This is a genomic window from Streptacidiphilus jeojiense (genome assembly GCF_000719095.1).
GTDB classification, from domain to species: Bacteria; Actinomycetota; Actinomycetes; order Streptomycetales; family Streptomycetaceae; genus Streptacidiphilus; species Streptacidiphilus jeojiensis.
This window is the reverse complement of sequence record NZ_JOEH01000005.1, coordinates 170,806-215,916: the sequence shown is the minus strand read 5'-3', so window position 1 is coordinate 215,916 and position 45,111 is coordinate 170,806. Positions and strand designations below refer to the sequence as shown.

Annotated in this window: 29 protein-coding genes and 1 pseudogene (1 of these 30 only partly in view); 17 read left to right on the top strand and 13 right to left on the bottom strand. The window is 70.2% G+C overall.

Annotated features, from left to right (window positions below; all coding sequences use genetic code 11):
* The coding region (locus IF29_RS0108540; RefSeq protein WP_030251858.1) for a right-handed parallel beta-helix repeat-containing protein at positions 1–2,026 on the bottom strand (2,026 nt) is incomplete at its 3' end.
* Between the two features lie 134 nt (positions 2,027–2,160).
* A complete protein-coding gene (locus IF29_RS48465; RefSeq protein ID WP_030251855.1) occupies positions 2,161–7,080 on the bottom strand; it encodes a beta strand repeat-containing protein in 4,920 nt (1,639 codons plus the stop codon).
* Positions 7,081–7,410: 330 nt separating this feature from the next.
* On the opposite strand from IF29_RS48465, the gene IF29_RS0108530 reads away from it, so the two are divergent.
* Together IF29_RS0108530 and imm40 are read left to right on the top strand one after the other, a co-directional pair.
* Positions 7,411–13,968 carry an RHS repeat-associated core domain-containing protein gene (locus tag IF29_RS0108530; protein WP_157623654.1) on the top strand — a complete coding sequence of 2,186 codons (6,558 nt, stop codon included), beginning with the start codon at positions 7,411–7,413 and terminating at the stop codon, positions 13,966–13,968.
* Positions 13,969–13,970: 2 nt separating this feature from the next.
* Positions 13,971–14,291 carry an Imm40 family immunity protein gene (imm40, locus tag IF29_RS48930; RefSeq protein WP_157623653.1) on the top strand — a complete coding sequence of 107 codons (321 nt, stop codon included), beginning with the start codon at positions 13,971–13,973 and terminating at the stop codon, positions 14,289–14,291.
* A gap of 557 nt (positions 14,292–14,848) precedes the next feature.
* Here the strand turns inward: imm40 and IF29_RS41675 are convergent.
* A pseudogene (locus tag IF29_RS41675) lies at positions 14,849–15,414 on the bottom strand (Uma2 family endonuclease).
* 528 nt (positions 15,415–15,942) lie between these two features.
* Here IF29_RS41675 and IF29_RS0108520 point away from each other — a divergent pair.
* Together IF29_RS0108520 and IF29_RS0108515 are read left to right on the top strand one after the other, a co-directional pair.
* Complete coding sequence (locus tag IF29_RS0108520) at positions 15,943–16,353, top strand: hypothetical protein (RefSeq protein WP_030251850.1); 411 nt, start codon at positions 15,943–15,945, stop codon at positions 16,351–16,353.
* Positions 16,354–16,502: 149 nt separating this feature from the next.
* Positions 16,503–16,817, top strand: a complete 315-nt coding sequence (locus IF29_RS0108515; RefSeq protein ID WP_157623652.1) for a 1-deoxy-D-xylulose-5-phosphate synthase — start codon at positions 16,503–16,505, stop codon at positions 16,815–16,817.
* Between the two features lie 56 nt (positions 16,818–16,873).
* Here IF29_RS0108515 and IF29_RS0108510 read toward each other — a convergent pair whose 3' ends face one another.
* Positions 16,874–17,275: a VOC family protein gene (locus IF29_RS0108510; protein ID WP_030251846.1), complete on the bottom strand. Its 402-nt coding sequence runs from the start codon at positions 17,273–17,275 to the stop codon at positions 16,874–16,876.
* A 98-nt stretch (positions 17,276–17,373) separates the two neighbouring features.
* Here IF29_RS0108510 and IF29_RS0108505 point away from each other — a divergent pair, with 98 nt between their 5' ends.
* Positions 17,374–18,420 (top strand): helix-turn-helix transcriptional regulator, encoded by a 1,047-nt coding sequence (locus IF29_RS0108505; RefSeq protein WP_030251844.1) that lies wholly within the window; start codon positions 17,374–17,376, stop codon positions 18,418–18,420.
* Here the strand turns inward: IF29_RS0108505 and IF29_RS0108500 are convergent.
* Positions 18,417–19,586, bottom strand: a complete 1,170-nt coding sequence (locus tag IF29_RS0108500) for a lactonase family protein (protein ID WP_030251841.1) — start codon at positions 19,584–19,586, stop codon at positions 18,417–18,419. The genes IF29_RS0108505 and IF29_RS0108500 overlap by 4 nt on opposite strands.
* Positions 19,587–19,934: 348 nt before the next feature.
* Between IF29_RS0108500 and IF29_RS0108495 the strand changes: the two genes are divergently transcribed.
* Positions 19,935–24,266, top strand: a complete 4,332-nt coding sequence (locus tag IF29_RS0108495) for an Ig-like domain-containing protein (protein ID WP_232242065.1) — start codon at positions 19,935–19,937, stop codon at positions 24,264–24,266.
* On the opposite strand, the gene IF29_RS0108490 is transcribed toward IF29_RS0108495, so the two are convergent.
* The 3 genes from IF29_RS0108490 to IF29_RS0108480 form a co-directional block, all read right to left on the bottom strand.
* The gene (locus IF29_RS0108490) at positions 24,254–24,871 is read right to left on the bottom strand and encodes a suppressor of fused domain protein (RefSeq protein ID WP_030251838.1); all 618 of its coding nucleotides are present in this window, start codon (positions 24,869–24,871) and stop codon (positions 24,254–24,256) included. The genes IF29_RS0108495 and IF29_RS0108490 overlap by 13 nt on opposite strands.
* 68 nt (positions 24,872–24,939) lie before the next feature.
* Positions 24,940–25,650: a response regulator transcription factor gene (locus IF29_RS0108485; protein WP_030251836.1), complete on the bottom strand. Its 711-nt coding sequence runs from the start codon at positions 25,648–25,650 to the stop codon at positions 24,940–24,942.
* Complete coding sequence (locus IF29_RS0108480) at positions 25,647–26,906, bottom strand: sensor histidine kinase (protein ID WP_051725057.1); 1,260 nt, start codon at positions 26,904–26,906, stop codon at positions 25,647–25,649. The genes IF29_RS0108485 and IF29_RS0108480 overlap by 4 nt, the downstream gene beginning before the upstream one ends.
* 263 nt (positions 26,907–27,169) lie before the next feature.
* Between IF29_RS0108480 and IF29_RS43325 the strand changes: the two genes are divergently transcribed.
* From IF29_RS43325 to IF29_RS0108440, 8 genes are all read left to right on the top strand, one after another.
* Positions 27,170–27,712, top strand: coding sequence for a hypothetical protein (locus IF29_RS43325; protein ID WP_051725056.1), 543 nt, complete (start codon positions 27,170–27,172; stop codon positions 27,710–27,712).
* Positions 27,713–27,927: 215 nt separating this feature from the next.
* The gene (locus IF29_RS0108470) at positions 27,928–28,932 is read left to right on the top strand and encodes an MFS transporter (RefSeq protein ID WP_232242069.1); all 1,005 of its coding nucleotides are present in this window, start codon (positions 27,928–27,930) and stop codon (positions 28,930–28,932) included.
* 10 nt (positions 28,933–28,942) lie between these two features.
* On the top strand, positions 28,943–31,270 hold the full coding sequence (locus IF29_RS0108465) for a molybdopterin oxidoreductase family protein (protein ID WP_030251826.1): 2,328 nt from the start codon (positions 28,943–28,945) through the stop codon (positions 31,268–31,270).
* Positions 31,267–31,893, top strand: a complete 627-nt coding sequence (locus IF29_RS0108460; protein ID WP_030251824.1) for a 4Fe-4S dicluster domain-containing protein — start codon at positions 31,267–31,269, stop codon at positions 31,891–31,893. Before IF29_RS0108465 ends, IF29_RS0108460 begins: the two co-directional genes overlap by 4 nt.
* The gene (locus IF29_RS0108455) at positions 31,890–32,486 is read left to right on the top strand and encodes a QcrA and Rieske domain-containing protein (protein WP_051725055.1); all 597 of its coding nucleotides are present in this window, start codon (positions 31,890–31,892) and stop codon (positions 32,484–32,486) included. The genes IF29_RS0108460 and IF29_RS0108455 overlap by 4 nt, the downstream gene beginning before the upstream one ends.
* 6 nt (positions 32,487–32,492) lie before the next feature.
* Positions 32,493–32,861: a hypothetical protein gene (locus tag IF29_RS0108450; RefSeq protein WP_030251820.1), complete on the top strand. Its 369-nt coding sequence runs from the start codon at positions 32,493–32,495 to the stop codon at positions 32,859–32,861.
* A gap of 54 nt (positions 32,862–32,915) precedes the next feature.
* The gene (locus IF29_RS0108445) at positions 32,916–34,166 is read left to right on the top strand and encodes an MFS transporter (protein WP_030251817.1); all 1,251 of its coding nucleotides are present in this window, start codon (positions 32,916–32,918) and stop codon (positions 34,164–34,166) included.
* A 205-nt stretch (positions 34,167–34,371) separates the two neighbouring features.
* Positions 34,372–35,109, top strand: a complete 738-nt coding sequence (locus IF29_RS0108440; RefSeq protein ID WP_030251815.1) for a polyprenol monophosphomannose synthase — start codon at positions 34,372–34,374, stop codon at positions 35,107–35,109.
* Between the two features lie 36 nt (positions 35,110–35,145).
* Here the strand turns inward: IF29_RS0108440 and IF29_RS0108435 are convergent, their stop codons facing one another.
* Together IF29_RS0108435 and IF29_RS0108430 are read right to left on the bottom strand one after the other, a co-directional pair.
* Positions 35,146–35,949 carry a class I SAM-dependent methyltransferase gene (locus tag IF29_RS0108435; protein WP_030251813.1) on the bottom strand — a complete coding sequence of 268 codons (804 nt, stop codon included), beginning with the start codon at positions 35,947–35,949 and terminating at the stop codon, positions 35,146–35,148.
* An 80-nt stretch (positions 35,950–36,029) separates the two neighbouring features.
* Entirely contained in the window at positions 36,030–37,799 is a 1,770-nt protein-coding gene (locus IF29_RS0108430) for a carbohydrate-binding module family 20 domain-containing protein (protein WP_030251811.1), read from the bottom strand.
* Positions 37,800–38,004: 205 nt separating this feature from the next.
* Here IF29_RS0108430 and IF29_RS0108425 point away from each other — a divergent pair, with 205 nt between their 5' ends.
* From IF29_RS0108425 to IF29_RS0108415, 3 genes are all read left to right on the top strand, one after another.
* On the top strand, positions 38,005–38,865 hold the full coding sequence (locus IF29_RS0108425; protein ID WP_030251809.1) for a PhzF family phenazine biosynthesis protein: 861 nt from the start codon (positions 38,005–38,007) through the stop codon (positions 38,863–38,865).
* A gap of 157 nt (positions 38,866–39,022) precedes the next feature.
* The gene (locus IF29_RS0108420; RefSeq protein WP_051725053.1) at positions 39,023–40,096 is read left to right on the top strand and encodes an acyltransferase family protein; all 1,074 of its coding nucleotides are present in this window, start codon (positions 39,023–39,025) and stop codon (positions 40,094–40,096) included.
* Between the two features lie 100 nt (positions 40,097–40,196).
* A complete protein-coding gene (locus IF29_RS0108415; protein ID WP_051725052.1) occupies positions 40,197–41,054 on the top strand; it encodes a siderophore-interacting protein in 858 nt (285 codons plus the stop codon).
* Positions 41,055–41,109: 55 nt separating this feature from the next.
* Here IF29_RS0108415 and IF29_RS0108410 read toward each other — a convergent pair whose 3' ends face one another.
* The 3 genes in view from IF29_RS0108410 to IF29_RS0108400 are tightly spaced (at most 58 nt apart) and all read right to left on the bottom strand, a layout consistent with a single transcriptional unit that may run on beyond the window.
* Entirely contained in the window at positions 41,110–43,212 is a 2,103-nt protein-coding gene (locus IF29_RS0108410; protein ID WP_051725051.1) for an ArnT family glycosyltransferase, read from the bottom strand.
* Between the two features lie 58 nt (positions 43,213–43,270).
* Positions 43,271–44,773: a sensor histidine kinase gene (locus IF29_RS0108405; protein WP_232242064.1), complete on the bottom strand. Its 1,503-nt coding sequence runs from the start codon at positions 44,771–44,773 to the stop codon at positions 43,271–43,273.
* A 53-nt stretch (positions 44,774–44,826) separates the two neighbouring features.
* Positions 44,827–45,111, bottom strand: partial view of a response regulator transcription factor gene (locus IF29_RS0108400; protein ID WP_030251797.1) — the final stretch only. 480 nt of this gene lie beyond the right edge of the window; the window shows 285 of its 765 coding nt (coding positions 481–765); the start codon falls outside the window, past its right edge; it ends in the stop codon at positions 44,827–44,829.

The following is a 45,111-nucleotide window of genomic DNA, read 5'->3' as shown; positions in this document are numbered from 1 at the left end:
CGGCTGCGCCGGGGCTGGCGGTGAGGGCGATGGTGCCGTCGGCGGCGACGGGGACGGTGACCTGGTTGGCGACGGTCTGGCCGCGGGTGTAGTTGAGGTTGGAGGCGGTGGGGGTGGCGGTGCCGCCGGGGTGGGCGGTGGTGTAGCCCGCGGCGGTGGGGGTGGTGGCGGTGAGGTTGAGGACCACGGCGGTGACGCCGGTGGCGGGGACGCCGTGGGCGCCGGTGACCTTGAGGTTGAGGGTGCCGCCGGCCGGGACGATGGCCTTGGTGGCGCCGGTGCCGTTGCGGGTGTCCAGGATGCGCACCGGTCCGTCGGGGACGTAGGAGCTGCCGACGGTGATCTGCTGGGTGGTGGTGGCGGTGGCGCCGGTGTAGTCGGTCTCGGTGACGGTGACGGTGCGGCGGCCGGGGGTTGTGTAGGCGTGGGTAAGGGGGCCGGGGGTGGCGGTGTCGGTGACCGGGGTGCCGTCGCCGAAGTCGGTGCGGGTGTCGGTGATCTGCCAGGCGTCGGTGGAGCCGCTGGTGTCGGCGGTGTAGGTGTACGGGGTGGCCGGGGAGTGAGTCACCGTCAGGTGCGGGACGAGCGGGGCCGGAGCGGTCACTGTGGGAGCCGCGAGGACGTATTTGCGTGACGCGCCGCCAGGGCTGGTTGCGGTCACGATGATGGTGTCGCCGCCCTTGGGGGTTGCGGCGGTGTAGGTGTGCGTTGCGGTGGGACTGTCGCTGGTGACCGGGGTGGAGCCGTCGCCGAAGTCGAAGGTGTAGGTGATCGCGACGTTCCAGGGGTTCTTCACGGCGGCCGTGGCGGTGACGTTCAGCGGGTAGGGGCCCTTGGCCGGAGTCAGGTCAACGCTGGTGAATGTCAGCGGGTTCTGGGCCTCGTAGGCGCCGCGGTCCGTGTAACCGGTGCCGGTGCCGGTGTTGGTCACCAAAGGGTCGTCGACTCGGGCGAGGCCGCGCAGGTCCAGGGCGGGAGCCGCGGCGGCGTCGGCGGAGTCGATGGCGGGCGAGCCCTCGGTGGGGGCGTAGCCGTTAAGGAGGGGGTCGGCTTCCAGGTCGTGCGCGCCCTGGGTAGTGGCGGTGTTGAGGGATGCGGGGTCGCTGTACGCGGTTCCGGCCCATTGGTAGGGGGCGGTTGCGTAGGCGGTGCCGGTGGTGGCGGAGTGGACCAGGTTGTAGTCCAAGGCGGTGCCGTCAGTTGCGGCGGCGTCCACGCTGATCTGGGCGGTGTCGGTGGTGGGGGCGCAGTAGGAGCCGGCTGTGGCGGTGTTGACGATGTTGTTCTTCATCGTGGAGCCGGTTGAGGTGCCGGCCAGGTGGATCGCGTCGGCGCAGGAGTCCAGCACGGTGTCGTTGACCAGGACGGTGCCCGGCGCGTCGGTGGCGGTCACGGCAGATCCGGCGAAGGGGTCGCTAATCGCGTCGTCGCTCAGCACGGTGCCGCTGACGCCGGCGCCGATGCTGACCTGGTCCCGGCTGGCCTGGGCGATCGTTTCGCGGGTGAGAGTGACCTGGCCGGTGGAACCGGACAGGGCCACGGCCGGCTGGGTGGCGGTGAAGGTGGCGCTGGGCGATCCGATGCTGCCGCGCTGGATGGTGATCCGGTTGGAGTCGGTGATCGACAGTGCGGTCCCCGTGTTGTAGAGGCCGATCTTGCCGTCGACGACGATGTCGTGCGCGCCGGAGATGGTCAGCGACGGACCGCTGCTCGCCTCGATGTCCGCGAACGATGTGGTGGTGAAGGTGATCGGCGCGTCCGGTGTGCCGGAGTGGGTCAGTACGACGGGGGTGCGGCTGAGGTAGTCGGGGCCGATCTGCACGGTGTCCCCGGGCTCGGCCCGGTCGGCAGCGACCTGGATGCTGCACAAGGGCTCGGCGGCGGTGGCCGGGCCGGTGTCGGAGCAGTCATTGGCCATGCTGACGTACAGGGTGCTGCCGGCAGCGAAGGCTACGGGGTTGGCCAGGGTCAGCCCGGCCCCGGTCAGGGCCAGGACGGTGGAGACGGCCAGGGGACGGATATGCATCGCGGGCTCCGGGAGTATGGCGCTCATACGCCCGGGAGCCGGGCGTCATGTGCCGATATGGATGTGAGGTGGGTCGGGAACGGCGTCCCAGGGCTGGATGCCCAGCCCTGGGACCGCCCGTTGGTGATGGGGTGTCAGTTGAAGTAGCCGCTGCAGTCGACGATGAGGTCGGTGGTGCCGGTGCTGTGGTTGGTGATGTTGATCTGGTCGGAGGAGTCGGTGGGGGTCAGGGCGAGGTTGGCGATGGTGTCGCTGGCGGAGAAGTTGACGTTTGAGGTGATGGGCGGGGTGGTTCCGGAGTAGGCGGTGAGGTAGCCGCCGGTGCCGGTGTTGGTTGCGGTCAGCATGGTGACCAGGGTGGGGGTGGTGGCCGTGGTCACCTGCTGGGTGTCGGAGGCGCTGACCGTGTAGGTCGCGCCGGGGCCGGTGGCGGCGAGCGGGGCGACGCCGGATGCGCCGGTGCCGTTGCGGGTGTCGACGAGGCGGGTGGGGTTGACCGCGTGGTAGGTCTGCCCACCGGTGGTGCCGGTGGTGTAGTAGCCCGAGATGTCGACCAGGATCGCTGTGGCACTCCCAGCGTTGTGGATGCTGATGGTTCCGTTCGTGCCGATGGGGATGTCCGCCGACATGGAGGACAGGGCGCTGGAGGTGTCGTAGGTCAGGCTGGTGTCGGCTGTGGGAGCGGCTCCGGTGGCGTAGGCCTGGAGGTAGCCGGAGCCCGTGGCGCTCGCCGTGGTGAGGTTGGCCGCCACAGCGGTGGCGTTGGCCGGAACTCCGGTCAAGCCATCGATCTTGAGGGTGAACGTGGTGTTGGCCGGCACGGTGCCGGTGGCACTGAGCCCGGTGGTGTTGGCGGTGCTGCTGCGGGTGTCCAGTGCCCGGGTCGCGGTGGACAGGGGGGTGTACGTCTGGTCACCCGTCAGCCCCGCATCGGTGGTGAAGTATCCGGTGACGTCGACGATCAGGGCTGCGGTGTCGGTGGTGTTGCCGTGGGTGAACAGGTCGATCTTGCCGTCCGGGCCCACGGGGACGATCTGGTAGCCGGTGACTGTGGTGTTCGCGGCGAAGTTGGTGGACGAGGTGATGGGGCGCTGGGTTCCGTCGGCGTAGGCGGTCACGAACCCTGAGTCGGTCTCGTTGACGGCGGTGACGTCGATGGCGACGGCCGTGACGGAGGCAGGGATCTTGGTGGGGGCTTCCCTGGTGGACGGGGCGACGGTGTCACCGCTGATCTGCAGGGGGAAGGTGGATTCTCCGGGCACAGTGCTGGTGCCGGCGGTGACGCCGTGGGCGTAGGTCAGGCCGCTGGCCGTGCGGGTGTCCAGGATGCGGGTGGGCGTTACGGCCTGGTGGTAGCTGCCGGGGGTGTAGGGCTGGCTGGGGGCCAGGGCACTGCCGTTCCAGGCCTGGGCATCGGCGAGTTGACCGTCGTAGAAGTCGCCGCGGGTCGAGTTGTGGAGGTCCGAGCCGAGCGTGAAGTTGCCGGTAGCACCTGTTGACGGGGCGGTGTGGGTGCCGGTGGCGACGAAGATGTCGTCGACGTAGAGGTTCATGACCCCGGCGCTCGCGCTGAGCTTGGTGTACGTCGCGGTCAGGTGGGTCCAGGCACCGAGTTGGACGGTGCCGCCGCCGATGGAGTCGAAACTCCAGGCTGCGCCGTTACCGGTGTTCAGGGCGAAGCCCCAGCCGCTGGCACCGGCGGACAGGCTGAAGCCGGAGTTGGCCGCTCCATCCTGGGACAGGATGGAGGTGCTGTAGCTGGTGGGCTTGGCCCAGACGGACACGGTGAAGCTCTGCGTCAGATCCACGGCTTTGCCGGTGGTGTGCAGGTAGCCGGACTTGCTCGCATCGAGGGCGACGTCGGGGTCGAACAGGTCACCGGTGTTGGCGGTTACGCCCGCGGTGCCGGTCAGTGCGAGCGCTGTGGAGGTGGTGGCGTCGCTTGCGGTGAGCTTGCTGGCGTCGTAGTCGGCGAGCGACCAGTTGTGGGTGGCGCTGCTGAGCGTCTGGGCGGCCTGTGCAGTCAGGGCGGTGCCGTTGAACAGGTAAGCGGTGACGTGGCCGGTGGAGTCGACCTTGCGCAGGTCGGGGGTTCCGTCGCCGTTGAGGTCGGCAGCCTGGAGCACGGGTGCTGCGGCGGTGGACCAGTCACCGCTCGCTGCCTTGAGCGCGGTGACGGCGGTGCCGTAGGCGAGCTGCTGCAGGTCGCCGGGGCTGTAGTAGTACAGGCCGTCGTTGCTGCCGCTGGCGTCGCGAGCGAACAGAGCGGGCAGGCCGCCGATCTGGGTGGTGGTCAGTGTCCAGCCGGTCCAGTCACCGGTGCCTGCCGGGTTGGTCGCTCCGAGGTCCAAGGCGTTGTCGGGGCCGGCGAAGGCGCCTGCGGCAGGGTCGGAGGCCTCGTCGAGCAGGTGCCCGTTCAGCACCAGCAGTAGGTCGGCGTAACCGGTTGTCGGGTTCCCGTTGAGGGTGTTGTACAGGCCTCCGCCATTGGCGACGCTCGTGGCCTTGTCGCCGGCGGCGTCGCTGAATGGGGTGTTGGAGAGATTGCTCGAGTTGTCGGAGGTGGGTGTGGTGAAGGCTGAGCCGTCTCCGTTGCCGTCCAGGAGGAAGCCGTAGCCGGTGCTCGGGTTGTAGTCGACGACGTCGTTGAAGCCGTTGCCGGTGTTGAAGTGGCCGGTGATGGCCTGGGTGCCGTTCCAGTCGCTCGCGGTGCCGGCGGTGTTGAGGCCGGGGCCGTCCGGGCCGATCTGGGTTGCGGCGGTGGCGATCTGGGTGCTGTTACGTCCGTTGGCCAGCCACAGACCGGGGGGCAGGTTGGCCTGTCCGCCGACCACGGTCAGGTCCGCGGTGCCGTCGCCGTTGAGGTCACCGTCGGCTGCCGGGGTGGTCAGTGGCGCTGCGTAGATGTAGCACGTGCGGGTCTGGCCGATATTGCCGCCGGAGGAGACCGAGGTGACGGTCAGCACGTTGGTGCCGCGGGTGGGGGTGAGGGTGATGGAGCCGCTGGTGGACAGGGGGGCGCCGGCGTTGAGCTGGTAGAGGTAGCTGGCGGGGGTGCTTCCCTTGGCGTTCGCGACGACGGTGAAGGTGGCCGGGGTGCCGACCTGGTAGGTCACCGGTGACGTGGGGTCGTTGCAGTCCTTGCCCGACGAGTCGTTCACGGTCGGAGCACCGGGGCTGGTGGGATCGTAGGTGAAGGCGCAGGTCTTGGAGGGGCCGACTGGGTAGGTTCCGTCAGTGACCGAGGAGATCTGCCAGGAGACTCCGGTTGTCGATGTCGTGCCCAGCCATTTGTCGAGGTTGGCCTCGGTGAGGGTGTAGACGGCGTTGTGCCCGGAGGGCGCGCTGACGGTCTGGGTAGTGATGTTGGCGCCGCCGGACGTCTTGAAGATGTTGAAGGTGGCGCTGAGGGTGCCGCCGTCCGGGTCGGACACGCCCGCGTCCAGGGTGATGTCGCCGTGGCCGAGAGTCTTGACGCCACCGGTGCAGGTGCTGGCGGGTGAGGTCGTCAGGTTGGTCGGGACGGCGGGCTTGTGGTCGAAGGTGGTCGACATCGACATGGTCGAATGGTCGAACCGCTTCCAGCCATTCGTGTCGTTCTCGTCACCGGCACGCAGACCCAGGGTGATCTGGGACTGGAAAGTGGACTGGTTGGCAGCGCTCTGCATGGCCGCAGTCGTGTTCCAACCCACGGATGCGGCGGGGCAGGAACTGGACTGCCCGTGGGCAACGGTCTTGGAGTCCAACTTGCTCTGCCATGTCGGCTGGTGGTCCCAGGTGGTGGCGGAACTGATGGCGCCGGTCTGCCAGAGTTCGACCGGAGATGCAGTACACGAATAAGAGAAGATTTCGGTCGCGTAGAACGTGGACGAGAGCACCTGGGCACCCTTGAGGCGGCCGTCCACACTCAACTGGGCGAACGTCCGGGTCTGGTGAGCAGGCGTTTCCCAGCTCTCGTAGCCCACACCCAGGCCGGCGGCGTCGGTGTTCTTCCAGAAGCTGGTTCCTGAGTAGTAGGACTGGACGTACGTCCACGCCTGCAGGGTTCCGCCGCCGGCGGTGTAGGACGGGTCGATGTACAGCGGGTACACGGTCGACTTGCCGGTCAGCATCGAGGCGTCGGGGGTCAGCTGGATCTTCCCCGACTGGTAGCGGGCCTTGATCCCGGCCACATGGGCGGCCCGGCCGGGGGCGGCGGCACTGGAGGTGGCCGGTGCGCCGTCGGAGGAGCCTGCCGGGGCAGATGCTGACGGTGTCGAGGTCGGCGACGCATCGTTGACGGTCGCGCCGGCGGCCGGCGTCGGAGCGGAGGACGTGGCGGAGTCCCACATGCGCGGAGCGGGCGCGGCGAAGACTGTGAAGCCGCGCGAGTCCTTGGCGGCGATGTTGCCGGCGGTGTCGGTGGCCAGGGCCACACCCTTGCTCTGGGCGGTGAAGTCCAGGCTCGCCAGGTCCGGGTTGGCTGCTGCGACAGCGCTCTTGACGACCAGGACCTCGGAGAAGCCGCCCTGGTCGTCGGCGGTGACCTGCAGGTCCACCCCGGGCAGGACCGCAGCGTAGGTGGCGGTGTCACCGGACACGGTGGGGGTGGGCAGGCTGGGAATGGACGACGGCAGCGTCAACGCCAGGGAGCGCCCGTGGTCGTTCATCACCGCCAGCGGCCCGTTGCCGCCGTCGGACAGAGACAGGTTCGTGGTCGACAGGCTCGGGGAGAGGGTTCCGTCGCTGTTGCGCGACAGGTCGGCGTCCAGTGCCTTCCATGCTCCGCCGGTGTACTTGCGCACCGGCTGTGCTGACTGGTTGAGCGTGAACGAGCCGTCAGGATTGGCGGTTTCGGTCTCTGTGGGCGTGGTCGCCGCGTCCACGGCCACCTTGGTTCCGCTCGCCTTCGCACGTGCTGAGGCTGTGGTCTCGTCCACCAGGACCTTTGACGAGGTGCCGGCCCCTGCGCCGGTCGCCGCGTGCGCGGGGGATATGGCGGCGGTGAGCGATGCCGCGCTCAGGGCGGCCGCGAGGCTGGCGGCGAACGCGCGCCGCAGCGGAACAGGTCTCAACAAGACGAGCACCTCTTACTGGTTCTGTGGATCCGGCACGCGGGCGGCGTGAATCGGGAAACGCCGCTTGACCTGGGGCGTGACACAGCTAGTGGACACGGTCAGCAGGCCCACAGCTGGCTCACTAAGGATGCAAATGTCCGTTTTTCTAATGGTTCGCCGACGGATCTCTTGCGGAACTCTTACCTCCACTTGTGAAGAGATGTCCGGAATAGTCCGTTCCGTTTGTCGACGAACCTCTGCCATAGTCACAGCCGCAGCACCGGCTCTGAACAGCTGGTTCGTTCGTCATGCCCATCGGGCACCCAGAAAGACAGGGCGGGGTTGGCTATGGGCCGAATCGCGTGGTTCCGGCAGCGCACGCACGGCGCGCGAGTGCGCCGACAGTGGCTGAGCGCACTGACGGTCCTGGCACTGACCACCCCGCTGATCGCGGCCACCGGCCCCGCCATCGCCTCCACCCACGTCGGCGCGCCCAAGGCCGCCGGGGTGACCCCGGTGAGCGGCGTGACCACCCTGCAGCCGAAGAAGGCCAAGGTCACCGACCAGACCACCCGCGCCTATCGCGCCGGTGCCACGACCTGGCCGACAGCCTCCTCCGCCCAGTCCCCGCTCACACCCGGGGCATCAACACCGGCAGATGGCTCCTCAAGTCCCGTCTGGGCCAAGGGCATAGCCCCGAAAACGGGCGCCTATCAGGGACCGACGAACGTCGCGGTCCACGTCCAGCCCCACGCCGACGCGAGCAAGCTCGGCATCGCCGGCGTCGTCTTCAGCGTGGGCGCCACCGACGGCCGCAAGGGCGACGTCCAGGTCGGCCTCAACTACAGCAGCTTCGCCCAGGCCTACGGCGGCAACTACGCCGACCGCCTGCACCTGGTCCAGTTGCCGGCCTGCGCGCTGGCCACCCCGCAGCTGGCGAGCTGCCGTACACAGACACCGCTTGCCACCACCCGCGACACCAAGTCCGAGAACCTTTCGGCGACCGTCGGTCTGACTCCCGCGCCTGCGTCCCCCAAGGGGGCCGATGGAACCGTGACCAAGGCCGCACTGACCACTGCGGTGGCCACAGGCGCGGACACGGTCCTGGCCGCGACCTCGGCCAGCGCCGGCAGCGGTGGCGCGGCTGGAACCTACTCGGCCACCTCGCTGAGCCCTTCGGGCTCCTGGGCGCAGAGCGGCTCCTCGGGGTCGTTCACCTACTCCTACGACATCCAGCTCGCCGACGCCTCCGGCGACCTGAAGCCGACCGTCGCCCTGTCCTACGACTCCGGATCGGTGGACGGCAAGACCTCCGCGACCCAGGCGCAGTCCTCGTGGGCCGGCGACGGCTGGGACACCCCCGACTCGTTCATCGAACAGGGCTTCGCCTCCTGCTCGGACAGCCCCGAGGGCAGCGCCTCCCCGGTGGCCACCAACGACCAGTGCTACGACGGTCCGATCCTGACCCTGTCCTTGAACGGAGCGTCCACCTCACTGCTGAAGGACGCCGCAGGCAACTGGGTCGGCGCCGACGGCGCGGGGGAGAAGGTCACCCACGTCACCGGCTCCAACAACGGCTCCGGCACCTACAACACCGACTACTGGACCGTCACCGACCGCAACGGCACCACCTACCAGTTCGGCCGCAACGAGCTGCCCGGCTGGACCTCGGGCAAGGCCACCACCAACTCGGTCGACTCGGAGCCGGTGTACTCCGCCCACTCCGGTGACCCCTGCTACAACGCGGCCGGGTTCACCTCCTCGGTGTGCACCATGGCCTACCGCTGGCACCTGGACTACGTCACCGACGCCCACGGCAACGCCATGTCCTACTGGTACAACCAGGACACCAACTACTACGGCGAGGACAACGGCGCACACAACGTCTCCTACGTCCGCGATTCGCACCTGGCCCGTGTCGACTACGGCTACCGTGCCGGCGGCGCCTACGGCACCGTCCCCGACCAGGTGGTGTTCACCACTGCCAGCCGCTGCACCGCCACCACCTGCGACCCGTTGTCGGCCACCACCGCGGCCAGCGAGTACCCGGACGTTCCCTTCGACCTGGTCTGCGCCTCCGGTGCCACCTGCACGCCGTACAGCCCCTCGTACTTCTCCACCGTGCGGCTTTCCTCGATCACGGTGCAGCAGTACTCCACCACCGCCTCCAAGTACCAGGCCCTGGACACCTACACCCTTGGCCAGTCGGAGCCGGCGACCGGCGACGGAACCTCACCGACCCTGTGGCTGTCCTCCATCACCCATGAGGGCGACGACACCACCGCCGGTGGCTCCAGCAGCCCGATCAAGCTCCCGGCGGTGAAGTTCACCGGCATCGACCTGCAGAACCGCGTCGACACCAGCAACTTCCCCGGCCTGTACCGCTACCGCATCGCCTCGGTCACCAGCGAGACCGGTGGAGTGACCTCGGTCAGCTACGGCCTGCCCGACGCCTGCACCACCGCGTACGTGGGCACCGCGGCACCGTCCAGCAACACCAAGTCGTGCTACCCGGTGTCGTGGACCCCCAAGGACTACACCGCGCCGATCACCGACTGGTTCCAGAAGTACGCCGTCACCCAGGTCCTGCAGACCGACACCACCGGCGGCGCGGTCGCCGAGGAGACCGACTACACCTACAACGGCGGCGCGGCCTGGCACTACGACGACAACGAGGTCGTCAAGGCCAAGTACCGCACCTGGGGCCAGTTCCGCGGCTACGCCAGCGTCGAGACGCAGACCGGCGACGGCAGCAACGACCCCAAGACCGAGGCGGTCACCTCCTACTACCGCGGCATGGACGGCGACTGGCTGTCCTCCAGCTCCACCCGGTCGGTCTCGGTGACCGACTCCCAGGGCGGCAACCACACCGACAGCGACCAGCTCGCCGGCCAGCCGCTGGAGACCACCAGCTACAACGGCACCGGCGGCCCGATCGACCACTCGTCGATCATCTCGTACTGGATCTCGGCGCCCCTGGCCACCCGAACCCGCGCAGGCCTGCCCGACCTGACCGCCAACGCGACCGCACCCGCCGAGACCTGGACCCGCCAGGCCACCACCGACGGCGGCACCAGCGGCTGGCGCACCACGGAGACCGACACCAGCTACGACGCGGCCACCACCAGCGCCACCTTCGCCCTGCCGACCTACAGCTACACCCACACGGTGCCGGCCACCAGCGCCTACGACCAGTGCACCAGCACCGCCTACGCAGCCGCCAACACCACGCTCAACCTGGTGGGACTGGTCTCCTCCAAGGAGACCGACTCGGTCGCCTGCTCCGGGTTCACCGAGAACTCGACCCCTTCCGTGCCCAAGGCCCTCAACACCCTCGCGGCTCCGGTCACGGTCAGCCGTCCGGCGCAGGTCGTGGCCGCCACGCAGACCTTCTACGACGACCCGGCGTTCTCCACCACGTTCCCGCAGACCGTCGCGCCGACCGTCGGCGATCCCACCATGATCCGCACCGCCTCCGACTACACCGGTGGCGCCTTCGCCTGGCAGACCTCGGCCCAGACCACGTACGACAGCTACGGCCGTGTCCTGGCCTCCAACGACGCCAAGGGCAACACGACCACCAACACCTACACCGTCAACGCTGTCGGACTGACCACGGGCACCAGCACCACCAACGCCAAGAACCAGAAGACCAGCACCACGATCGACCCCACCCGCGGTCTGATCCTCACCACTACTGACGCCAACGCACTGACCAGCACCGTCCAGTACGACGCGCTGGGCCGCGCCACCTCCACATGGCTGCACAACCGTCCCACCACCGCACCGGCGGACGAGATCAATGCCTACACGGTCTCCCAGAGCGGGCTGTCCGGAACCACCACCCAGAAGCTGAACGACTCCCTGGGCTACGCGACCTCGGTCTCCATCGAGGACTCCCTGGGCCGCACCCGCCAGACCCAGACACCCACGCCGCAGGGCGGCCGCCTGATCACCGAGTCGTTCTACGACTCCCACGGCTGGGTCCGCAAGAAGAACAACAGCTACTGGGACTCCACCGCCGTGCCCACCCTGGCACTTGTCTCGGTGCAGGACTCCCAGATCCCCAACCAGGACGTCTACACCTTCGACGGCCTGGGCCGCACCGTGGTCGACGACTCCCAGCAGTACGCCCTGCTCAAGCAGGAAACCAGCACGGTCTACAACGGGGACTCCACCACGGTCATCCCTCCGACCGGCGGCAGCGTCAAGACCACCCGCACCGACCCCATGGGCCGCACCACCGAGGTCGACTCCTACACCGTCGCACCGACGCTGACCAAGCCCGCCAACACCTTCACCGGTACCTGGTACACCACGGGGGGCACCAGCAACCCGATTGCCTATGGCTACGACGGCCACGGCAACCAGGCCACCACCGCCAGCGCCGGCAGCACCTGGACCACCAGCTACAACCTGCTCGGACAGGCCGTCAGCAAGCAGGACCCTGACGCCGGCACCTCCAGCATGGTCTACGACGCCAACGGCAACCTGACCCAGACCACCGACGCACTGGGCAAGTCCGTCTCGTACACCTACGACAAACTGGACCGCAAAACCGCTGAGTACGCCGCCACCACGGCAACCCAGGCCGCCGGCAACGAAACCGCCTCCTGGGTCTACGACAACGACAACGCCGTCTCCGGCGTCACCGACGCCATCGGCCAAGTGACCACCGAAACCGCCTACAACAGCGGCAACCAGGACGTCACCCAGCAAATCGGATTCAACGTCTTCGGCGAGTCCCTCGGCGAATCCGTGACGATCCCAGCAGCCCAAGGGTCGCTCGGCGGCAAGACCTACACCTTCAAGCACACCTACAGCACCACCACCGGCCTCCTGGCCACCGACAACTACCCCCTCGGCGGCGGTCTCCCCAGCGAGGTCGTCACCCACACCTACAGCACCGCCCTCGACCTGCCCTCCGGGCTCGCGGACACCAGTTACGGCTACGCCCAGAAGACCAACTACACCGCCTACGGCCAGATCGCCCAGGAGACCCTCGGCTCCGGCACCAACCTCGCCTACCTCACCAACGGCTACGACCCCCACACCGGGGCGTTGACCGACCAGCTCACCAGCCGCACCACCACCCCGGCCCCGGTCGACGAACAGGCCTACACCTACGACCCGGCCGGCAACCTCACCCAGCAGGTCTCCACCCGCATGGGCGCCACCAGCGCCACCGAGACCCAGTGCTACCAGTACGACCAGCTCGACCGCCTCACCCAGGCCTGGACCGCCAACGACTCCTGCGCCGCCACCCCGACCACCAGCAGTCACACCACCGTGGGCGACCAGCTCTCCGGCGGCGCCGCCTACTGGACCAGCTGGAGCTTCGACATCCTCGGCCAGCGCACCAGCCAGGTCGACCACTCCACCACCGGCGGCACCGACACCACCACCGGCTACACCTACAACGGCAACAGCACCAGCCAGCCCCACACCCTCACCAGCACGCAGGCCAGCGGCGCCAGCACCACCGCCACCAGTTACACCTACGACAAGGACGGCAACACCCTCACCCGCAACACCGCCGCCTCCGGCAACCAGACCCTCAACTGGAACAACGCCGGCCAACTCACCCAGGTCGCCGGCGGCAAGAGCGGCACCACCAACTACATCTACGACGCCGAAGGCAACGTCCTGCTCCAGCAGGACCCCACCTCCACCACCCTGTACCTGCCTGGCGAACAACTCACCCTGACCGGAACCACCACCACCGGAGTCCGCTACCTCGCCCTGCCCGGCGGCGGCACCGTGGTCCGCACCGGAACCGGCGCGGCCTACTACTTCGAGGTCACCGACCAGCACGGCACCAGCAGCCTGTACCTGGACAACACCGCCCAGACCCCCACCTGGCGCCAGTTCACCCCCTACGGCGACACCCGTGGCACCGCCGTCACCTGGATCGACAACCGCGGCTTCCTCAACGCACCAGCCGACGCCAACACTGGACTCACCCAACTCGGAGCCCGCCAGTACGACCCCACCATCGGACGCTTCATCAGCCTCGACCCCCTCTTCGAGGCAACCGACGACCAACTCCTCAACGGCTACAGCTACACCCGAGACAACCCCATCGGCCAAGCCGACCCCAGCGGCCTGCGCCCCCTCGGACCCACCGACGGAGGCACCAGCGCCGACAACGCCTGGGCCGCCGAACGCGGCATGACGGCCGGCTACACCGTCACCAACGGCCACTACAAGTGGACCCAGGTCGTCAAGCACGACGCAGCCAGCCGCACCAGCTACGCCCGCTACCGCGCCAACCCGGCGCACTACATGATCGACGACAACTACGCCAAGGCCGCCGCAGCCCGCGAAGCCAAGGTCTATCAGGACCGTCTCGCCGCCGACGAACGAGAAAACGCAGCGCGCGCACAGGCAGTCAAGGCGGCACAGGAACACCAGTCAGGATCCGGCTGGAAGACCCTGTTGGGCGCAGGCGCAGTAATCCTCACCGGCCTCAATATTGCCCAAGGCGGCCTCGACCCCATTACCGATGGCCTTGAAGTCGCAGACGTCAGCGCCCTGGCCACTACGACAGCTGAGGACGGCGCAGAAGCAGTCGGGGGAGGTGCGCGGTTCGCTGTCGACTCCAATGGGACAGCGACGGATCTCGTTGAGGGTGATCCGAATATTCTGGACAGGAATCCACTCGAAGGCACAAGGTACACTGGGAAGGTGTTGAGGCAGGCGGCGACGGGAGATTATCACGGATTTCCTGAAATCGCCGATACAATACCCACCATGCGCAATACGACAATCGAGTCGGGGGGTGACGGTATTCCAAGAATGCATGTGCGACTGCCGGGCGAGTACGACGGGAAGCAAGGCTTCTTTCATTGGATCATTGAACAAAATGGAAATGTGAATCACCGCCTATTTACGCCAGGAGGATAGAAATGGCCCATGCCAGGCAAGAGGCTCTACTCTCGGTGCTGCCGACGTCCGTTCGAGAAAGGTCGGTCGATCTCACTAGTGTCGGATCTGCCGAGTTCGCCTTCCCTGTCGACTGTCTAGATCTAGTATTCGATACTCTTCTAGAGAATGATTTTGTGATCCTAGGGGGGGATCTATGGCGAAAAGTGGAGGGAGAATTCAAGCCAGCTTTTGATGGATGGTATGTTGACGCTCTTGGTGATAGTGCATCCTCGGCCTGGCGAAAGTTCTTGGCTTCAGTACCCAGTGGCCCGGATCATTTCGCCACATTCGTGGTGCAGTGAGGGGCTCGCGGATCGCGGATCGGCCCGCGGCGTGTGACCCGGGCCTGCTGCGTCGGCAGGCCCACTGGCCAGGGTCACCGTATCGGGTGATCACCATGCCCCCTCATGCCACTGCGGGCCTGTTCGGGGCCGGCCGCGTCCGCAGTGGGTGAAGGGCAGACTTGGGTGGCCGGACGTCATGGACAAGAGGGCGCGGAGGAGCCACCGGCTGGCTGCGCTTAGGGGCCAGAAGGGGACCACGCGGGTTGAATTGAGCTGTGTGCAGGGGTGTATGCGCCGGTCAGGGCCAGTTGAACCTTCGGTTTAGGTGTGGCGGTCTTGAAAACTGCCCCCTTGACTACTGGATGCCCACTTGTACCGTGCTGTGGATGACCAGCGTTCTCCGAGCCACCGCCGGGGGCGCGTCGATTCGGTTCTGCGGAGTGCCTTGCCTAGGGCACACCCCGCCGAGGCATCGGCCCGCACGACAAGGGCCCAGGCCAACCGCTACGTAGCTGGGGGCCTGGGCCTTGATCGTTTCTCGGTGCGGATGATGTCGAGGCAGTGGGATCGACCGGTCAGACGGTGCCCAGGTCGACCGTGACGGGGAACGGTACGGCCGCCTTGATCGTGCCGGCGAACATCTCGCCGTCCCGGTAGGCCCTACTGGCTGGATCGAGACGTATGTGTAGACCACGGGTACCCCGTTGGCAGCCTGCTCGATGCGCCAGTAGAAGGGGATGCCGGCCTTGGCGTACTGGTCCACCTTCACGATCCGGTCCGTGGTCTCCGAGCCCGGCGAAACGACCTCGACCACCAGGAGCACATACTCAGGGCGGGTGGGTGCGAGGTCGATGGTCTCGGCGCGGTACACGACGACGTCCGGACGCCGGTTGGTGAGCGGGACGTCCTGGAGGCGGACATCGAAGTCCGTGTGGGCGTTCCAGTCCGGGCCTGCGGCGGCATCCAGGGCATTGGCCAGGGTCCGGGCCAACCGGTTGTGCCGCTTGGACGATCCGGGTCTCACGACGAGCATCCCGTCCACGATCTCAACGCCGGCGCACTGCTCATTGGACCAGGAGTCGTACCGTTCCGCGCTGATCTGGGTGTGCATCCATGCAGGTACGACCATCTCTGCAGTCATGGCGTACCTCCTTCGAGGACGCTCGAAAGTTCCGGTGCTGCTCGCCTCAGCGTACTGTCCTGCCGCGGTCGCGAGGTGAGTCCTTGGACGCCCCGGGGATGTCGTGCCGCGCATGATCTCGGCAGGGACCGTGACCATGGCGTGCAGGTCAGCCATGGTGGGAACGCGTGTCTGGTCGTGGGGATCGGTCGCTCTGGCGACTTGGTGATGTCTGCGCCCTTGTATCGGTGCGGATTTCGCAGGATCACACCATCGGCCCCACCAAGTTCGGGCCAGCCAGGGAGAATCTGACCAGCGCCCACCAGGACGATGCCTCCGACGGGGGGCACCCCGGCTGTCCTGCTACGGGCCTCGCGGACCTGTGGCCAGATCGAGGAAGGGAGGATGTCCGTCTTGTTCATCGCATAATCGGGGCGATCCCCGCCAGTGAACTGCGGCAACCATGTCGATTGCTGTGATTCCCAAGTCAGGTCTCGGCTGGGCAGTCCTGCGATGAAGTGCGCTTCCCATCACGATCTCGGAGGGTCAGTGGCCCAGCTGCTTCGCCGTCGCCGCCTTACGCATGCCGTGGCCTTGATGCTGCTGGGCCTGTCCGTTTTCTCGCTGGAGGGCTGCAATCCCGACCCGACAGACCCGGAGAACGTGGACCCGATAACGCTGGCGAACAACACATCCGGCGCTGTGCGCGTCTTCTGGTGCGCGAGCGACTGGGGCAACGTGTGCTCCGAGAAGAAAGGCCTGGGACGCATCCCAGCGGGGGCTACCCGGCAGGTGCACATCTCGTCCTACGAGGTGGTGCTGTACCTGACGGACGCCGGTGGGTCGGGAGGCTTCGTGTGTGAGGACAACGCCCCAGGCAATCGCATTGCTCTGGATGTGTCGTACCCGTCGATGAAGGCCGCGTACGACCACTGCATTGACGGACCTTCGGCTGGTTGAGACCGCCGCACGCACGACAAGGCCCAGGTCCCGAAGCGCTCAGGACGTCGGACACACCGTGTCAGCTGGGCCGCTGAGCGTGTCATCGAAACCCGGTGTCGCAGGACAGTCTCGCTGGGTAGCGTTGGCGGACTATGAAGAGCCGGATCATGTACATCGAGTCGAAAACCGGAGGCCTGACCGGGCCCGCTCGCATCGGCCGGGTCACGTTCTCCAAGACCGGCCGAACCCTGCACTACCAGGGCAGGGCGTTCCAGAGCCTCAAGGGCGCCGGCTTCAAGGCCAACTACTACGACACCGGGTCCGGCGCGGAGTACTGGATCTCCGGACCGAAGAAGGACGGCTCGGACCGCCTCTACGGGGAAGCGGTACCGGTCGAGATCGACGACGACGCGAGGGAGGAGTACTGGAGGGAGATCCGCGGCTTGCCGAACAAGGCCGGACAGCGTCTTGCGAACCGTTGATCGGGGGCAGCCCGGAGCGCGCTGCGCTGCCGGCGGGGCGCGACCCGGCAAACTGCTCAGGGTGTTGCGAACTTGGCGATGGCGGCTGGGGTGACCGGGGTGAAGAAGTTGACGAGGTTGCCGTCCGGGTCGCGGAGAAGCAGGGAGCGGTTGCCCCAGGGCATGGTGGTGGGCTTGGTGACGAACTCCTCGACGGAGACGGTCAGGTTCTGGTGGACGGCGTCCACGTCGTCGACGAGGAACTCGATGATCACCGAGTGGTTGTCGGACGGGCGGGCGGCGTCCGGGGCGAAGAGCGGGACGGTGCGGGTGCCGGCGATGGCGAGGGTGGCCGAGGCGGTGCTGAGCTCGGCGAAGTCCGGGGTGGACCAGGCGGCCCGGATGCCGGTTGCGTGCTCGTAGAAGTCGACGAGGCGTGCGACGTCGTCGGTGATGATGCGGATCGATACGAAGTCCATGGTGGTCTCCTGGTGGGCCGGTCGGGTTCTCCTGCTCTGCCGAGGCTAGGACGAATACCGGGCATATTCCGCCCGGTATTGCGGGGATACTTCCGGGCATGACCCGACCCACCGTTCGCGTGCTCACGCTGCTGGAGCTGCTGCAGTCCGGCGGCACCCGGACGGTGGCCGAACTCGCCGACCGGCTCGGCGTCGACGAACGCACCGTGCGGCGCTATGTGGAGCACCTGATCGACCTGGACGTGCCGGTCGAGTCGGTGCGCGGCCGCTACGGCGGGTACCGGCTGGTCGCCGGCCACCGGCTGCCCCCGCTGATGCTCGGCGACGATGAGGCGCTGGCCGTGCTGCTCGGCCTGATCGCGGGTCGCCGGGCCGGACTGACGACGACCGGCGACGCCGCGAACGACACCGCCAACGAGACGGCGACGGCCAAGATCCGCCGGGTGCTGCCCGAGCGTCTCGCCCGCAGGCTGGACGCCGTGCTCGGCTCCCTCTCCTTCACCGCCGCGCCCGACGACCTGGGAGTGGCACCGCGGAGCGGGGTCCTGCTGGCGGTCGCCGACGCGGTGCGCCATCGCCGTCCCGTCTCGATCAGCTACACCGCCGGCGACGGCCGGCGCAGTGTCCGCACGCTGCACCCCTACGGGCTGGTCGTTCACTCAGGACGGTGGTACGTGACGGGGGTGGACCCCGGCATCGGCGAGGACCGGACGTTCCGCGTGGACCGCATCGCGGATGCGAGAACCTTGCCCGGCACCTTCGAGCCGCCGGCGGGGGTCGATCCGGCGGAGCGGGTCCTCTCCGGGTTCGCCGAGGCCGGCTACCGGCACGAGGTGACGCTGCGGATCCAGGGGACGGTCGAGCAGGTCCGCGCCCGGCTGCCGGCGAGCGTCGCAAGCATTGCGGTCGTCGCCGGGCCACCGACCGGGACCCGCGCCGGTGTGGAGCCCGAGCAGTGGCTGACGGTCCGGCTGCAGGCAGAACGGCTCGACTGGCTGCCGCCGTTGTTCGCCTCCCTCGATCTCCCGTTCGCGATCGAGGGACCGGCCGAGCTCCGCGGCCTCGTCGCCGCACTCGCCGACCGGCTGGCGGCCTCCGCCCGGCGGAGCCCGCCGCCGGACCTCCCCCCGGCCGGGAGCCGCTAGCCCGCGGCGATGCCCTCGCCGCCGACCGCGCCCGGGACGGTGACCGACCCGATCGGGGCGAGGTCGCCGCCGGGGCCGACGCGGAACTCGTCCACGGTGCCCAGAGCCCCGGTCTGGACGTAGAGGTAGCGGCCGTCCGCGCTCGCGGCGGCGTCCACCGTGCCGGCGGCGGTGGCGGTGTTGCCGAGTGCGGTCAGACCGCTGTGACCTGCGGTGTCGAAGCCGGAGAGGCTGCCGCTGCCCGCGTTGGAGGCGTAGAGGCGGGTGCCGGTGGCGGTGATCCAGCAGGTCGCCGCCTGGCCGGTGGCCGTCTGCGACACCGGGGTCAGCGTGCCGTGCCGGCCCAGGGCGAAGGTGGCGACGGCGTTCGGGCCGGCCTCGGTGACCTGGAGCCGCCCGGAGGGGTCGAAGGCGAACCCGAAGGGCACGGCGCCTGGTGTCGCGGTGACGGTGGGTCGGGTGGCGGGCGCGCCTCCGTCGGTGAGCGGGAAGACGTCGATGCTGTTGGCCGCCGCCTTGGTGGTGACGATCAGTTCGCCGCCGTCGGGGCTGAAGCCGATCTGCCCGGGGGTGTGGGTGAACTGCGGTGTGGCGGTGGGGTCCAGGCCCAGCGCGCGGTGCCAGGACGGGATCAGCACCAGCCGGTCGCCGACCCGGACGTAGCCCTGCACCGAACCGCCGTCCAGGGCGTTGAGGACGTAGACCTGATCGCCGTGGGCGGCGATGCCGACCGGGAACGCCCCTCCGGAGGAGATCACCTGGAGCCGCTGCAGCCGGTCCCCGGACACGGCGAAGACGGTGACGGTGTCGCTGCCCGCGTTGACGGCGTAGAGCAGGTGGTGCCGGGCGTCGAGGACCAGCGAACCCTCGGACGCCAGGTGGTCCACGGCCGATCCGGCCAGAACGCCGCCGAGGCCGCCGGTGGGGTGGACGCCGGCCTGGGTGAGCGTGCCGTCGGCGTTGCGGTGGTAGGCGACGACGGTGTTGCCGGCCGGGTCGTCGCTCTGCACGAACACGGCCGGCGCGTCGGCACCGCGGCCGTACAGCGGGTGCGGGCCGGCGGCGGCCAGCGCGGGGGCGGTCAGCAGCGCCGTCGATGCCAGGACCGCCGAGGCGATGGCGAGGGCGCGGGCCGAACGGCGGCGGACGGGGCGGGTGGAGGACACGTCGGACTCCTTGGAGGATGGTCGGGAGCGGTTGCCGGCGGCATGCCGGAGAGACCCTCAACTCGACCGTTCCGCAGTCGAATTGATGGCTCGATCAGCTGTGGTTCCGATCATCACCCTAAGCGGGTTCGGGCATGTCGAATGCCAATAAAAAGGACAATCCACCTGGGTGTCCGAACTCCGTAAGGAAATGGCGCAGGCCTCTGGCCACGGAGATCCCGGTGGTCCGGTTTGATAACAACCCGGATCCGAGTGACGCAGGTGAATGTGGGGGCGTGGTAAGAACAGCGTGCTCAGAATGGAACGCGCCTGCGAGATGCCGGAGGCGCTGTGGGGGAGGGGTCCGGCTTGCCCGGTCAGTTCATATCCGCGCTCAGAGGTCGGTACCGGACCAGGACCGGGACCAGTACCCGGGCGCTGACCCGGGCGCGGCGGGGCCGTACCGGTGTCGGAGCGGTGCTCTCCTCCGTGGTCACCGCTGCCCTGATCGGCACCCTGGTAGGGGTGGTCGCGCCACCCGCACGGGCCGACCAGGGCACCCAGGGCGTCGACAACCTGCGGACCAACTGGGACCGGACCGAGACGTCGCTGTCCCCGGCCGTCGTGCAGTCCTCCGCGTTCGGGAAGCTCTTCGCCACCCAGCTGGACGGGCAGGTCTACGCCCAGCCGCTGGTGGTCGGCAACGAGGTGATCGCGGTCACCGAGAACAACACCGCCTACGGTCTCGACTCCGCCACCGGCTCGATCATCTGGAGCAAGAACTTCGGTCCGTCCTGGCCCGCCTCGGCGATCGCGTGCAGCGATCTGACGCCCAATGTCGGCGCGACCGCGACGCCCGTCTACGACGCCTCCAGCAACACGCTGTACTTCACCACCAAGGTCGACGACGGCACCACCACCCACCGCCATCCGCAGTGGCTGATGCACGCCGTGGACCCGGCCTCCGGCGCCGAGCGGAGCGGCTGGCCGGTGACCATCAGCGGCAGCCCCGGCAACGACCCCACCGCCACCTTCGACGCGTTCTACGAGCAGCAGCGCCCGGGTCTGCTGCTGCTCGACGGTGTCGTCTACGCGGGCTTCGGCGCGCACTGCGACGCCAAGCCGTACCGCGGCTACGTCGTCGGCGTGAGCACCACGACGCACAGCATCACCTCGATGTGGACCACGGAGACCGGCACCGGCGCCTGGGGTGCCGGCGTCTGGCAGTCCGGCGGCGGTCTGGTGTCCGACGGCTCCGGGCGGATCTTCTTCAGCACCGGGAACGGCATCAGCCCCGCCCCCGGCGCCAGTTCGGACGGGACCGGCAACCTGGCCGAGTCGGTGGTGCGGCTCCAGGTCAACGCTGACGGGTCGCTGAGCACCGCGGACTACTTCAGTCCCAGCAACGCCGCCACCCTGGACGTGAACGACCAGGACATCTCCTCCGGCGCCCCGCTGGCCCTGCCCGACGGCTTCGGCACCACGGCCCACCCGCATCTGATGGTGGAACAGGGCAAGGACGGCCGGGTGTTCCTGCTGGACCGGGACAACCTCGGCGGCATGGGACAGGCCCCCGGGGGCGGCGACGCGGTGGTCGGTGTGACCGGTCCCTACCAGGGACAGTGGGGCCATCCCGCGTTCTGGGGCGGCGACGGCGGCTACGTCTACCTGGTCGGCAACAACGGTCCGCTGCGCGCGCTCAAGTACGGCGTCAACGGGCTGGGCGACCCGGCGCTGACCCTCACCGGGCAGAGCCAGGACGTGTTCGGCTACACCAGCGGGTCCCCGGTGGTCACCTCCAACGGGACCGACTCGTCCAGCGCCCTGGTCTGGATGGTCTCCGCGACCGGTGCCACCGGCGCCGGCGGCACCCTGCGCGCCTACAGCCCGACCCCGGACGGCAACGGCCTGCTGCCGCTGCTCTGGTCCGCGCCGATCGGCACCGCGACCAAGTTCAGCACCCCCACCGCCAGCGGCGGCAGGGTGTACGTCGGCACCAGGGACGGCCTGCTCTACGGCTTCGGCAGCCCGGCCCGCACCGCGGTCACCGCGAGCGCGGTCGACCTGGGCCAGGTCGCCGTGGGCGCCAGCGGCAGCGGCACGATGGAGCTGACGGCCACTCAGAACGTCACGGTGACCGGCCTGACCGCGTCCGCCTCGTTCGCCGTGACCGCGCCGACGCTGCCCCGCTCGCTGGCCACCGGCGCCACCCTGGACGTGCCGGTCAGCTTCTCGCCGACCACCACCGGCGGCGTCAACGGGACGCTGACGGTCGCCCTCTCGGACGGCGAGAAACTGGTCTTCGCGCTGCACGGGGTGGGCACCAGGCCCGGACTGGGCGCCGCGCCGACCACGATGGCCTTCGGGACGGTGCCCACCGGTACCACCTCGACCATGAACCTGCAGATCACCAACACCGGGACCGACCCGGAGACGCTCGGTACGATCACCGCCCCCAGCGGTCCGTTCACCGCCTCCGGACTGCCGGCCGCGGGAACCGTGGTGGCCCCCGGCAACTCCTTCGTGGCCTCGGTGACCTACACCCCGGCCGGTAACCAGGCCGACAGCTCCGCCCTCACCGTCGCCAGCAGCAGCGACGGCAGCAACCACTCGCTCAGCGTCCCGGTCACCGGCACCGCCGTCGTCGGGCAGGGCCATCTGGTGTTCTCGGCTCCCACGGTGGCCTTTGGGCCGGTGCCGGTCGGCAGCTCCAAGACGCTCTCCTTCACCATCACCAACACCGGCAACATCCCGGTGACCCTCACCAAGGCCAAGGCGCCCGACGGTGACTTCACCAGCCCGGTACCGCTCTCCGAAGGGCTGGTCATCGGCCCGGACCAGACCGCGGTGCAGAGCGTGACCCTCACCCCGCGCACCGCCGGGGCGCTGACCGGCGCCTACGAGGTCACCGGGGACGGGGTGAACGCCGACGGGACCGCGCAGGGCGCCATGTACGTGCAGTTCACCGCCACCGGCACCGGTACCGCCGTCACCACCTCGGCCCAGTCCGGCACCTGGACCGCCAACGGCACCGCGGTGCTGCCCGGCGACGGCAGCATCCAGCTCAACCAGGCGGTCGCCGGCTCGGCCGGCTCGGCCGTCTTCGACACGCCGCTGCTCACCGAGGGGCTGCGGGCCACCTTCACCGCCAAGCTGGGCCCCGGCACCGGCGGCGACGGCATGACCCTGTCGCTGCTCGACCCGTCCAGGACCACCACCAAGTCCGTGGGCGCCGGCAGCGCGGGCCTGGGCATCGGCGGGCAGCCGGGCGTGGTGGTGGCACTCAGCACCGGCTACAACAGCAAGATCGGCTCGTCGAACTTCGTCGGCGTCGGATACAGCACCGCAGGCTCGTCGACCATCTCCTACCTGGCCTCCGCCAAGCTCAGGACCTCGCTGCGGCAGGGCACCCACCAGGTCGACGTCCGGGTGGCCGGCGGCCATGTGTACGTGTCGGTGGACGGCGTGCAGGTGGTGGACGCCACCCCGACGCTCAGCTCCACCGCGCTGCTCGCCTTCTCCGGGGCCACCGGCGTCGGTTACGACGCGCACACGGTGAGCGCGCCGGTCGTGAGCGCCATTGCGGTCCCGCCGAGCCGGTTGGTCCCGATCGCGCCGACGCGGTTCCTGGACACCCGGTCGGGGACGGGTGGCGCGAAGGCGCGGGTGGGTGCCGGCGGGAAGGTGGTGCTGCAGGTCGCGGGTGTGCACGGGGTGCCGGCGACCGGGGTGACCGCGGTGGTGATGAACGTGACCGCGGTGGGCTCGACCACCGGCGGGTATGTGACGGCGTATCCGGACGGGCAGCAGATGCCGACGGCGTCCAGCCTGAACTTCGTCACCGGCCAGACCCTGGCCAACCTGGTGACGGTGCCGGTCTTCGACGGGAAGGTGGACCTCTACAACGCCTTCGGCCAGGTGAACCTGGTCGCCGACGTCACCGGGTACTACACGGCGTCAGGCACGGGTTCCGCCCTGACTGCGATCGCGCCGACGCGGTTCCTGGACACCCGGTCGGGGACGGGTGCGGCGAAGGCACGGGTGGGTGCCGGCGGGAAGGTGGTGCTGCAGGTCGCGGGTGTGCACGGGGTGCCGGCGACCGGGGTGACCGCGGTGGTGATGAACGTGACCGCCGTGGGTTCGACCACCGGTGGGTATGTGACGGCGTATCCGGACGGCCAGCAGTTGCCGACGGCGTCCAGCCTGAACTTCGTCACCGGGCAGACCCTGGCCAACCTGGCCGTGGTCCCGGTGGTGGACGGGAAGGTGGACCTGTACAACGCCTTCGGCCAGGTGGACCTGGTCGCCGACGTCACCGGCTACTTCTCCGGCACCGGATCGTTGTTCTCACCCGCAGGACCGGTGCGGCTGCTGGACACCCGTAACGGCACCGGCGCGAAGGCCGGCGCCGTCGGTCCCGGCGGCACGGTGACGCTGCAGGTCACCGGGGCGAACGGGGTGCCGGCCAGTGGGGTGACCGCGGTGGTGCTCAATGTGACCGCGGTCGGCTCCACCACCGGCGGCTACCTGACCGTCTATCCGGACGGGCAGCAGCTGCCGACGGCCTCCAACCTGAACTTCGTCACCGGCCAGACCATCGCCAACCAGGTGCTGGTCCCGGTGGTGGACGGGAAGGTGGTCTTCCACAACAGCACCGGCAGCGTCCAGGTCGTCGCCGACCTGAACGGCTACTTCGACTGACCGCCGTCGCCGTCGGCCGCCACCGCGGCGGCCGACGGCGCCAGGACGTCCCTGCGGTCCAGCAGGTCGCTGAAGAACGCCTCCGGCGCCTTGGTCAGCGCCTCGGCCCGTTCGGCCGCGCTGATCGGGACGACGTTGACGATCCGGACCGCGGCGGTGCCGGCCTCCAGGAAGCCGGCCTGGTCGGAGGTCCACGGGCCGGCCAGGAAGGCGTGGCGGTGGCCCGGGAAGGTCGGGATGTCGGCGCCGAAGGTCACGATCTCGCCCCAGCCGAGCGGACGTCCGAAGGTCCAGGGGTGGGCCGCGAGGTTGGCCAGCTGGATCGCCAGGCGGCCCTCCTCCTCGGGACCCACCGGGCCCCGGCGGCGCAGCCGCAGCTCGGCCCGCTCCCCGGCGGGCCGTCCCTCCGGCGCCGGCATCGGTTCGACGCACATGCCGACGGTGGTGAGGACCGTGACGCCCGAGGGGTCCGTCGCGCGGTGCACCAGCACGTCGATCCGGTCCAGCGGGCCCGGTCCGTTGTCGAACGCGACTCCGTCGTCCTCCTCCCCGAGTTCCTTCTGCAGGGCGATGAAGAGGTCACGGACGATGGCGGGCGCGTTCATGCCCGGGACTCTACACAGCCTGACCGGCCTGACCAGCGTGACCGGCTCGACCGGCCTGACCAGTCTGGTCAGTCGAGCTGGTGGCGCCGGGCGTAGGCGACGGCGGCGGTGCGGTCGCGGGAGCCGGTCTTGGCGAAGATCCGGTTGATGTGGGTCTTGACGGTGTGGCCGCTGAGGACCAGGGCGGCGGCGATCTCCGGGTTGTTCAGCCCCCGGGCGATCAGGGTGAGGATCTCCGCCTCACGCTGGGTCAGCCCGTCCGGCAGCGCGGTGTGCGACGGGAGGGTGCCCGGGTGGGCGGCGTCGGCTGACGGGCCTGCCCCGCCGGCCGGCGGGGCCGCGGGCGCCGAGGCGGCGGCGAGCAGGGCGGCCTGGACCCGCGGGTCCATGACCGACAGGCCCCCGGCCGCGGCGTGCAGGGCGCGGGCGATGTCGGTGCGGTCGGCGTCCTTGGTGAGGTAGCTGCGCGCGCCCGCCCGCAGCGCGTCCAGCACCGAGCCGTCGTCGGCGTAGGTGGTCAGCACGACCACGGCGACGGACGGGTGCTCCGCGGTGAGCCGGCGGGTGGCCTCGATGCCGTCCAGGACGGGCATCCGCAGGTCCAGCAGGATGGCGTCGGGCCGGTGCTCGGCGACCAGTTCCAGGGCCTGGGCGCCGTCGGCGGCGGAGGCGACGACCTCGATGTCGGGCAGGGCGCCGAGCAGCAGCACCAGGCCCTCGCGGACGCTGGCCTGGTCGTCGGCGACGACGACGCGCAGGGGGGAGGGGGCACCGGTCATGGGATCAGTGTCCCGGGTTGCGGCGCCGGATTCCCGTCGGGGTGGGGCAGCTGCGCGGTGACCGTCCAGGTGCGGTCCGCCGGGTCCGGGCCCGCGGTGAGCGTGCCGTCCAGCAGGCGCAGCCGTTCGCGCATCCCGATCAGTCCGTAGCCGCCGCTGATACTGCCCCCGCCGGCGTCACCCCGGCGGAGGTCGCCGCTGCCGGCGCCTCCGGCAACCGGGTTGCTGACGGTGACGACGGTGAGCGCCTCGGTGCACCGCAGGCTCAGCCGCACCGGCTCGCCGGGGGCGTGCTTGGCGGCGTTGACCAGGGCCTCCTGGACGATGCGCAGCAGCGCCAGGGTGGCGTCCGGCGGCAGCGGCCGGGGGGTCCCCTCGATGTCGACGGTGACGGCGGTGCCGTGCCGGCGGGTGTGGACGTCGGCCGCCCGGGCGATCTCCTGGTCGAGCGGAAGCTGGTCGCTGCGCAGGGCGTGCACCGCGCGCCGAGTCTCGGCCAGGCCCTCGGAGACCATCCGCTGGGCCGCGCCCAGCAGGTCCACCGCCTTGTCGATGTCCTGACTGTCGGTCAGGACTGCTCGGGCGACCTGCACCTGGATGCCCAGCGCGCCCAGCGAGTGGGCCAGGACGTCGTGGATCTCGCGGGCGATCCTGGCCCGCTCGTCCAGCACCTCGGTCCGCCGCTGCTGGACCTGGAGCTGCTCGTACTGCGCCAGCAGCGCGGCGGACTGCTCCGCCTGCACCTGGTAGCCGCGCCGGGTGCGTCCCAGCAGCAGCCCGACGAGCAGCAGCAGCGGGTAGCCCAGCAGAGTGCCGACGCTGTCGCCGAAGGCGATCGCGCCGATCATGATGGCCAGGATGCCGGTGCCGCTGACGGCGCAGGCGGGGAGCAGTTCCAGCTCGCTGCCGGCCACCATCGACCCCACCACCGCGAAGGCCACCAGGCCGTCGCCGTCGGGGAGCGCGCAGCCCAGCCCGCCCGCGGCGACGACCACCCCGAGCACCGGCCCCAGTAGCCGGAGCCGGTGCGGCTGCAGGGCCGGAAGCAGATCGAGCAGGCTCCACCCGGCGACCGCCAGGCCGAGGACGGCGTAGACGCAGATCTGCATCACCCGGGTGTGCGGGGTGACCGACGGCGTGTGGAAGAGCAGCACGCCCACGACCGCCAGGCCGATGACGCGGACCAGGAAGGCGCCCAGGCGCAGCAGGCTCGGGGTGTCGCCCCGCCGCGGCGGGAACCTCGGCGAAGCTCTCACGTTCTCTCCAGATCGGTGGGCCGGTGGGCCGGTGGGCGGGCGCCCCGGTCGCGGGACCGGTGCCCCCAGGCTAGGCAGTCCCGCGGTACCACGGCGTCACCGCAGGGGTTGATCCCAGGGTGCAGCGAACCGCCACTGACCTGGTACCGCGGGCCACCGCAAGGTCATCCCGAGGCTCAACCCGGGCTCCGATCCGCCCCGGGGCCCGGACGCGGAGAGTGGAGCACATCACCCCGCAGACCTCTCAGAGGGAGCCCGCAGTCATGTCCGAACTCACCCAGGCAATGATCGTCAATGCCGCCGTACTGGTGGCGGTGCTCCACAGCGACCTCGGTGGCAGCCGCAAGATCGGTCCGATGCGGATCCTGCGCCCCGTGCTGATCGCGGCCGCCGTGATCCCGCTGTTCATCGAGCGGCCGGTGACCCAGGGCACCGGGCTGGCCGTGGAACTGGCCGGGGTCGCCGCCGGCCTGCTCGGCGGCCTGGCCGCGGTCGCGCTGATGAACGTCTACCGCAGCCCGGAGACCGGCCGACCGGTCAGCGCGGCCGGAAGGCCCTACGCGCTGCTGTGGATCGTGGTCATCGGCGCCAGGGCGGCCTTCTCCTACGGCTCCGGACACTGGTTCTCGGCCCAGCTGACCAGCTGGTGCATCGCCCACCAGGTCACCGGTGCGGCCATCACCGACGCGCTCATCGTGATGGCGGTGGTCATGCTGGTCACCCGCACCGTCGGCCTCGGCGCCCGGGCGGCCCGGCTGCCTGCCGCGCCGCGGTCCTCCGCCAGCCTGGGCGCGGTCCGGGTCTGAGCCGGAGTCCTGGGCACCGCCCCGTTCAGCCCGCGCCCTGCGCCCGTCCGGCCCAATCGGCTGTGGCGTGCAGGGAAGGCGGACTGACGGGGCATTAGTGTGCATTTGTGACAGTTGATGTCGATACCGAACCGGCCTCCGGTGCGGACCGGGGAACCGATACGGCGGCGGAGACGGCGGCCCGGGCAGCGGCCCGGCGCACCCGCTCGCGGGCGGTGCTGCTCGCCGCCGCGGTGTCGCTGCTGCTGGTGCTGGCGATCGTGCTGGGCAGCCGGGGTCTGCGGGACTTCGACTCGGCGCTGATCCCCTACACCGTGGCCACCGTCTTCCTGGCCTTCGGCGTCACCTACCGCTATCTGATGTGGATCTCCACGCCGGCCGCCTGGCGGCTGTTCCGGCAGGGGCTGCGGACCGCGTTCTCCTGGGAGAACTTCCGCCGGGCCCCCGGCTCGCTGCCGAAGATGGCCGCCACCTACCTGGGCTTCCAGCGCTTCCTGGGCGCCCGGTCGCACGCCCGCTGGATCGCCCACCAGGCGATGTTCTGGGGCTGCCTGCTGGCGGTGGCCATCACCTTCCCGCTGACCTGGGGCTGGTTCACCTTCACCGCCTCCAGCGCGGCCGGCCCCGGCTACGAGATGCGGGTCTGGGGCTTCAAGGTGCTGGGCTTCTCCTCCAGCAGCCCCTTCGGCTGGGCCATGTACCACGGGCTGGACCTGGCAGCGGTGCTGGTCATCGGCGGGGTCGGCTACTTCCTGTGGCGGCGCACCAGGGACCGGGCCGCGACCACCGGGCAGCGCTTCGGCTACGACTTCCTGCCGCTGCTGGCGCTGCTCACCATCGCCGTCACCGGGCTGCTGCTCACCTTCTCGGAGATCTGCCTGCACGGCGGCGGCTACGAGTTCCTCGCCGTGATCCACATGGTCTCGGTCGTGTTCACCCTGGTCTACCTGCCCTTCGGCAAGTTCTTCCACATCGTCCAGCGCCCCGCCGCGGTCGGCATGCAGCTGTTCAAGCACCGGTCCAGGGCCCAGGGCGAGGAGTTGTTCGCCTGTAGCCGCTGCGGCGAGCCGATCGACACCGCCCCGTACGTCGAGAACCTGCGCGGCACCATGCGCGATCTGAAGCTCGGTTTCGACCAGTGGGCCGAGTACTGCCCGCGCTGCAAGCGCGTCCTGCGCGGCGGCGCCTATCTGCAGCACGTGAAGCGGGGTTTTAGATGAGAGGTGTCAGATGAGCCGTCCGATCGGGCCGGTGCCGGTCACCCTCGACCCCTCGGTGGCCCCGCCCGGGGCCCGCAACTTCCGCGACGCCGGCGGCATCCCGGCCGACCAGTGGCACGCCAACCAGGTCAAGCAGACGCTGGTACCCACCCACTGCTGCTTCTGCGGGGTGCAGTGCGGGATGTACCTGCGGGTGGACGAGCACGGCAAGGTCTTCGGGGTCGAGCCGCGCAACCACGACATCAACCGCAGCCGGCTCTGCCCCAAGGGCCTCAACGCCTACCAGCAGGTCAACCACCCGGACCGGCTCACCGCCCCGCTGCTGCGGCGCAGCCGGGACGAGCCCTTCCGGGAGGCCTCCTGGGAGGAGGCGCTGGACTTCACCGTCGCCGAGGTCCGCCGGATCCAGGCCGAGCACGGCAACGACGCCTTCGGGCTGCTCGGCGGGGCCAGCCTGTTCTCCGAGAAGACCTACCTGGTCGGCAAGTTCGCCCGGGTCGCGCTGAAGACCCGTCATGTGGACTACAACGGACGGCTCTGCATGGTCAGCGCCGCCGGTGCCAACAAGCTGGCCTTCGGCATCGACCGGGCCGCCAACCCGTTCGCCGACATCCTGCAGACCGACTGCCTGCTGATCGCCGGGTCCAACGTCGGCGAGTGCTTCCCGGTGATGACCCAGTACCTGTGGGGGGCCAGGGACCGGGGCGCCAGGCTGATCGTGGTCGACCCGCGCGAGACCGCGGTCGCCCGGACCGCCGACATCCACGTCGCACTGCGGTCGGGCACCGACGCCGCCTTCTTCAACTCCGTGCTGCACGTCGTCATCCGCGAGGGCCTGACCGACGAGGCGTTCCTGGCCGAGCACACCACCGGCTGGGAGGAGCTCAAGGCCACCGTCGCGGCCTACCCGCCGCAGCGCGCCGCCGAGATCTGCGGCATCCCGGACGTGCAGGTCGAGCAGGTGGCCCGGATGTTCGGCAGCGCCAGGAAGGCCATGGCCTGGCACGCCCGCGGGATCGAGCACCACACCCAGGGCGTGGAAAACTGCCTCACCGTCATCAACCTGTGCACCGCCACCGGCAACCTGGGCAAGCCCGGCGCCGGCTACGGCACCATCACCGGCCAGGGCAACGGCCAGGGCGGCCGCGAGCACGGCCAGAAGTCGGACCTGCTGCCCGGCGGACGGTCCATCAACGACCCCGGGGCCCGCCGCTGGATCAGCGAGTTCTGGGGCATCGAGGAGGCCGAGCTGCCGCAGGCCGGGACCTCGATGATGGAGATGGTCTGGCAGATGCAGCGGCAGGAGATCCGCGGACTGATCGGGATCTGCAACAACCCCTTCGTCTCGCTGCCCAACTACGCCGTGGTCAAGGACGGCTACGACACCCTGGACTTCCACGCCCAGTTCGACTTCTTCCTCTCCGAGACCGCGGCCAACGCCCATGTGGTCTTCCCGGTCACCACCTGGGCCGAGGACGAGGGCGTGATGGCCAACGCCGAGGCCAGGGTGGTCAAGCACAACAAGGCCCAGGACCCGCCGCCGGGGGTGCGCACCGACACCTGGGTGATGTGCGAGCTGGCCCGGCGCCTCGGCGTCGGCGACAAGTTCGACTTCCCCGGCTCCCGCGAGGTCTTCGACGAGCTGCGGGCCGCCTCGTCCGGCTCGGTCAACGACTACTTCGGCATCACCTACGAGCGGCTGGAGCAGACCGGCGGCATCGCCTGGCCCTGCCCGGACCTGGACCACCCCGGCACCCCCCGGCTGTTCGAGGGCGGGCTGACCTACCACCCGGACCGCAAGGTCCATCTGCAGACCGTGGAGTGGCACCCGCCGGCCGACCCCTACGACGAGCAGTACCCGCTGCGGCTCACCACCGGACGCACCGTCGCCCACTTCCTGTCGGGCAATCAGACCCGGCGGCTGGGAGCCCTGGTGGAGCAGACCCCGCGGCCCTGGGTGGAGCTGCACCCCAGCCACGGCTACCGCAACGGCGACCCGGTCCGGGTCACCACCCGGCGCGGCAGCGAGGTGTTCCCGGCGCTGGTGACCGAGGCGATCCGGCCCGACCACGCCTTCGTCCCGTACCACTGGCCGTTCCCGACCAGCGCCAACGCGCTGACCATCGACGCGCTGGACCCGCGCTCCAAGATCCCCGAGTACAAGGTCTGCGCCTGCCGGATCGACCCGGCGCCCGAGGTGAGCCCGGTCCCGGCCCCGCCGATGCCGCCGGGCCGCTCGGCCTATCCGGAGGCCCAGGCCTCCCGGGACGACCCGCTGCCGCCCAGCTCCCCGCAGGGCCGCGGCACCGGCGAGGCGAGGGTGAGGGAGACGCCATGATGGGACGCACGCTCTTCATCGACCCCGGTCGCTGCATCGGCTGCCAGGCCTGCGTGTCCGGCTGCCGCGAGTGCGACTCGCACCGGGGCAAGTCCATGATCCACCTGGACTACCCGGACGAGGGCAGCTCGGTCGCCTCGCTCCCCAGCGTCTGCATGCACTGCGAGGACCCGGTCGCGCCCTGCGCCGAGGTCTGCCCGGCCGAGGCCATCCTGATCACCCCGGACGGGGTGGTCCAGGAGGCCGACCCGACCCGCTGCATCGGCTGCAGCAACTGCGTCAACGCCTGCCCGTTCGGCATCCCCAAGATCGACCTCGCGGCCAAGCTGCAGCTGAAGTGCAACCTCTGCTACGACCGCACCTCGATCGGCCTGGCCCCGATGTGCGCGACGGTCTGCCCGACCGGCGCCCTGTTCTACGGAACCCTGGAGGAGCTCCAGGCGGAGCGGCCCGGGGTGGACGTCTCCAACTGGTTCGAGTTCGGGGACGTGCAGATCACCACGGGTGTGGCGATGGTGGTCCCGGCGGACCGGACCAGGCAGCCGGTGCCCGGCGGCCTGCCCACGCTGCCGCTGGTGCAGGTCGACGGACGTGACGTCAGCAACGCCGGAGGACAGCCGTGACCGGGACGACCGACCCCGAGGAGGCGCTGCGGGACCGGATCAGCGCCGACTCGCTCACCTCGCGCCGCGACTATCTGCGGGTGATGACCACCGTCTCCGGCGGGCTGCTGGTCGGCAGCGTCGCGGTCTCCGCCGGGGTGCTGCACCGGCACGGCGACGCCGAGGCGGCCGAGGTCCCCGAGCTGCGGGTGGCCGACCGGCTGGCCCGGGGCCAGGCGGTGCTCTTCAACTACCCGGGCGAGCACGACCGGGCGATGGCGGTGAAGCTGGCCGACGACACCGTGGTGGGCTACTCCACCGTCTGCACCCACCTCGCCTGCGGGGTGCTCTGGAAGGAGCACCGCGGCGAGGAGGGCGAGCTCTACTGCCCCTGCCACGAGGGCTCCTTCGACATCCGCACCGGCGCGGTCACCGGCGGCCCGCCGCCGCGCGGACTGCCCAAGGTGCTGATGGTGGAGCGCGCGGACGGCAGCGTCTGGGCCGTCGGTACGGCCTTCTCCGACGAGAGCGTGCGCCATGCGGCCTGCCGGCAGCTCGGCGCGATCCGCCCCGGCACCACCGTGCCCAGCTGCCCGTCCGGCGGAGGGAACTGAGCGGCCATGACCTTTCCCTCCGCCGAACCCCCACATTGGAGTCGGCCGGGCAGCGACGAGCCCAGGCTGAACCGACCGGTCCCGGAACGCTATCCGCAGATCCGCCCGACCAGCGGTTACGCCGACCCGCGGGTGGTGCACAGCGGCCCCGGTCCCGGTGCCGGCACCGAGCAGGAGCCGGAGCGCTCCGCGGTGCTCAGCGCCCGGCTGGTGATCGTGCTGAGCGTGGTCGCCGGGCAGCTGTGGGCGCTGAACGTCGGCGTCGACGCCTGGATGCAGGGGCGCACCGGGACCGCCTGGTGGTGCACCGGCTTCGAGGCGCTGTCCTTTGTGATCGCCCTGGGCGCCTGGTGGCTCGGGCCGCGCGACCGCTGAGCCCAGGACCGCGCCCGACGCACGACTTCTTCTTCTTCGACGAGGAACGGAACGATGACGGACACCAAGGCCGGAGCCCCCACCAAGCCCGGAGCACCCGCCGCACCCGGCGTACCGGCTGCCGCCTGGACCAACCTGGCCCTCGCCACCGTGGGCATCGCCGTCAACTTCTGGGCCTGGGGCCTGATCAGCCCGCTCGGACCGACCTACAAGCAGCAGCTCGGCCTCAGCTCCTTCCAGCAGTCCTTCCTGGTGGCCGTCCCGGTGCTGGTCGGCTCGCTGGGCCGGATCCCGGTCGGCGCGCTGACCGACAAGTACGGCGCCCGGCTGATGGTCCCGCTGCTCAGCTTCGCCACCATCCTGCCGGTGCTGGCGCTGAGCGTGGTGCACAGCTACTGGCTGCTGGTCGTCGTCGGCCTGTTCCTGGGCATCGGCGGCAGCTTCTTCGCCGCCGGCGTGCCCTACGTCAACGCCTGGTTCCCGCCGGAGCGCCGCGGCATGGCGATCGGCGTCTTCGGCATCGGCACCGGCGGCACCGCCATCGCGGCCTTCTTCACCGCCCGCTTCCTGCGCTGGTACGACAACACCAACACCATGTTCTACCTGGTCGCCGCGGTGCTGGCGGTGTACGGGCTGGTCGCGGTGCTGGTGGCCAGGGACGCCCCGGGGCGCAGCATCCCCGAGCACCTGTTCGGCAAGCGTTTCCACGACGCGCTGCGGCACCCGGCGACGCTGCCCATGTCACTGCTCTACGCGGTCGCCTTCGGAGCCTTCGTGGCCATGGGCGTCTACCTGCCCACCTATCTGAAGGAGGCCTACCACCTCAGCCAGGACGGTGCCTCCACCAGGGCGGCCGGCTTCACCCTGGTCGCGGTGCTGTTCCGGCCGCTGGGCGGAACCCTGTCGGACCGGATCGGGCCGGCCAAGGTGCTGGTCGCCTCGTTCGCGACGCTGGGGGTGATGGCCGTCTGGCAGGCGTTCCAGCCCGGTCTGAACCCCTGGTCGACCATCGCCTTCCTGGTCATGGCCGCCAGCGTGGGGTTGGCCTGCGGCGCGGTGTTCGCGCTGGTCGCCATCGTGACCCCGAAGGAGAAGGTCGGCACCGTGACCGGCCTGGTCGGCGCGGCCGGCGGGCTCGGCGGCTACTTCCCGCCGCTGGTCATGGGCTCGGTCTACGGCAGCACCGGCTCCTACGCGATCGGACTCATGCTGCTCTCCGACGCGGCCTTCGCCGCGCTCGTCTACACCGCCGCCCGGCTGCTGGGCCGGGACCGCAGGGACAGCCCCAACGCCTTCGGGGGCTGACCGGCCGACCGACTGACCGACCGGCCGACCGGGTCCGATGCAGTCCGGAATGTCGCGCTGGGTGACCGTTCGTCCCCGGCGTGCGACCGTCGAGTGGCGCGACCCTTACCGCGCGCCGCTACACTGCGAGCCCGAACTGAGAGTGATCCAGTACCGCACAACCGCGGTCCCCGCGCGACAGCCGTGGACCTACAGGGGAATGAACATGCTTGAGGCTTCTCCCAAGGCCGTCGTCGTCGTGCCCACGTACAACGAGCGCGAGAACCTGCCCGTCCTGGTCGGGCTGCTGCAGGAGCTCCCGCTGGAGAACCTGCACATCCTGGTGGTGGACGACAACTCGCCCGACGGCACCGGCGAGGTCGCTGACAAGCTGGCCGCCGACAACCCGGAGCGGATCGGCGTGCTGCACCGCACCGAGAAGGACGGCCTCGGCCGCGCCTACATCGCGGGCATGACCCGGGCGCTGGACGAGGGCGCGGACATCGTCGTGCAGATGGACGCCGACCTGTCCCACCCGGCCTCGGTGCTGCCGGTCATGATCGAGACCCTGACCGGCACCGACGCGGCCGTCGTGCTGGGATCCCGCTACGTCCCCGGCGGGTCCACCGCGGCGGAGTGGCCCTGGCACCGCAAGGCCCTCTCCGCCTGGGCGAACTTCTACGTCAACGCGCTGCTGCGGCTCCACGTGAAGGACGCCACCGCCGGCTTCAAGGCATGGAAGGCGGAGACGCTGCGGGCGATCGACCTGCCGTCCGTCAACAGCAACGGGTACTCCTTCCAGGTGGAGATGAACTACCGGACCGTCAAGCGCGGTCTGACCATCCGTGAGGTCCCGATCCGGTTCGAGGAGCGGGTCAAGGGCGCCTCCAAGATGAGCCTCGGCGTCCAGATCGAGTCCGCGCTGGCACCCTGGAAGCTGCTCCTCGGTGGCGGCAGGAAGTAACCTGCCCGGCCGGGACCAGCGTCGATCGGCAGTCGATCAGCTGTCGACCGGCCGTCGCAGCGTGATCACCAGCGGCGTCCGCCGGTCCATCAACGGGCGGACGATGCGCGCCTCCTCCAGCATCGCCTCGGTGGCCGCGTCGCCGACCTCGGCGCGCAGCTCGTCCTGGTGCTGCTCCCACAGGTCGTAGAGCCGCACCCAGAGCGCGGGTTCCTCGGGCCGTTCCTCGGCCGACTCCCACTCCAGGCCGGCCTCGGCGGCGTGGTCGCTCCAGCGGGGGCGGTCCGGACGGTGCTGCGGGTGCCCGGGCAGCAGCAGGTTGCCGGTGAAGACGGCCCGGGCGCCCGGCCGCAGGATCCGGTGCAGCTCCCGCAGCGCCGCGGTCCGGTCCTCGGTGAACGGCAGCGCGTCCATGCTGACCGCGCCGTCCGCGCAGGCGTCCGGCAGCCCGGTCCGCAGGAAGGTGCCGGTGCGGAACTCGGCCCGGCCCTCGGGGACGAAGGCCGCCGCCCGTTCGCCGGCGATCCCGACGGCCACCGGCGAGATGTCCACCCCGACCAGCCGCGCGTTCAGTGCGCGGGCCAGCCACAGCCCGGTCCCGCCGTTGCCGCAGCCCAGGTCGACCAGGGTCTGCCCGGGCCGCAGCCGCAGTCCGCGCACCATCGCGCCGAGCACCCCCCAGGTGCAGGAGCTCGCCGGATCGACCTCTGCGGGGTACTCCGCCCCGAACGCCTCCGCGTGCAGCCGCGTGGCGAGGCTGTCCCTCCCGCCCTGCGCGGCGCGGGCGGTGTGGAAGCGGTCGGTGCGCTCACGCACGGACTCGTCGGAGCTGCTGGCCATGTGGTCTCCCCGGGTCGGAAGGTCGGAAGCATAGCGGCTCGGAGTACGAGCGCCGTGCCTCCGACCGTCCCGGGTCCTGCCTACTTCCAGGTGTCGTTCAGGGTGGCGCTGCCCGAGGCCGGAGTGGTGGTGGTGCGGTTGGCGCCGCTCTCCCAGGTGACGTTTCCGCTGCCGTCCTTCTTGATGTACTTGTACTCGACGTAGGTGTTCGCGGGGAGGTTGAGCGTTCCGGTCCAGACCGGGTAGGTCGCCGAGGAGAGCAGCACCGCGCTGTCGGTGTTCCAGTCGCCGAGGTCGGCGATGGAGCCGACCACGTAGATGTTCTGGCCGAGCACGGTGGTGGCGTTCTCGCTGAAGGTCTCGCTGACCGTGGTCGCGGCCGACACCAGGTCGGTGCTGTCGAAGGCGACCGAGTCCTTGGCCGGCACGGTCACGCTGGCGTTGCCGCTGCCGTCCACGGTGACCGTGGTCCCGGTGCAGGCGCCGCCGCTGACCGCGCCGTGGATGATGTCGCAGTAGGTGCCCGCGGCCATCCCGGTGGCGAAGGTCCTGGTCTGCGCCGAGCTCTCGTTGTTGACCGCGATCCAGCCCGCGCTGCCCCGGCTGAAGGCGATCAGGTTGGAGCCGTCGTCGTACCAGTTGGCGACCGACTGGCCGGCCGTGTGGTTGTGCCAGGCCACCATGTGGTTCACCCCGGTGACCCGGTCGGTGCACTCCCAGCCGCTGCCGCAGGTGGTGTCGGTGACCATGCCGCTGCTGGTGGCCGGGGGCGAGTCGTCGGAGTTGGTGAAGTCGAAGCCGGAGTACACCTCCGGGGTGCCGTAGCCCCAGGCGAGTTCGAACTCGGTGGCGAGGTTGTTCACCGCCCCGGACTTGTAGCTGAGCGTGGAGCCGTTGCGCTCGGTGTCGTGGTTCTCGACGAAGACCAGTTCGTCACTGCTCGGCAGCAGGCCCCAACTGCTGCCGAAGGTCTTCAGGTTGGCGATGCTGCCGTTGAACTGCTGGGTGAGGTCGTCGGCGTAGTCGAAGCCGAGCAGGCTGCCGGTGACCTCGAAGGAGGCGGGGGCCAACTGCCCGGTGCCGCCGGGGATGACCTCCTGGGCGACGTACGGGGCGGTGCCGTCGGCGGTCTTGTTCAGCTTGCCCTCGATGGCGGCCAGGTCGGTCTCGCCGATGTGCTTGGCCGCGTCCACCCGGAAGCCCGAGACGCCGTACCCGATCAGCTTGTTGAGGTACCCGGCGATCTCGGTGCGGACGTAGTCCGACTCGGTGCGCAGGTCGGAGAGGTCCGACAGTTCGCAGTGGGTGACCTCGGTGTAGTCGTTCCAGTTGTGGATCTGGTCGTCCGACTCGGGGCAGTCCGCGGGGTAGTTGTGGAAGTCGGCGCTGGAGTACAGCCCCGGGTAGTCGTACTTGGTGTAGCCGGTGACCCCGCCGTAGGACGAACTGCCCTGGCCGGTCATGTGGTTGATGACGGCGTCGACGTAGACCTTCACCCCGGCCGCGCGGCAGCTGGAGACCATGGCGGCGAACTGCGCCTCGTTGCCCATCCGGCTGGTGAGGTTGTAGTCCACCGGCTGGTAGATCTCCCACCAGGGGTGGCCCGAGGCGGTGGTGGAGTCCTCCGGCGGGGCGACCTGGACGCCGCCGTAGCCGGAGGGCCCCAGCACCGTGGTGCACTCGTTGGCGACCGAAGTCCAGTTCCACATGAAGAGGTTGGCGATCACATCGCCGCTGTTCATGGCCGCGTGCGCGGTCCCGGCGGTGGCGGCCAGGGTGAGCGGGACGATTCCGGTGGTGAGCAGGGCTCCTGAGGCGAGCATGGCGCGAAGGCGCGTGCGCGTACGCATGGTGGCTCCGGGTGGGGTGAAGGTCGCACGGGCTGAGGGTGGGGGCGCCCAGTGCTTCGTCATGACCATGCTCGCGGTGGCGGAGGTGCGTCAAGGCCTCGGAGAAAATTCTTTCTGAATCTTGCGGAAGGGTGGGGTGGACTTTGCAGCGACTTGGCGTGGACGGCACCGGAATCATCGGGCCGCGGTCCGAGTTCACTGGGTCATGGACATCCTTCGCTATGCGGCCTTCACCACCGACCCCGAGGGCGGCAACCCCGCCGGCGTCGTCCTCGACGCGACCGGACTGGACGACGCGGCCATGCTCGCCGTGGCGGCCGAACTCGGCTACGCGGAGACGGCGTTCCTCACCCAGGGCCGGAACGGCGCGGCGGGCGGGCGCGACTACGACGTCCGCTACTTCAGCCCCAAGGTCGAGGTCCCCTTCTGCGGCCACGCCACCATCGCCACCGCGGTCGCCCTGGCCGAGCGGACCGGTCCCGGGGCGCTGCTCTTCCGCACCCGGGCGGGTGAGGTCCCGGTGGACGTCGAGGCCGAGTCGGACGGTGCCCTGCGGGCGACCCTGACCAGTGTGGAACCCCGGGTCGACCCGGTGTCCGAGGAGGACGTGGCCGAGGCGCTGCGGTTGCTCCGCTGGAGCGGGGACGACCTCGACCCGGCCCTGCCGCCCCGCATCGCCTACGCGGGCGCCCGGCACCTGGTGCTGGCCGCGGCCACCCGCGGGCGCCTCGCGGAGCTGGCGTACGACTTCGAGGGGCTGGCGGCCTACATGGAGGCCCGCGAGCTGGTCACGCTGCAGCTGGTGTGGCGCGAGGACGCCGCCACCTTCCACGTCCGCGACCCGTTCCCGGTCGGCGGGATCGTCGAGGACCCGGCCACCGGGGCCGCGGCGGCGGCCTTCGGCGCGTACCTGCGGGAGCTGGGGCTGGCTGGCGGGGGAGGCGGGACGGTGCTGACGCTGCACCAGGGGGAGGACCTGGGTCGACCGGGTGTGCTCCGCGTGGAGCTGCGCGAGGGGGACCGCAGGGTACGGGTGTCGGGTACGGCCGTGGTGATACCGGGGTAGGGGGAGCGGTCGGGTTCTCTGGTGCGGCATGTGCATGGTTTGTCGCGCAGTTCCCCGCGCCCCCAGGGGCCTGCAACTGGCTCAGTTGCACATGCTCAGGGGCGCGGGGAACTGCGCGACAAACCAGGCACACGCTGCACCCAAGTACGATCCACAGGTGCTCCTCGCCCTTCCCCCCGTCGCCGTCGAAGCACCCCCGCGCGACCCCTTCTTCGACAACGCCAAGCTGCTGGTGATCGTCCTGGTCGTGCTCGGACACGCCTGGGAGCCGCTGGTCGGCCTCCCGGGGGAGCGGCCGCTGCGCGCGGCCTACCTGCTGGTCTACCTGTTCCACATGCCGGTCTTCGTGCTGGTGTCCGGCTGGTTCTCGCAGAGCTTCCGGGGCGAGCCGCGCCAGCTCCGCCGACTGCTCACCGGCGTCCTCGCACCGTTCCTGCTGTGGAACACCCTGCTGACCCTGTGGGTCCAATGGCTGGCGGGGACCCGCCTCGCGCTGGCGCCGCTCACCCCGACCTGGGTGCTGTGGTTCCTGATGTCGCTGTTCCTCTGGCGGATCACCGCCCCGCTGTGGCGGCTGGTGCGCTGGCCGGTGCCGGTGGCGCTCGCGGTGTTCCTGCTCAGCGGCGCCTTCACCTTCGGCCCGATGCTGTCGCTGGCCAGGACGCTGGAGTTCCTGCCGTACTTTGTGATCGGTCTCTGCCTGCGCCGGGAGCACCTGGACCGGCTGCTCGCGCTGCGCCACGTCCGGCTGTACGCGGCGGCCGCCTTCGCCGCCGTGGCCGCGCTCGCCTGGGCGGCTGCCCCGAGCACCGATGTGAACTGGCTCTACCGCAGCGGCTCCAGCGGCTCGTTGCATGTCTCGTACGCCCGGTGGCTGGCCGAGTCCTCGGTGGTCTTCCTGCTCGGGCTGCTGCTCACAGCGGCCTTCCTGGCGCTGGTGCCGCGCCGTGCGACCTGGTTCAGCGGGCTCGGTGCCGGGACCATGTACGCCTTCCTGCTGCACCCGTTCCTGCAGCGCGCCCTGCTGCTGAAGGGCTGGTACCGCTGGTCCTTCCTGCACCACCCCGGCGGCTGGCTGTTGCTGACGGCCGGGGCGGTGGCGCTGGCGCTGCTGCTCTGTACAGCACCGGTGCGGCGGCTGCTCCGGCCGCTGGTGGAACCCCGCCTGGGCCGGCTGCTCAGGCCGGAACCGGAGCAGCCGGTCCAGTCAGGAGCGCAGATCAGGCCTTGAGCGCCGCAGCCAGCTGCGGGGTGCCTCGCTGACCTATGACATAGTTAGGCCAGCCTAACCTAATCGAACTTCGGCTCTCGATCAGGCCCCTGGAGTCCGCATGCCCGCAAGCACCGCCCCCGACTCGGCCCCCGCTGTCCCGGCCGCACCCGCGGTCCAGCCCTTCCGCCTGTTCTCCGTCGAGGTGGTCCGCAAGGAGTGGCTCACCCCCGGCATGGTCCGCGTCACCTTCGGCGGCGCGGACCTGGAGGGCTTCGTCAACGGCGGCCGCGACCAGCGCATCAAGCTGCTGCTCCCGCTGGAGGGGCAGACCGAGCCGGTGCTGCCGGACGACGACGTGGAGGGCGGCTGGTACCGGGGCTGGCAGCGGATGCCGGAGATCTGGCGTCCGGTCATGCGCACCTACACGGTCCGCGCCCAGCGGCCCGAGGCGGCCGAGGTCGACGTCGACCTGGCCCTGCACTCCGGTCCGGCCGAGGGCCCCGCCTCGCGCTGGGCCCGCGCCACCGGTGCCGGAGACCGCATCGCCGTCTTCGGCCCCACCGTCTCCGGCGCGGGCGGCGTCGAGTTCCACCTTCCGCCGGAGGCCGACGAGGTCCTGATCGCCGGCGACGAGGCAGCGCTCCCGGCCATCGCCGCCATCCTGGAGACCCTGCCGGAGTCCTTCCCCACCAGGGTGTTCATCCGGATCACGGACCCGGCGCACCGTCAGCCGCTGACGACGGCCGCAGCCGTGCGGATCCACTGGGTGGACGGGGGAACCGGTCTGGCCAAGGCCGTCGGAGCGGACGACGCACGCCGGGCCGACGCCCCGTCATCCCGCTACGCCTGGATCGCCGGCGAGGCCTCCCAGGTCCGCACCCTGCGCCGCTACCTGGTCAACGACTGCGGCTACCCGCGCAAGGCGGTGACCTTCATGGGCTACTGGCGCAAAGGACGGTCGGAGGTCAACGACTGAGGGGTGGGGGTGGTGTGCCGGGAGGCGGCTCCTCGCCTCCCGGCACACCGCTGCGTCAGCTCGTCGTGGTGGTCTTCGCCTTCGTCAGGTCGTAGACCGTCACTCCGTCCACCGTGCTCGACGCGTAGTGGGCGGCGACCCAGGTGGAGATCTGGCTGGTGTCCGAGCTTCCGCTGCTGCCGTTGGCGCCGGTGCCGCCGCCGATGAAGTAGTGGATCCGGCCCGAGCGGACGTACTGCTCGAACTGGCTGAGGCTCGGGGCGGCGTCGGTGCCGTTGAAGCCGCCGAGGGCCATCACCGGGTCGCCGGTGGCGAGTTGGTAGCCGGCGGCGTTCTGGGAGCCGATCGCCGCGGCGGCCCAGGTGTACTTGCTGGCGTCGGCCTTGAGCAGGGCGGTGATCGCCGTGCCCGGGTCGGAGCCGTTGAGCAGCGTCCCGACGCCGCCAGCGCCGCCCGCGCCTCCGCCGAAGCCGCCGCCGGTTCCGCCGCCCGTGCCGGCTCCGGTCCGGCCGCCGGCGGTGCCGCCGGGCGCCGTGCCGCCGCCGGGGAACCCGCCGGTGCCACCGGCCTGCGGGCCGCCCTGGCCGCCGGTCGCACCGGCCTGGCCGCCGCCCGGGAAGCCGCCGCCTCCGCGACCACCCCCGGCACCGCCGCCGAACCCGCCGCCACCGCCGAAGCCCGCCGCGACCGCCGGTCCCGCGCTGGGCAGTGATCCGCTGTGCGCCGTCCCCACCGTCTGCAGGGTGTACGCCGCCGGTCCGGCCAGCACCGCGACCAGGCCCAGGGCAGCCAGCGGACGGGCGACGCCGTCCGGCAGCTGGCCCACGACGATCAGGCCCAGCGCGGCCAGCATCCCCCCGATCAGCACCGCGTAGCGCAGCCAGGGGTACCAGTCGGAGCTGCGCTCCAGCAGGGTGTACGACAGCACGGCCGTCACCCCGGTGACCACCGCCAGCGTCACGGAGGCGAACCAGGTCCGCCGGTGCTCCCAGAGCAGTCCGGCGCCCATGCCGACCAGGATCGCGATGTACGGGGCCAGCGCGACGTTGTAGTACGGGTGGAAGATGCCCTTCATCAGGCTGAACGTCAGGAAGGTCGCGACCAGGGCGAGCCCCCACAGCACGAAGGCCGCGCGCCGGCTGTCCACCCGGGGCAGCCGCCAGGTCAGCCACAGCCCGGCGACCAGCAGCAGCAGCGCCGCCGGGAGCAGCCAGGCGATCTGACCGCCCATGTCCGAGCCGAAGAGCCGGGTGAGCCCGGTGCTGCCCCACATGCCGGTCGAGCCGCCGGCCCCACCGCCGCCACCGCCGACACTGCCGGTCTCGGAGCCGTCCAGACGGCCGAACCCGTTGTAGCCGAAGGTCAGTTCGAGGAAGCTGTTGTGCTGGCTGCCGCCGATGTACGGCCGGTACGCGGGCGGGGTGAGCTGGACGACGGCCACCCACCAGCCCCCGCTGACGACCATGACCACCAGGGCCACCAGCACCTGCCTGATCCTGCGCCACATCCCGGTCGGCGCGAACGCCAGATAGGTGGCGCCGAGCGCGGGGAGGATCAGGAACGCCTGCAGGGTCTTGGTGAGGAAGGCCAGGCCGACGCAGGCCCCGGCCAGCACCAGCCAGCGGGTCTGCGCCTGCTCCTGTGCCCGCAGCACCGCGTAGCCGGCGAGGGTGAGCAGCAGGGCCAGCAGCGCGTCGGGGTTGTTGAAGCGGAACATCAGCGCGGCCACCGGGGTCAGCGCCAGCACCGCGCCGGCGATCAGTCCGGCCTGCGCCGAGAAGCGCCGCCGTACGGCCGCGTAGACGACGGCGACGGTGGCGACCCCCTCCAGGGCCTGCGGTGCCAGGATCGACCAGGAGTTGACGCCGAAGATCCGGGCCGAGACGTCCATGACCCAGAGCGACGCGGGGGGCTTGTCCACGGTGATGAAGTTCGCCGCGTCGGAGGAGCCGTAGAACATGGCCTCCCAGCTCTTGCTGCCGGCCTGCACGGCGGCCGAGTAGAACTGGTTGGCCCAGCCGGAAGCACTGAGATCCCACAGGTAGAGCACGGCGGTGACCAGGAGCAGACCGATGAAGGCGGGGCGGACCCAGCGGGGGTCCCCGGCGGGGGACTGCTGTTCCAGCACGACGGGCTGGGCGGCGGTGGTGGACGACATAGCACCAATGTCTCCGGATGCCCTGTTGTCGCCGTGTGCCGATGCTGTGAACGGTCTGTCAGTTGACGAGCAGGTCCAGGTCCTTGGCCGGCTCGGCGGAGAGCGGCAGCCGGACCGTGAAGACGGTGTTCCCCGGTCTGCTGCGGACGCCGACGGTGCCGCCGTGGGAGGCGGTGACGGCGGCGACGATGGCCAGGCCGAGGCCGGTGCTTCCGGCCGCGCGGGAACGGGAGCTGTCGCCGCGGGCGAAGCGCTCGAACACGGAGGGGAGCAGCGCGGGCGGGATGCCGGGGCCGTCGTCGATGATCCGCAGCTCGCAGCCGACGCCGTCGGGGGAGAGCACGACAGCGGCGGTCACCCTTGTTCCGGCCGGGGTGTGCTTGCCCGCGTTGGCGAGGAGGTTGACCAGGACCTGGTGCAGGCGGTGTCCGTCGCCGTCCACCATCACCGGGTCGTCCGGGAGTTGGACCTGCCAGTTGTGGTCGGGGTTGGCCGCGTGGGCGTCCCGGACGGCGTCCATCACCAGCGGCGCGAGGTCCAGTGGCTCGCGCTCCAGCGGGCGTCCGGCGTCTAGGCGCGCCAGTAGGAGGAGGTCTTCGACCAGCCGGGTCATCCGGGCGGCCTCGGACTCTACCCGGCTCAGCGCGTAGGCCGTGTCCGGCGGCACGGCTTCGCGTCCGCGCCGGGTGAGTTCGGCATAGCCGGCGATGGACGCCAACGGCGTCCGCAACTCGTGACTGGCGTCGGCAACGAACTGCCGCACCCGCGTCTCACTCGCGTGGCGGGCGGACAGCGCGTTCGCGACGTGGTCGATAAGTCGGTTCAGCGAGTCGCCGACCTGCCCGGCCTCGGTCCGAGTGTCGGTGTCCGCCTCCGAGACCCGGGTCAACTCGCCGACCTCGCCCCGGTCCAACTGCACCCGAGAGATCCGTGCGGCAGTGGCCGCGACGCGGTCGAGGGGACGGAGCGAGATCCTGATCAGCGCAAACGAGAGGAAGCCGGCAATGATCAACCCGGCCAGGGTGACGGTTGCCTCCACACCGATGAGCTCATTGATCGTGGTCTCGTAGCTACTGAGTGGTACTCCGATGACGCGTGTGTCCTGGGTCTGGGGATTGACTTGAGACGTCACCAGGAAGTCGCCCAGGCCGGGGAGGTTGACCGTGACGTTGCTGCTACTGCCTGCGGCAGCAGCGAGTGCCTCCGTCTGTGCGGTGGTCAGCGTCGTGGTCTTGACCTGGGGACCGTTGTCGTTGTCGGCGCTTACCGTGGGTGTCCCCGCCTGTACCGCTCCGCTCTTGTTCACCAGGGCGCCGACGGACCCTTCCGGCAGGCTGTTGACCAGGAAGTCCAGGGCTGTCAGCTTTTGCCCGCCGCCCAGGGGAAGGCGACCCGCTCCGGCTGCTCCTCCCCCGCCTCCGCCGTCCCAGAAGGGTTGGGACCGGGTGATCATCTGCTGAAGTCGATCCTCCGCCGCAGCATGCAGGTCCGCCTTGACCGCCAGTGTGGTGACCAGTGCGATCACTCCGCTGACCACTGCCAGCATCAGCGTGGTGGTCACCAGCAGCCGGGTCCGCAGGGACCATGTGGACCAGCTTCGGACCCGGCTTCGCTTCATCGGACCGGTGCCCCCGCGTCGGCCGGCTTCAGCACGTACCCCGCGCCGCGCATCGTGTGGATCATCGGTGCGCGTCCCGCGTCTATCTTGCGGCGCAGGTAGGAGATGTAGAGCTCAACGACGTTGCCCTGACCGCCGAAGTCGTAGGACCAGACCCGGTCCAGGATCTGAGGCTTGCTCAGCACCCGCCGGGGGTTCCGCATCAGGAACCGCAGCAGCTCGAACTCGGTGGCGGTGAGCCGGATGGAGTCGTCGCCGCGGAAGACCTCACGGCTGTCCTC

Bases quoted from the DNA above. Each gene is read 5' to 3' on its own strand.
- IF29_RS0108530 (WP_157623654.1), top strand. From the start codon at position 7,411: ATGGGCCGAATCGCGTGGTTCCGGCAGCGCACGCACGGCGCGCGAGTG.
- imm40 (WP_157623653.1), top strand. From the start codon at position 13,971: ATGGCCCATGCCAGGCAAGAGGCTCTACTCTCGGTGCTGCCGACGTCC.
- IF29_RS0108515 (WP_157623652.1), top strand. From the start codon at position 16,503: ATGTACATCGAGTCGAAAACCGGAGGCCTGACCGGGCCCGCTCGCATC.
- IF29_RS0108510 (WP_030251846.1), bottom strand. From the start codon at position 17,275: ATGGACTTCGTATCGATCCGCATCATCACCGACGACGTCGCACGCCTC.
- IF29_RS0108505 (WP_030251844.1), top strand. From the start codon at position 17,374: ATGACCCGACCCACCGTTCGCGTGCTCACGCTGCTGGAGCTGCTGCAG.
- IF29_RS0108490 (WP_030251838.1), bottom strand. From the start codon at position 24,871: ATGAACGCGCCCGCCATCGTCCGTGACCTCTTCATCGCCCTGCAGAAG.
- IF29_RS0108485 (WP_030251836.1), bottom strand. From the start codon at position 25,650: ATGACCGGTGCCCCCTCCCCCCTGCGCGTCGTCGTCGCCGACGACCAG.
- IF29_RS43325 (WP_051725056.1), top strand. From the start codon at position 27,170: ATGTCCGAACTCACCCAGGCAATGATCGTCAATGCCGCCGTACTGGTG.
- IF29_RS0108465 (WP_030251826.1), top strand. From the start codon at position 28,943: ATGAGCCGTCCGATCGGGCCGGTGCCGGTCACCCTCGACCCCTCGGTG.
- IF29_RS0108460 (WP_030251824.1), top strand. From the start codon at position 31,267: ATGATGGGACGCACGCTCTTCATCGACCCCGGTCGCTGCATCGGCTGC.
- IF29_RS0108450 (WP_030251820.1), top strand. From the start codon at position 32,493: ATGACCTTTCCCTCCGCCGAACCCCCACATTGGAGTCGGCCGGGCAGC.
- IF29_RS0108445 (WP_030251817.1), top strand. From the start codon at position 32,916: ATGACGGACACCAAGGCCGGAGCCCCCACCAAGCCCGGAGCACCCGCC.
- IF29_RS0108440 (WP_030251815.1), top strand. From the start codon at position 34,372: ATGCTTGAGGCTTCTCCCAAGGCCGTCGTCGTCGTGCCCACGTACAAC.
- IF29_RS0108435 (WP_030251813.1), bottom strand. From the start codon at position 35,949: ATGGCCAGCAGCTCCGACGAGTCCGTGCGTGAGCGCACCGACCGCTTC.
- IF29_RS0108430 (WP_030251811.1), bottom strand. From the start codon at position 37,799: ATGCGTACGCGCACGCGCCTTCGCGCCATGCTCGCCTCAGGAGCCCTG.
- IF29_RS0108425 (WP_030251809.1), top strand. From the start codon at position 38,005: ATGGACATCCTTCGCTATGCGGCCTTCACCACCGACCCCGAGGGCGGC.
- IF29_RS0108415 (WP_051725052.1), top strand. From the start codon at position 40,197: ATGCCCGCAAGCACCGCCCCCGACTCGGCCCCCGCTGTCCCGGCCGCA.
- IF29_RS0108410 (WP_051725051.1), bottom strand. From the start codon at position 43,212: ATGTCGTCCACCACCGCCGCCCAGCCCGTCGTGCTGGAACAGCAGTCC.